Raw genomic sequence first — 49,982 nt, forward strand, 5'->3', positions numbered from 1 at the left:
TATCGTGGGGAGGAGACAGGCGTTCGGCTTTGCCGTGGAGTATTTTGAGCGTGTCCCGCCATTGAGGGTGGATGCAGTCGACAAGGCGTTCTTCAGGGTGGGCAGGAGTGTGCGGTTTTTGTTCTGCGGGGAGGCGTTTCCACGGTTTGCCGTCGTCGAAGGAGGGCATGGCGGGGTAGCCGTGTGCAGAAGGCTGGCGGTTGTCGTGTTGCGGGTGCTGATGGCGTACGATTCCTTGATCCAGAGTCTGCCTGATGAAGGTTTCGAGTGCGTTGAGGTAGGCATCGAAGTCGTGTTGGCCGGGGAGGAAGAGTGGTTCGCGGAAGTAGGAGAGGTAGAGCCGGTCGTCCCGGTCGACTTCGGCGATGTAATCGGACAGTTCTTCGGGGCTGCCGAAGTCTCTTGCATGGATGAAGCGGCGTGGGTTGATATCCAAGGCAATGTCTGGATCTCCCCAGTAGATGGGGAGGCTTCCCGAGGAGAATGCACGCATGATTTTTTCGGTGACGTATCCTCGTGAAGCGACGTTTTCGAAAGCGATGGAAAATTTGTAGTGTTTGGTGAAGTCGAAGGCATTGCCGATGAGGGTTCCCGTGTTGTTGAGGACTTTGCCTGCGCTGTCGATGCGTTTGTAGCGGGAGAGATGCTTGAAGAAGCAGATGCGTTCCTGTGCATGAGGGTTGGAATAGATGAAGTTGCAGAATTTCGTGTGGCGTTGCAGGATGTCGTCGGGTTGGAGGGATTGCCGTTCGACGGTGCGGGCGTGAAAGATGTCGTAGTTGACGACCCAGTTGGGCAGGCGAAGATGTGGGCCGGGGAGCGGGGCATCGTCTCGGAGGAAGGTGATGGCTCCGTCGCATTCGTTCCACCGGGGCATGACGGATTCGGCGGTGTAGAAGAGGCGTGGGCCGGGGAAGTTTCTGTGTTTGTTGCCGAAGACGGAGTAGATGAGGAAGTCGGCCTGTGCCATGTCGTTGACGACGGCGATGTTGAACCGTTCGTGCAAGAGGTGTTGGAACAGGTTGTCATGGGGATCGAAGCCCTGCCAGAAGTCGGCGAAGGCGACGCGTTTGATGAGGTTTGTTTTCATAGGTATGATTGTTCGAGTGGATGGCCGGACCATGGGCTGAGACCGGGAGGCGGTGTTTTCCGGGTAGAGCGGATGAATGCCGGCGATTGCAGGAGAGGAAGTTCATGGGGCGCATTTTGGCGATGAATTCCATATGTCGTTCGATTGTAGAAAGGAAGGAGGCGAAAAGCAAGTTTTCACGTCTAGCATGGTAAAATTTGACTTTCATGCTGAAAAAGAGTGTGTTGAATGATTGTTGTTGTCTGTTTTCGTGTTCCGGCATGGCAAAGTCCGCGGTGCGGTTTATCCTGATGAACCCGGTTTTGTTGCGTATGCCCATTCTCTGGAGGGAATGGAATAGTCAGGTAAAGAAATACAGTCCCGCCACGAGCGAAGGGACTGTATGAAGGAGACGGTATGCGTGTGTCCGGCTATCGGGCGGCGCCGGGTGGCGTGGAGGCGGCTGCTTCCTGAGGTTCCTGCCGGGGGGATTTTTTGATGCGTGTGATGATGTAGAAGGCATACGGCAGGAAGAAGAGGCCGATGAAGACGGCGGCAAGCATGCCTCCGATGACGGCGATGCCGATGACTTCGCGGGCGTTGGCTCCTGCTCCCGAGGCCATGGCGAGGGGGACGCAACCGAGGATGAAGGCGAAGCTGGTCATGATGATGGGGCGGAAGCGTACCTGTGCGGCCATGAGGGCGGCTTTTTTCAGGTCCATGCCTTCTTCGAGCCGGTCGATGCCGAATTTGACGATGAGGATGGCGTTTTTGGCGGCAAGGGCGATGAGCATGATGAGGCCGATTTCCGCGTAGATGTTGAGGTCCAGCCCGTAGATGTACAAGGCTCCCAGCGCGCCGATGACGGCGACGGGTACGGAGAGGAGGATGGCGATGGGCATTCTCCAGCTTTCATACAGGGAGGCGAGGACGAGGTAGATGAAGAAGGCGGAGATGGCGAAGATTGTGCCGATGCCGATTCCCTGTGCGGCTTTCTGTTCCTGATAGCTCATGCCGGAGTAGGAGTAGCCCATGCCGGTGGGCATGGTGCGGTCGAAGATGCGTTCGACGGCGCTCATGACCTGCTGGGTGGAGTATCCGGGGCGGGCGACGATGTCGAGCATGGAGGCGTTGTACATGTTTTGCCGGATCATGAATTGCGGGCCTTCGATGCTTTTCGAGGTGACGAGGGATTCGAGTGGTACCTGTACGCCGTTTCTGCCGCTGAGGTAGAGTTTTTTGATGCCTTCGATGTTTTTGCGGGCGTCGGCGTCGGCCTGGATGTAGACCTGCCACTGGAAGCCGAAGTTGTTGTAGTAGTTGACGAAGAGGCTTCCCATGAATGCCTGTAGTGTCTGGTTGGCTTCGGCGATGTCCACCCCTTGAAGGAGGGCTTTTTCTTGATCCAGTTCAAGGTAGTACTGGGGAGTGGAAGGCGCCATGAAGTTTTCGACGGCGAGGATTTCCGGGGATTTTTTGAGTTCTTCGATGAATGCCTGCGTTTGTTTGGCAAGGTAGGCGTTGCCGCGGTTTTCCCGGTCTTCGAGGAGGAAGGTGATGTCGGACGATGCCCCGACGCCGGGGATGGGTGGCGGAGTCATGGAGAATCCGATGCCTCCGGGGATGCGCGTGCGCATTTCCATGCGGAGTTTGGCGCTGAGTTCTCCCGCTTTTTGGCCGGGGCCCTGCCGTTCGGCCCACGGTTTGAGGTTGACGAAGAAGAAGCAGTTGTTGGCGCTTTGGACGCCGGTCATCATGTTGAACCCTGCCACGGTGGTGATTCCGGCGACTTCGGGCATGGCGGAGACGAGTTGTTCGACCTGGCGGCAGGTGTCGAGGGTGACGCCGAGAGCCGTCTGGTACGGGAGTTGTACGGTGCCGTAGAAGTAGCCTTCGTCTTCGTCGGGGAGGAAGCCGCCCGGTACGGCCTTGCCGAGCGGGATGATGCCGACGGTGATGAGCAGCAGGGCGAGCCCGGTGATGGCGGCCTTGCGGATGAGGAAGCCGGAGCCTCGCACGTATCCTGCCCGCACTTTCGTGAATCCGGCTTCGAAGGCATTCCCTGCCTTGGTGAGGATGTTTTCGCGGCGCTCCTGTTTGGGGCGGAGCAGGAGGGCGCACAGGGCAGGGCTGAGGCTGAGCGCATTGAAGGCGGAGATGACGATGGATACGCCGATGGTGACGGCGAATTGCTTGAAGAGGAGGCCCGTGATGCCCGGCAGGAGCATGCTGGGCAGGAAGACGGCGGAGAGGACGAGGGCGGTGGCGACGACGGGGCCAGCGACTTCCTTCATGGCGGCGCGGGTGGCCTGTGCGGGCGGTTCGCCTTTGTCGATGTGGGTTTGCACGGCTTCGACGACGACGATGGCATCATCCACGACGAGGCCGATGGCCAGCACGAGGCCCATGAGGCAGATGGTGTTGATGTCGAGCCCGAAGACGGGGAGGAGGGCGAAGGTGCCGACGATGGAGACGGGGATGGCCGCCAGCGGGATGAGGGTGGCCCGCCAGCCTTTGAGGAAGACGAAGACGACGAGGATGACGAGGCCGAGAGCCGAGAGCAGGGTGGTGACGATTTCCTGAATGCCGAGTTTGACGGCGGTGGTGGTGTTCAGGGCTTCGGTGAGTTCAAGGCCCGGCGCAAGTTTGAATTCGGCGAGGGTTTTCTGGACGCCTTCGACGGTTTGCAAGGCGTTCGAGCCGGGAGACTGGTAGATGGCGAGGGCGGCGCAGGGTTTTCCGTTGTACTGGCCTTTGATGTTGTAGGTTTCGGCGCCGAGTTCCACGCGGCCCACATCCGAGAGGCGGACGATGGCATCGCCATCCGCCCGCACGATGATGCGGGAGAAGTCTTCCTGCGTTTTCAGGCGGCCGCGGGCAATGACGGTGTAGGTGAATTTCTGGCCTTCGACGGAGGGTTCTCCGCCGATCTGGCCGATGGGGTTCACGGTGTTCTGCGCCCGGATGGCGGAGAGAACCTGCGGGATGGTGATCCGGAGGGCTGCCAGTTTGTCGGGGTCGAGCCATACGCGCATGGCGTACTGCCCTGCGCCGAAGACCTGCACGTTTCCTACGCCCGGTACGCGCAGCAGGCGGTTCACGAGGTTGATGTAGGCGTAGTTCGCCATCCAGAGGTCATCGTATTTTCCGGTGGGCGAGGTGAGGCTGTACAGGAGCATGGGCGGTCCGCTGACTTTGCGGATGGTGATGCCCATGGCGTTCACTTCGGCGGGCAGCTGGGAGTTGGCTTCTGCATAGCGGAGGTAGCTCAGGAGCTGGTCGGTGGTGGGTTCCGTGCCTACGTCGAAGAGGACGCTGAGGTTCATGCCCCCGGTGTTGGTGCTGGTGGAGGTCATGTATTCCATGCCGTCCACGCCGGACATGACTTGCTCGATGGGTGTGGCGACGGAGTCCACCACGGTGTTGCAGTCGGCTCCGGGATAGCTGGTCGAGATCTGGATTTCCGGGGGGACGATGTCAGGATATTGCGCGATCGGCAGCCGGAGGATGGAGATGGTGCCGAGCATGACGATCATGATCGAGATGCAGATGGCGACGATGGGGCGGCGGATGAAGAATTCGATCATGGCGGAAAGGTGTCGTTGGCGTGTTGTCGGGCGCGAGGAGGTGCGGGATCAGGCGGTCGGTTGCTGAGGCACGGTTTTCAGTTTGCCTCGGCCCTCCATGGTCATGAGGGCTTGCTGGGTGCCCGTGACGACGATGACGGTGTCAGGGCCGATGTCTCCGGTGACGGATACCTTGTCTCCCTGTGGAAGACCCTTGACGATGGGGACGACATGTGGCCGGCCTTTGTCATCGACGGCGATGACCATGTTTTGCCCCTGAATGGTGACGATGGATTCTGCCGGGACGAGGAGCGCATCCTTGATTTCCTTTGTTTTGGCGCGGACGTTGACGTACATGCCGGGCCTCAGCAGCGCATCGGGATTGGCGGCGCGGGCTTCCAGCTTGAGGCTGCCGGTGGAGGTGGAGACGGTGTTGTTCACTCCGGTGACGGTGGCATGGCCGGGGTATCCGGAACCGTTGGAGAGGATGAGGCTCACCTGAGCCCCGGGGCCGAGCGGGCCTTTCGGACCGTTCTGGTTCAGCCAGTCCTGTTCGCTGATGTCGAAGTAGATGCGGATGGGGTCAAAGGAGCTGACGAGTACCATCGGTTGGCTGTTCGGTGCTACGTAGTCGCCGACTTCCGCCTGTGCGAAGCCGGCGATGCCGTCCACGGGAGCGGTGAGTACACAGTAATCGACGTTCGTTTTGGCGAGGGCGACGGAGGATTTGGCCGCAGCCAGCGATGCTTCGGCGGCCCGGTAGGCCTGCAGAGCATCCTGGTAGGATTGGCGGGAGACCGAGCCGTTTTTGACGAGCGGTTCGTAGAAGTCGAGATCCTTCTTTGCCTTGACCAGGTTCGCTTCGGCTTCGACGGCATTGTTTTCGGCTCGCTGCAGGGCTTCGCGGTACTGTACATCGTCAAGGCGGTACAGGACATCGCCTTTTTTGACGGATTGCCCGTTTTCAAAAAGGCGTTCCTTCACATAACCCGTCACCTGTGGGAGGATTTCAGCGTCCACCATGCCGTCGAGCCTGCCGACCCACTGCCGGAATTCGGCGACATCGCCGCGTACGGGAGTCGCCACTTCGACGGTGAATTCGGGCATTTCCATCGGCCTGGCCTTGTCTTTGCAGCCGGAAAGAGCAAGGATGGAGCATCCAAGGATAGAAAGTTGTCGTAACATCATGCAATGATGATGTTCGAAGTATTTCTAACGTTAGATAACTGTTATGGATAATTGGTGTTTCGAGTGCAGAGGCATGGCATTCGTGCGTGACAGTCTCGGCAGATCGGATCATGGAAGTGAGCTTCAGAACGCCTCCTTGATTCGTCATCCATTCGGGGAATATTTTTGTGGACAAATATTAGGAAGGGGAATGTTTTTTCTTGCATTATTCATCATAATTACATACTATTTATATAGTATGTTCTGCCAATTTCTGAGGTGTAACGCTGCCTGGCACTGGAAACGGTGCCGGGCTTTTTTGCAACCAGTTTTTCTGGCAGATGATGCTGCATATTTTTTATATTGAATATGTTTGTATTGCTATTGATTGATTTGCGGATTCACAATCCGTACGTCAATCAAAAAACAAATTTCATGCAAATTATTCATTAGTCTTAATCGGTAGGGAGAATTGGTTATCATAAAGGCGGCGATGCCAACTATTTGTTATATATTGCAAATCGTATTTGCTGTCTGAGGTATATATATTTTTTATGCACAACAGATTGTGAATCCGTATAAAGAGCGAGGTTTAATTTACATTTATATGAAAAGAATAATTTGTGCTTTTATTTCGTGCCTGTCCGCGTTTTCCATGTCCGCTACGGCGGCATCCTACGATCTGGTGACGGCAAATGCCGACAAAACAGGACAGGCGAACATGTCCTCTAACACTAATAATGCGTATGTGCGCGGATTTGTCTTCGGCATGGGGTCCGACTGGTTTTTCCCAACCATACAAGGCGGTGATGGCAGCCGGGCCTCTTTGCCGGCAAACGTGTTGCTAAATTCGCTTTCCATTACCCTCCGCAATACGACTCTATTCAATTTGATTGTTCTGAGCGGCGATCCTACCACGGCAGGCACATCAAATGTGGTCGGGTTTACATCTGTTAAAAACAATGATAATGGTACAGGAACATGGAGTTTTGCAGACGGTTTGCTTTTGGATACGACAGAGACCTACACATTCCTTTTCACCAGTATTTCCGATGCCAGCGGATGGACAAGTTCGTCGACGGTTGGGAATACCGGACAGCAGCAAGGCATTAAGGTAGCGACAATGGGTACAAGTGTACCGCCCAGCTCTGGCTATCCGGCAGGGGAGGGGCTATACACGAATACGGGCGGATTTTCCACAAGTTTCGCGTCGGTGATTCGGATGGATGTTTCGCAGGTTCCGGAGCCATCGACCGCGGTTTTGGGGCTTTTCGGACTTTCTACGCTGATGCTTCGCAGGCGGCGTTAAAATGGTCGTTCTTGCTTTTGTCATCCCTTCAAGACGCATACCGTTTTGAGGGGATGTTTTATTTCTGTTTTTGTTGGTTCGGGTAACGATGTGGGCCGTCGTCTGTAGCGATGATCGAATAGAATTGTGGATGAGTCGCTCACGTTTGGTAGAGTAAGTCTTTTTGTTGGTTCTACCCCTTGCGTGAACGATGCATGTTTGTGGTGAATACAACATGTTGTTGCTCATAGCCTATTGTGAAGCGGTATGTTGTACTGCATGGAATTATTTTTTGAACAAAACCGTATTTTGTGCTTGCGGGGCCGTGAAGGCGGTGCTACAGTCCGTTCCAGCGTCCGGGTAACGGAAGGGGGTGGGAATCCTCCACAGACGCGCTACCGTGATTGGCTCGCAGAAGCCATCAGTCGGGAGACGACCCGGAGCAAGAGTATCACTATCTCGCGACATGATAGACATACGGTTTTACCCGTTTGTACCCCCTCATGGCCGCAGCTTCCGTGAGGGGCTGTTCGTTTCCGGGGGGCGGAGGGTGTGAAGTCCCGTATCTTTGTGCCAGCGGGGTGCAGCATTCACACCACCATGCCTTCTATCATCAAACGCAACGGGAAACGCGAGAACTTCGAGTCCTACAAGATTCAGCAGGCCATCGAAAAGGCGTTCCATGCTTCGCACGAGCCATACAATCCGCTGGTTTACACTCGAGTACTCGAGCAATTGAAAGGCGAGGATTTCATCGCCGTGGAGAAGGTGCAGGATATGATCGAGATGGCCCTTTTTCAGGAAGGAGCTTTCGAGACGGCGCGCAATTTCATCAAATACCGCTTCCTGCACAAGCTGCAGCGCGAGCAGGTGGGGAGCGTGTACCACGGCAATACGTTCGTGGACTGCCGCCAGACGGTGGAAGAGTACGTGGGACAGACGGACTGGCGCATTGCCGCCAATTCCAATACGACGTATTCCAACGCCGGGCTGATCAATAATACGGCAGGCAAGGTGATCGCGAACTACTGGCTCGATCAGGTGTATTCCCCCGAAGAGGGAGCGGCGCACCGCAACGGGGATATTCATATCCATGATCTCGACTGCCTTACGGGCTACTGCGCCGGGTGGAGCCTCCGCAACCTGCTGAACGAGGGGTTCAACGGAGTCCGCAGCCGTGTCAACAGTCGCCCGCCGCGCCATTTCCGCGAAGCTCTGGGGCAGATGGCCAATTTCCTCGGCATCTTGCAGAGCGAGTGGGCTGGGGCGCAGGCTTTCAGCTCGTTCGATACGTATCTGGCCCCCTATGTGTTCCGCGACAGGTTGAGCTTCGAGCGCGTGAAGAAGGATCTCCGCAGTTTCGTGTACAATCTGAACGTGCCCTCTCGCTGGGGGCAGTCCCCCTTCACGAATGTGACGATCGACTGGACGGTGCCGCGCGATCTGCGCGAGCAGATTCCTTTCTCCGGCGGCGGCCATTTGCTGGCCGGGTTGGACGATGAGGTGCTGAACGCTCGTGCCGCCGAACGTGGGGCGGATTCGCCGGAAGCGATGACGTACAAGCATTTCCAGCCGGAGATGAATCTCATCAACAAGGCTTTTTATGAGGTGTTGACCGAAGGTGACAGTACGGGGCAGCCGTTCACTTTCCCGATTCCGACGGTGAACATCACAGAGGATTTCGATTGGGAAGGGGAGAATGTGCCGCTGCTTTTCGAGAATGCGGCCCGCATCGGTTCTTCCTATTTCCAGAACTTCATCGGCAGCCAGTACACGGTGAACGATAAGGGCGAGCGCGTGCCGGACGACGATGCCTACAAGCCGGATGCCGTGCGTTCCATGTGCTGCCGCCTGCAGCTCGATCTGCGCGAGCTGCTCAAGCGCGGCGGAGGCCTGTTCGGCTCGGCGGAGATGACGGGTTCCATCGGCGTGGTGACGATCAATCTGGCCCGGCTCGGCTACCTGTACAAGGGCAACCGGGAGCTTCTCTTCAAGCAGCTCGGCGAGCTGATGGATATGGCGCGCAGTACGCTGGAAAAGAAGCGCGTCTTCATTCAGGAGCTGTATGACCGGGGGTTGTATCCCTACACGAAGCGGTATCTGCCGCACCTGAGGAACCACTTTTCCACGATCGGCATCAACGGAATGAACGAAATGCTGCGCAACTTCTCGGGCGATTCGATGGACATCGCCTCGGAAGAGGGCGCCGCTCTGGCGGTGGAAGTGCTGGAATTCATGCGTATACGGATACGCGGCTATCAGGAGGAGACGGGCAATCTGTACAATCTCGAAGCGACTCCCGCCGAAGGGACGACACACCGTTTCGCCCGCGAAGATGCCAGGCGTTTCCCGGAAATCCTGCAGGCAGGCCCTCCCGGCCACCGCTACTACACGAACAGTTCGCAGCTGCCCGTCGACTACACGGCGGATCTGTACAAGGCTTTGCAGATGCAGGACAAGCTGCAATGCAGCTATACCGGAGGCACCGTGTTCCACATGTACATGAGCGAGGCCATCTCCTCCCCCGAGGCGTGCCGCGACATCGTGCGGAAGGTGCTGACGCGCTTCCGGCTGCCGTATCTGACGGTGACTCCCCTCTTCTCCGTCTGTGCCAAACACGGCTACCTGAAGGGCAACCACGAATTCTGCCCCCTTTGCGACGAGGAACTGGTCGCCCGCGTGCGGCGCGAAGAGCAGCCGCTGCTTCCCTTCGGCAATTGAAGGGAAAGATCTTCCAAACAATAGAATACTCCATCCAATGAGCGATAAAGACATACTCGAACGATACCGCGACGAGCGCACGAAGTGCACCGTCTACACCCGCGTGATGGGTTACCACCGTCCGGTGGAAACCTTCAATGCGGGCAAGCAGGGCGAATTCCACGACCGCGTGCATTTCGTCGAACCCGGCTGCCCCTGCGACCGCGGGGAGCAGTATCAGGCTTGACCATTCTCCCCGATGCCGGGAAATATCGGCTTTCCGGCATTCCGGGCGGATCGACACCTGCCACTGCGCTGCGGCGCGAGCGAAGCGCGCCTCCGGCATGATCCCCTTAGGTGGTTATAGTGTGTTGATCCCGGGGGAGCGGAAGGGTTGCGAAGTCCCTTCCGTTTCCCCGGTTCATTCGGAAACTCAAACCGTTTTCCCCCATGATGAAAGAACCGGCGGACATTACCCCGCTTACTCTGCTCGACTATCCCGGCAAGGCCGCCTGCATCTTCTGGTTCCGCGGATGCAATCTGCGGTGCCCCTATTGCTACAATACGCATCTGTTCGGTTCGGGAGGGAACACCCGGAAGGATTTCCGCGATTTCCTGCGGGAGAGAAAAGGATTTCTCGATGCCGTCGTTCTGTCCGGCGGCGAAGCGTCGCTGAGTCCGGGCATTGAAGATATGTGCCGTGAAATCAGGAGCATGGGCTACCTCGTCAAACTCGATACGAACGGCAGCAATCCCGAACGGCTCGAACTTCTGCTGCGCGAAAAACTGGTCGATTACGTTGCTCTCGATCACAAAACCCCGGCGTATGGCAGCCCGCGCCTTCCGGACGGCAGAAGCCTGTTCTCACAATTTGAAAAATGTCTCGGGTTAATCTTGCATTTTTGCCCTTCTCATGAGATACGCACGACCTGCCATCCGGACCTCCTCCGGGAGGAGGATATCCTGACGATGGCGCACGAGATACGGGATCGCGGATACATGGGCACCTATTACCTTCAGCATTATTTTCATACGGACCGGACGCCCGGCCGCATGGATGGCCCTTCCCGCCGTTACGACCGCGCCATGCTCGATTCCCTTTCCCCTCTTCCCCTCGGCTACCGCAACTTCCCCGAAGAACAATACCGCTAAGACAGACCGATACATTATGGATGATCTCCTGACCAATTCGACATTCGTTCTCTTTGGAATCCTGTTTGCAGGGCTCCTGCTGGGCAATATCAAAATCTGCGGCCTTTCGCTCGGCAGTTCGGGCGTGCTTTTCGTTGCGCTGGCGGCCGGGCATTTCGGCCTGCATGTGCCGGACGGCATCAGCGGCATGGCGACGGCTCTGTTCGTTTACTGCGTGGGCCTCAGCGTGGGCAACCGCTTCTTCGGTTCTCTCGTCCAGTCGGGCAACAAACTGGCGTTGCTGGCGATTATCGTCGTCACGCTGGCGGCGGCTGTGACCATCGGCCTGTGCTATGCCTGCGGCATCGATCCGGGCGTGGCTGCGGGGATGTTCGCCGGAGCCTGCACCAGTACGCCCGCATTGGCCGCAGCCGCGGAAGCGATGCACAATTCCGGCAGCGTGAATATCGGATACGGCATTGCCTATCCCTTCGGCGTCGTCGGCGTGGTGTTGTTCGTCCAGCTTCTGCCCCGCATTCTGAAGACGGACATTTCACAGGATGCGACGGCTATCGATCCCCACAAGGACCCGAAAAAGATCATTTCCCGCCTTGTCTCCGTCACGAACGAACAGCTCCTCGGGCATACCATCGATGCGCACGAAGTGACCGACCGCATGGACTGCCGCATGACCCGCATCGTGAAGAACGACCGCCTCGTGCCGCTTTCGCCCGGAGACAAGTTCGAGCCGGGAACGAAGATACTGCTCGTCGGCGCACGTGAGGACATCGAACGCGAAGCCCTGATGCTGGGCGTACTTCAGGACCACAACTACCCCCGCAATTCCGAACGCGAACGTACGGAAGTGATCGCCCTGAAGAAGAAATTCTGCGGCCACACGCTCCGCGAACTCCGCACGCTCCAGAAATACGGCGTGACGATTTCCCGCATCAGCCGACTCGGCTTCTCGTTCGTTCCGACGCCGGATACGACCATCATCCGCAACGATATTCTGACGGTCGTCGGCGAACCCGCCAACATCGAAGCTTTCAAGAAGGCCGTCGGCCACCGGAGCACGGCCATCAATGCGACGGATATTCTTTCCCTGGCCGGGGGTATTGCGCTCGGCATCCTGCTCGGTTCGCTGAAGTTCAGCTTCGGCACGGATTCCTCCTTTTCGCTCGGCATGGCGGGCGGCCCGCTGATCGTTGCGCTGATTCTCGGCCACTTCGGCCATGTGGGGCCGATCGTCGGCTATATTCCTCGCCCTACGCGCACGCTGCTGATGGAATTCGGCCTCATTCTGTTCCTGGCCTGGGCTGGGGTGAAGGGCGGTGCGGAACTCGTCAGCACATTGCAAACATCCGGCCTGAGCATTTTCCTCGTCGGTGTGGCCATCACCTTCATTCCGATGCTGATCGGGTATTTCGTGGCGACGAAGCTTCTCAAGCTGAATCTGCTGGAATCCCTCGGCGGCATTTGCGGCAGCATGACATCCACGCCCGCGCTCGGGGCCATCACCAGCAAGACGGATGCGCACAGCCCCGTCGTCAGCTATGCGACGGCCTATCCGGCGGCCTTGATTTTGATGACCGTTTTCGCGAAGATCATCATCAGCTGCCTGTCCTAGGAGCGGACAGCCCGGGGTGATTATTCCTCGGGCTGCACATGGGCTCCCTTACTGCCCAGATACGGCTTGACCAGTTCCAGAAAACGGCTGCGCGCCTCTTTGCCGAAGAAGGAGACGGTGCAGTTGAGCTCATACCGGTTGGGCGCATCGAGCGGCGTGAGCCAGATGCCGACGCTGTCCAGCACTTCGCCCTTGCTGCCCAGCAGAAGCAGGCGGTTCCAGCTTTCCCCGAAAAAGTCGGTGACTGAATCGGCTTTCCGGGAACGCGCCTTCGCGTTCTGCAGCACGGAGCGCATGGCCGCCGTATCTTCCGGAGAAAGGATGTGCATGCCGCCTCCGGCCCTGGCGATGCCGATGGCCGTGCAGTTTTGGGCGGCCTGCCGCAGAGCGGAGGTTCCCTGATAGGCGCCCGTGCCCGAATCCTGCGCCATGAAGGCTTCGTCGGGGCGGTCCTGTGTCCACTGGCAGGAGGAGCAAAGGGCTGCCGCCGCCAGTGCCGGTATCGTCAAAGAACGGGAAATCTTCATCAATGGATATTATACCGCCCGCGGCTCGGGCGAGTCAACGGAAAAGCCGTTTGTGACGCATTTGCCGTGTGCGTGCGTTGCGGGCAGGAGGGCGGCTTCCGCCATGCAAAACACCCTCCAAGACGCGGAGCATCCTGAAGGGCGGCATAGAGAGATGTTTTTCCGGAGAAATTATGCGTTGCGGCGGCGGCGGAATGCCATCGCTGCGAGGCCGAGGAGGCTGAGGCTGGCCGTAGCCGGTTCGGGAATGACGGACATGTAGGACAGCCCGTAGGAAGAGCCGCCGCCGGTAGCGGCTGCTCCGCCTGTACCTGTACGGGCATCGATTTGGATGGAGAGCTTATTGCCAGTCATGGTCAGGCCGGAAAGCATGGCGGCGAATCCCGTTTGTGCGGAAGATGTTCCGTTGCCCAATACCAGAGTGACGGAATTTCCGTTTGTGCTCCATGAAGAGGCCGTGGTGTTGCTGCAATAGAGCTCCGTATCGGAATTGATGTTTGCGATTGCTGCTCCTGTGATGGTAATGACGTAGCGGTTGCTGTAACCGGACATGTCGTTGACGAGGCCGCCGAAGGCCAGGTCGATCGTCTCGCCGACAGAGAATCCCGAAACGGAGTAGGTGGAAATGGTGCCATTATTGCCTCCGACAGCACCACTCGTGCGGTATGCAGCGGGAACATTGTAATGGGGGTTGACAGGAATAGTCTGGTTGTTGTACGACCAGATGCCGGCCGACCCCGTTTTGGTATAGCCGAAGGTGTAGCGCGAGGTAACTCCCTGAGTATCCATCAGAGAGAGTCCCTGGATGGTCGTATTGTTGGGACGCACAGTCGGAGTTCCGGTGGCAATGGCCGCTTTGTTCCACCAGTCCATGGTAACGGTAGCTGCGGGAGTGCTCGTGTTGGCAGCCGTTCCTCCGTCTGTGAAGTAGATGCGTGTTTCCTGCACGCGTGCCAGTGAGGCCGTGCTGCCGAACACGGAGAGAAGCGTTGCGAAAATCAGTGTTTTCTTCATATGTCAGAGGAGTGAATGATAATATGTTGTTTTATTGTAAACAAATTGCAGTAATAGCAATCTTGATTGTAGATTAAGGATAAGCTTTCATCTTGTCAATATTTTTTTTGATTTGTGAAGGAAAATATTGAAAGATGTATGTAAAATATGATCTATTCATTGCGTTTTAAATTGGAATTGAATAGATTGAGAATCTTTTTTCTTTTCTGCTCTTCGGCTTTTGAAAAATCCGGATTGCATGGACGAACTGCCCGGTACAACCATGCAGCAGAAGCCGTGCCGCGCAATCGGCTGGAACCACATCATAAAAACCCCCTCCAGAGTGACGGGCACCTTGGAGGGGGTGTATTGGAACGGATGTTTCCTGTAGAGATGTTTACTTGCGACGGCGACGGAGCGTCAGCACGGCAAGGCCGAGGAGGCTGAGGCTGGCCGTGGCCGGTTCGGGGATGATCGACATGTATGACAGGCCGTACGTCGCACCGCTGCCGCTGGCAACGCCGCCTGTGGTTTTATTTCTGGCATCGATCTGGATGTCGAGTGTGTTGCTCGTCATGGTCAGGCCGGAGAGCATGGCGGCGAATCCGGCTTGAGCATAGGTATTGCCGTCGCCGATTGTCAGCGTGATCGAGTTGCCGGATGTGCTCCAGGAGGAAGCGGTCGTTTTGCTGAAATAGATTTCCGAGTCGTTATTGATGTTGGCGATCGTCGCACCAGTAATGGTAATGACGTAACGGTTTTGTTGGGTCGTAATGGTGCCGTCGTTGACAAGGCCGCCGAAAGCCAGGTCGAGCGTATCGCCGACAGTAAATCCAGAGACGGAGTATTTGGAAATCGTGCCGTTGTTGCCGCCGGGCATGTAGCCGGAGCGGTATTGTTCGGGAACGTTATAATTGGGGTTGACGGGGGACGTGTGAACATTATAACCCCAGATACCGGCCGAACCCGTTTTGGTATAGCCGAAGGTATAGCGTGTTGTGACCCCCTGTGTATCCATGAGAGAGAGACCGTCGATTGCCGTGCCGGATGGGCGGACAGCCGGGCCTCCTGTGGTAATTGACACATCATTCCACCAATCCATGGTGACTGTGGCAGCCGGCGTGCTGGCATTGGCAGCGGCGCCTCCGGCCGTGAAATTGATGCGTGTTTCCTGCACACGAGCGAAAGCTTGTGTTCCTCCAAACAGAGAGAGCAGGGAGACGAAGAGAAGTGTTTTTTTCATATGATCAAGCAGATGCATTGGTAAGATGCTGCCGCGCCAATAATATTTTACAGTGCGCGACAGGATCAGAATCGCAGATTATTAATCCGCTGTCAAGCGGTAAAACTCATCTGCTTCACATTTCAATCATTCATGGAAATTGTCAGATTGGAAAAGGTAAGGTTTCATGTTGATTGAAATATCAAAAAATAATTCAATCCAATGAAAAAAAGTTTATTATAAATATCATAAAACATTACGGATTAATAATCCGTTTTTAGTGTTGAATATATGTTTTATTTTCAAGATTCGTATTATTTTGGATAATATATAAAATGATGGTGATGAGATGAATGCGGTGTGTTGACGATGCGAAAATCCCTCTGCCGGATAACCGTGCAGAGGGATAAGAAAGAACGGATTCGGTTGCCGTTTTCATGCGCGCCTTCGCCGCCATGCCAGAAGGCCCAGCCCGGCAAGGCACAGGCTGGCCTCTGCCGGTTCGGGTATTGCGCCGTATTTGGAAAGCACCATGTAGTTGAGAGCCGAGTTGTTATTGGCGACGCCTCCTCCCTCCGTGTTGGAACTGGAGTACATGGTCAGAGTCAGCGAACCGCCGTCTTCAATGTAAAAGCCCTGGAAGGAGGCGTACACGGCGGAACCGTTGTTGGCGCTGCTGTGGTTGCCGCCGATGAACCCGAAGGGATCGACCGTGGTGGCATTTGCCAGCGTGGAGGCCGCCGACCATGTGCCGGATGCCGCCCCTCCGGTGGAACCCATGGAATAGTAGGTAATGGAATCGCAGCTGGCGCTCAGGGACATGGCGCCTGCCAGATTGCCGTTGTTGCGTGCGCCCAGTACGTCCAGAGCATACCAGCCTGCGCTCAAACCGGTAATCGTGATGGTTGTGGGGTTGGCGTAGCTGTTTGCATTCCAGAAGCTTTGGATTGCTGCCGTTTCATAGCCCGCCGGGCCGCTGATGCCGGCCGGAAGCAGATTGCCGTCTGTGAGATTGGAGGCGCCCGGTTTCCAGTCGGGGCCTGCGCCAGTGGCAACGAGAGTGGTGGTCGTCAGCGTGCCGACGGATGTGCCGGATGAGTTGTGTATCGATTGGTTGAATGTAGAACCCGGCGTTGCCACGAGGCTCAGATTGTTCCATGAGTTGCCGGATGGAGTGCCTGTGGCGTCGCGTTGGAAGTTGATGAGGCATTCCCATTCCGTTTCGCTGGAGAATTGGGCCGCAGGCAGGAGGGTTCCGGAGCTCAGCAATGAGAGAATAGAGAGGTGAAGGATGTTCATGGCTATGGATGTTGATGTTTGGTCGGTATGCAGTGCGGTTGTTTCAGAGAAGGAAGCCGCCGGAAGAAGTATGCCGGATTACGTATCCGCTGTTGTGTGTGAAATTGCCAATCATTTGAGGTAAATATGTTGCGTTTTTCATGAATATGCAGGTTTCCACAGGTAGAGATGCGGGTCGTTTCTACAGTGAAAACAATGAGAATGTTGTATAATGTTAGTTTTTATTGTTGACTCGCGGATACGTAATCCGTTTTTTACATGTCTATTATGCGAGTGTGTGAAGGGGATGAGATGGGCGGCGTCGACGAAAAACGCCCCCTGCCGCTGGGGCGGGGGCGTGAAGCGGGTGGCGGCTAGTCCGATCAGACGTCTTTCTTGATCAGTTCCTTGCGGCGTGCCGAGATCCAGCGGCCGAACAGCTTGGCTGTGGCGGGGATGATGAGCAGGTTCAGGATGGTGGCGGAGACGAGGCCGCCGAATTGCACGATGGCGAGCGGGCCGAGCAGTTCGCCGCCGGGTTTGTCGATCGCCCAGATAAGGGGCAGGAGGCCCAGTACGGTGGTCAGCGAGGTCATGATGATGGGGACGACGCGTTCCTGCGAGCCTTCCCGGATGGCGTCTTCCAGCGAGCGGCCCTGATGCTCCAGATCCCTGTACCTGTTGAGCAGGATGAGGCCGCTGCGTATGGCGAAGCCGATGACGGTGACGAAGCCGACAATGGACGCGACGGAGAGGATGGGCGGAATGTAGGAGTCTCCGAAGAGGGAGGACAGGGTTTCCGGCGATGCGAGGAAGACGGCGACGATGCCGCCGACGAGGCACAGGGGGATGTTGACCAGCGTGAGCATGGCGCGCCGCACGCTGCCCAGTGCGGAGGAGAGCAGGAGGACGATGAGTACCATGACGATGGAGCCCAGAAGGTAGAGCCGCTGGGAGGCGGATTCGCGGGCCTTGATCGTGCCGTCGTAGTCCACGGTGCAACCCATGGCGTTCATGACGGGGTCCAGTTTCTCGCGGCATGCCTGCGCCAGGTCTCCGAGGTTGGAGTCCGGGGCGGGGTTGCAGGAGATCATGGCTTTGCGCATGGTGTTGTCGCGCAGGATGAGGTTGGATATTTCCTCCTTGTATACGTGAGCGACATCGTCCAGCTTGACGCTTCTCTTGTCCGGGCTGATGAGTTCCAGATTTTTGACGTCGTCCATGGAGGCGCGCAGGTTGGGTTCCTGCCGGAGTACGATGTTCCAGTGGTCCTGGTTTTTGATGACTTCACCGAGTTTCTGCCCGTTCATGGCGGTGGAGACCTGTTCCGCTGCGTTGGCCATGGTGAGGCCGTAGGCCGCGAGCGCTTCCGGGTTGTACTGGATGCGGACGGTGTCGACCATGATTTCACGGTTGGCGCGGGCATCGGCCACTTCCGGCATGCTGCTCAGGATTTCCCGTGCCTTTTGCGCGGCGAGGCGCAGCTGGGGGAGGTCCGTGCCGTAGATGTTGATGGCGATTTCCGAGTTGGAACCGGACAGGGCGGAGCTGATGCGGTGCGCCAGCGGGTAGCCGATCATGGAGCTTGTGCCGGGGATGTTGTCGATGCGTTTTTTGATTTCTTCCCGCAGTTTTTTCTGGTCCTGCTTCAGGTCCACGCGGACGAGGAGTTCGGAGGCGCTCACGGGTTCCGCATGCGCATCGTTTTCCGCGCGTCCGGTGCGCTGTGCGACGCTGAGTACGCCGGGGATATGCTGGATGTCTTTCATCGCCTGCCGGGAGATGCGCGTGGTTTCGTCCAGCGAGGTGCCGGGTACGGTGCTGACGAAGACGGTGTAGCAGTCTTCATTGAACGGGGGCAGGAAACTCGTGCCGAAGGAGGAGCCGAGCCAGAGCGCCAGCAGGGTGATGGCGGCCATGACGGCGCATACGGTTTTGGAGAATTTCATGCAGAGGTCGAGCAGAGGCGTGTACACGCGCTTGATGAGGCGTGCGCTGAAGGAGTCTCCGCTTTCCCGCGTGGCTTCATTCTTGCTTTTCTTGAACCAGATGTAGCATAAGACCGGGGTGATGGTGACGGCTACGATCAGGGATGCCAGCAGGGCCAGCATGTAGGAGATGCCCAGCGGGCGGAAGAACTGGCCTTCCAGCCCGGACAGGAAGAGTACCGGTGTGAAGACGAGCAGGATGATGACGGAGGAGAAGGAGATGGAGCCGATGATTTCTCCCTTGGCTTTCATCAGGACTTCGTATTTGCTCTTGCGCTGTTCCGGAGGCAGGGCGGCATTGCGGTTCAGGTGCCGCCATGCGATTTCCACGAAGATGATGGCGTTGTCCACCACATCGCCCACGGCGACGGCGAGGCCGCCCAGCGTCATGATGTTGATGGCCAGCCCGAAGAGGGGGAACATCGCCATGCCGAAGAGGACGGAGAGGGGCATGGAGATCAGCGTGATGAGGGCGGTGCGTACGTTCAGGAGCGTGAGGAAGAGGACGATCATGACGACGGCTCCGGCGATGAGCAGCGTTTCCATGCCGTTTTCCAGCGACATTTCAATGAAGTCCGACTGGCGGTACGCATTGGTATGCAGCTTCATGCCCTTGGGGAGCTGGCTTTGGCTGAATTCCTTCACGGCGTCGTCGACGGCCTGAGTCAGCGCGAGCGTGTTGGCTCCCGGCACTTTCTGGATGGAGAGGATGACGGCGTCTTCCTGCATGAAGCCTGCGTCGCCCCGGCGGGGTGCGCCGTCGATGCTGACGCTGGCGACGTCTTCAACTCGGATGGTGCCGGAGGGGTGCCCGGGGAGGATGGCGCGCCGTATCTGCTCCAGATTCATCATGCGGGAGTCCTGCTGGATGGGCAGTTCCTGCCCGGCGACGTCTTCCAGATAGCCCGCCGGGATGGTGGACTGGGATTCGGTGATGGCCGTTTTCAGTTCGTTCAGATCGACTTTGTTCTGCTTGAGCCTGTTGGGATCGTAGAGGATCTGGTATTCCGGCAGACGGCCGCCGAGGACGGTGATTTGCCCGACGCCGGGTATGCCGAGCAGCCTGTTCCGCAGTTTGTATTCGGCCAGTTGGCGCATGTCGAGCGGCGAGGTGTCCTTGTCTCCGGTCAGGGCGATGAGCATGATTTCACCGGTGACGGAGACGATGGGCGTCAGCTCCGGGGATACGCCTTCAGGCAGGGAGTCGCGTACGGCGGCGAGGCGTTCCGTGACGATCTGCCGGGCGCGGTAGATGTCCGTATCCCAGTCGAAGTCCACCCAGACGAAGGAGAGGCCGTTGCCGGAGGAGTTGCGGACGGCTTTGACTCCCGCCGTGCCGTTCATGGCGGAGGAGATGGGTATGGTGATGTACTGCTCTACTTCTTCGGCGGTCAGGCCGGAGGATTCCGTCTGGATGGTGACGCGCGGAACTTTCAGCTCCGGGAACACGTCCACCGGAGTGTTTTTGATTACAAAGATGCCGATGACGGCCAGTGCGATCGTCAGCAGGATGACGGTGATTCTGTTGTTCAGGCAGAATGAAATGAGGAAATTCATGTGCTTGTCCTGTGGAGGTTAGTCTTTTCCGTCGTGAAATTTGCCGTCGGCATGGAAGTGGCCTGCCGCTTTAGCGGGTGCGCCTCCGGCTGCCGGGAGGATGTATTTCAGCTCGTAGCCGCCTTTGGTGACGATGGTTTGGCCGGGCTCGATGCCCCTGACCGGGGTTTTGCCCAGGCGGGACGGCAGGGTTTCCACCTTCATCATGGTGAAGGTGTCGTCGCCCGTTTTCAGGAAGACGACATCGTCCACGCCTACTTTGACGACCGCGCTGTTGGGCACGGAGATGTAGTCGTGCGCATCGGCATCGCGGGAGTACAGGTCGAGCCGGGCGGGTTGTCCGGCGTAGGCCGTGGCCGGGAGCCGGGAGGGGGCGAAGTAGACGGCGCGGGATCCGGTCGCCGGATCAATCTGATCCGCTACCCGCAAGGTGCCGTCGAGCATTTCGGTATTTTTGCCGTTGCCCAGCGCGAGCCTTGCCTTTTGACGCTGCATGGGGACGGAGCCGTAGACGGTGGCGGCGAATTCGAGTTCACCGGCATTGGTCATCAGCAGCGCCGCTTTTCCCTGCTCGCCCCATGCGCCCTGGTTGAGGTCGATGGATTGTACGGAGCCGTCGCGCGCGGCTTGGATCTGGAGGATGCGGTCTTTCAGCTCTCCTCCCGCCGTGGCGATGCCGAGCTTGTCCGTGGCGGATGTGAGCGCGGTGGACAGGCTGTTGACTTCCGCTTGCTTGAAGCTGATGGAGGTGTTCAGCTCGCTGTTTTGCGTGCCGATCTGTTCCAGCCGCGTGCGGCGCTGCTGGAGGGCGTCCAGCTCGGCGGTTGCACGGTCCAGAGCGGCCCGGGCCATGGCGACATTGCCCTGCATCTCCACGATGTCGGGCGAGGCCAGCGTGTAGAGCAGGTCTCCCTTGTGTACGTTCTGGGCCGATTTGACATGGAAGGTGACGCGGCCCGGAGACGGCAGTGCGTAGGTTTCGACCGCGTGGGGCGGAATGACCATTTGCCCGTGGATGGTTTGGTTCGCTTCGTCCGAAGCGGCTCCGGCCTTTTCAAAGCGCATGTCGAGGGAGTGGATAGCCTTGGCATCCAGCTTGAGCTGTACCGGCTGGCCGGATTCGGCGTGCGTGTGCTGGTGTTCGTCTTCGGCCTCGTGGTCGTGGTCGGCGTGTTCTTCTTCGGCGTGGCCGGCTGCACCCTCTTCATGGGAGTGCTCGTCGGCTTTGGCTTCGGCGGCGTGGGTGCTGTTCAGGCTCAGCATGGCGGCGAACCCGTACAGGACGGAAAGGTATAAATTTTTCATCGTATCGAATGGTTATGGTTGAATGTCGGTGTTGGCAAGGTGGCGCAGTTGCGCCTGAATGGAATGGAGTTTGCCGAGGCTGTTCAAAAAGGCCAGTCGGCTTTCATAGAGCTGGTGGCGCGCTTCCGCTACTTCCGGAAGGGTGCTTTCACCGAGCGCATAGAGTTTCTCCATGGTCTGCACGGAGGCGGCGAATGTATTCATGCGCTGCTGTTCGGCTCGGCAGTGGGCGGTGACGAGCTTCTGGTTGGCTGCAAGTTCTTCCGCCTTGAAGAGCGATGCGCGCCACGCCTGGACGGTTTCGAGCCGGGCGGAGTCACGCGCACCGCCGGATTCCGCGATGGCCTTCCGGTTGCGGTTCCAGAGCGGGATGTCGAAGCCGAAGGTCGGTCCCAGTTCGTTCTCGCCGTCGTCGCGGGTGAAGGAGGGCCCCAGCCGGAGTTCGGGATACTGCTTGCGGATTTCCGTTTTCAGCAGGGTTTCCGTGGTGGCGTATGAAGCCAGTTGCGCTTTGATTCCGGGTGCTGCCGCCAGTGCGGCGGGCGATGGCGCGGAGACGGCTGCCGGGATGCTGAGGGTCTGATCGTTGATGAAGTTCAGGGTGTTCAGCGCGGTGGCATGGAGTCCCATCAGTTGAAGCAGGGCCAGCTTCTGTTCCTGTTCCGCTTCCGTGACGGTTTGAAGCTCGCGCGTCGCGTCGTTGAAACGCTGAGCCGCCAACTGGCGGGTGGCGAAGTCGGCTTCACCGGCATTCACCAGTTTCTCGATCTTGTCCGCTTCCGATTGCATGGTCTGCAATCTTTCCCGGATGAGCGATTGGCGCAGTTTCGACATGGAGAGTTCGCTCCATGCCTGATCCAGAGAGGTGAGGAATTCCTGCTCTTTCTGGCGCAAGGCCCAGAAGTCCGCTTCCTTGTACTGCTCCGCCACTTTGCGGGCGAGAGCCGGAAGGCCGGTGACGGGGATGGTGAAGCTGAGGTCGCCCGCCATGTTGGCATGGTTGGCGTTCAGCACCTGCTGGACATCCCATGAGAAGGACGGGTCGTTCCACCATCCTGCTTGGATGGCCGCGTTGCTGCTGTTGGCCAGTTTCAGACGGGCCTTGTTGAGCTCCGGATTCAGCGTGAGGCCGATCTGGCGGGCCTGATGCATGTTGACGGGCTGGTTCCCGATGGATCGGGATGTCTGCTCCCATTGGGAGGTTTCGGTCTCAAGGTCGATGGGCCGGCTGTTGTAAACGGCGCATGCGCCTAACAATCCGATGCCGCCCATGCCGAGATAGCGTGCAATATTATACATGATGTATTGGTTGATTTGAATGGGTTTCCGGCGGTGGCCGGGAGGAATCGCATGGATTTCCTGAATGGATGGAGGCGCACAGCGCGCCATCATGGAAGCGCCTTCCGGGCAATGGTGCCGGAGGGCTGCAGGCATTCAACCGTTAAATCAACAGGGGGGTAAGGTACCCCGTGTAAGGCTGTGAGACGACCCGTAGCGGAGGGTCGGGCAGGGAGACTTCGCTGTCCGCCTCCTGAGGCAGGGCGCAGAGATGGAGGTACGGTTCTGCGAAAGCAGGGGGAATGCACCAGAGTTGCCGGGGTACAGAAATTTCGGGCGAGGCGACCGGAGCATTCCAGTCTCCGGAGGTCAGATGCTGGTGGGAGCAATGGTGCTCCATGAGGGATCGGTGAGCAGGCTGGCCGTCAATCGCCACTGAAGGCGAGTCGCAGGTGGCATTGCTGCTGCTGCATGCGCAGGTGTCCTGAAAGATTTCATCATGGCACGGGCACACGGAGACCATTCCCATACTGCCGAGTATTCCGAACAGCATGGGCAAAAGTATCAGGATGAAGCGCCGCACTCCAGTCATTCAGGAATCAATCTAAAGAGTGGCGAGCGTCTTGTCAAGCAGGAAGGCGAATATGACAGGGGCGGCGGCTCGCCATTCAGTTGCCCCGTGTGGACAAGGATTGAACAGAGAGCCACAGATTGCACTGATTTTTGATTAGGGAGATGCGTGTTTTTATTGATGATTCAAACAGTTGTGTTCTTGTGCGGAGCGTTCCGCCAGTCCGATTTCATCCTTGGCTTGGTACGTTGTTTCTGCAACGCTGCTTCCATACAAAATATTCGAATCCGGGCAAATCGGTGGACTCTGTGGCAGGAGATGTGCCGCCTCTGGCGGATGCAAAACGCCCCCTGCCGTTGGGGCAGGGGGCGTGAAAGTGCGTTGTGCGGAGGCTTCGCGTCAGGCGAGGTGCTTGTTGAGCACGTCCATGATTTCTTCCGCTGCAGCCGGGATGTTGGTGCCCGGACCGAAGATGGCCTGTGCGCCGTGTTCGCGGAGGAAGCCGTAGTCCTGTGCGGGGATAACGCCGCCGCAGAAGACGAGGATGTCCGGGCGACCCTGCTTCTTGAGCTCTTCGATGAGCGTGGGAAGAAGCACTTTATGGCCTGCTGCGAGCGAGCTCATGCCGATGATGTGCACGTCGTTTTCGATGGCCATTTTGGCGGTTTCTTCCGGGGTCTGGAAGAGCGGGCCTACGTCCACGTCGAAGCCGAGGTCGGCATAGGCGGAGGAGACGACCTTGGCGCCGCGGTCGTGGCCGTCCTGACCCATCTTGGCGATGAGGATGCGAGGGCGGCGTCCTTCGCGTTCGGCGAATTCGTCGGTGAGGTTGCGTACTTTGTCCATGAGGGGATCCTTGCCGTAGGAAGCTCCGTAGACGCCGGTGATGAGCTTGATCGGAGCCTTGTGGCGGCCGAAGTGCTTTTCGAGGGCGAGGGAGATTTCTCCGAGGGAGGCGCGGGCGCGGGCGGCCTTGATGGCCATGTCGAGCAGGTTGCCTTCGCCGGTTTCGGCGCATTTGGAGAGTGCTTCGAGGGCTGCTTCGCAGGCGGCTCCGTCGCGTTCGGCGCGGAGTTTCTGGAGGCGGGCGATCTGGGCTCCGCGCACGGCGTCGTTGTCCACCTGAAGGATGTCGATTTCGGCTTCCTGTTCGAGGCGTTGTGTGTTTACGCCGACGATGGGTTCACTGCCGGAGTCGATGGCTGCCTGTCGGCGCGCGGCGGCTTCTTCGATGCGCATTTTGGGCAGGCCGGTTTCAATGGCCTTGGCCATGCCGCCGAGGGATTCGACTTCCTGAATGTGTTCCCAACCCTTGCGGATGAGTTCGTTGGTGAGGTATTCGACGTAGTAGGAACCGCCCCACGGGTCGATGACCTTGCAGATGCCGGTTTCGTCCTGCAGGTGCAGCTGGGTGTTGCGTGCAATGCGGGCGGAGAAGTCCGTCGGCAGGGCGATGGCTTCGTCGAGCGCGTTGGTGTGCAGGGATTGCGTGTGGCCGCAGGAGGCGGCGAGGGCTTCGATGCAGGTGCGTGCGACGTTGTTGAAGGGGTCCTGTTCGGTGAGGGACCAGCCGGAGGTCTGCGAGTGCGTGCGAAGGGCCATGGATTTGGCGTTCTTCGGGTTGAACTGCTTGATGATTTTGGCCCAGAGGACGCGGGCAGCGCGCATCTTGGCGACTTCCATGAAGTAGTTCTTGCCCTGCGCCCAGAAGAAGGAGAGGCGGGGGGCGAAGGCGTCGATGTCGATACCGGCCTTGATGCCTGCGCGGACGTACTGGAGGCCGTCGGCGAGGGTGTAGGCCATTTCGAGGTCGGCGGTGGCCCCTGCTTCCTGCATGTGGTAGCCGGAGATGGAGATGGAGTTGAACTTCGGCATGTTCTTCGAGGTGTATTCGAAGATGTCCGCGATGATGCGCATGGAGGGGTCCGGCGGGTAGATGTAGGTGTTGCGCACCATGTATTCCTTGAGGATGTCGTTCTGGATGGTGCCGGTGAGCAGCTCCTGGGCGACGCCCTGTTCTTCTGCGGCCACGATGTAGAAGGCGAGGATCGGGAGGACCGCGCCGTTCATGGTCATGGAGACGGACATTTTGTCCAAGGGGATGCCGCTGAAGAGGATTTCCATGTCGAGGATGGAGTCGACGGCCACACCGGCCTTGCCGACATCGCCGACGACGCGCGGGTGGTCGGAGTCGTAGCCGCGGTGGGTGGCAAGGTCGAAGGCGATGGAGAGGCCTTTCTGGCCCGCCGCGAGGTTGCGGCGGTAGAAGGCGTTGGATTCTTCAGCGGTGGAGAAACCGGCGTACTGGCGCACCGTCCAGGGGCGGGCGACGTACATGGTGGCGTACGGTCCGCGGAGGAAGGGGGCGATGCCGGCGGTGTAGCCGAGGTGCTTGCAGTCGCCGTAGACGGCCTGGTCGTACACGGGGTCGATGGCGATCTGTTCGTTGCTCATCCACGCATCGGATGCATGGGAGGGGGCTGCCGCTCCGGTTTTCGTTTCGGGGTAGGCAACGTTGGCAAAATCGGGGATATTGCTCATTTTAATATGGAAATGTTTTTGTTGTTAATGGTTCCGGGGTGGGTGCCGATCAGATGCCGAGCTTGTTCTGCAGGGTGTCGAGCACATCGTGGCAGTTGGCGCGCACATGGATGAACATGTCCACTCCGGCTGCTTCGAAGGCAGGCACTTGTTCTTTCGGATACCCGGCGAGCATGATGGTCATGTCCGGCTTGGCTGCCTTCACGGCTGCGCAGAATTCGGGTGCGATGTCGCCGTAGGTGTCGTCCGTGGAGCAGATGACGCATGCGCCGAGGCCGCTCTTCACGGCTGCGTCCGCAGCTTCCTGCACGGTTTTGAATCCGGCGGGGTACATGGTGTCGAAGCCGCCGGCGCGCAGGAAGTCCTGCGAGAAGTCGGCGCGTGCCTTGTACTGGCGCAGCGGGCCCATGGTGGCGAGGAAGACTTTCGGGCGGCTGCCCGTCTTCGCCTGGTAGGCGACGGCTTTGTCGAGGAGGCGTTCGAAGCGTTCCGTGGCATGGCGCACGGGGAGGGGTTCGACGGTGATGCCGACGGGGCATGCATAGATGCCTGCGAGGGCTTTCTGGATGCCGCAGGTGGTGGCGGAGCCGAGTACGGCGGTTACGTCTTCCACGCTGTCTCCCTGAAGGGCGACTTCGGCCGCATCGGCATGGCAGCACTTCGGTGCGCCTGCATCGGCACCCTTGGCGGGGCATGCTCCGGTTTCAAGCGGTTTTTCTTCGAGGTTGACGTAGCGGTTGACGCCGACGTAGGTCTGGCGGCGCTGGTCGGCGAATTCGAAGCGCTTGGCTGCGGTGGCGTTGATGTCTTTCTGGACGGAACCCGTTTTGAGGGCGGAGACCATGCCGCCTTCGGATTCGATTTTCTGGAAGCGTTTCCAGGATTCCCTGGCGACTTCGTCGGTGAGGGTTTCGATGTAGTAGGAGCCGCCTGCGGGGTCCACGACTTTGTCGAGGTTGCATTCGCCCTGCAGGATGAGCTGGACGTTGCGGGCAATGCGGCGGGCGAATTCGTCCGGACGGCGCACTCCGGCGTCGAAGGGGGTGACGTCGAGGCTGTCCACGCCGCCGATGACGGCGGAGAAGGCCTGTGCCGTGCCGCGAAGCATGTTCACCCACGGGTCGACCTTGGAGATGGTCCAGGAGGAGGTGGCGGCGTGCAGTTTGATCTTGGCGGATTCTTCCGAGCCGCCGCAGGCGACGACGATCTGCGCCCAGAGCATGCGGAGTGCGCGGATTTTGGCGATTTCAAGGAAGAGGTTGGAACCGACGCCTACGGTGAAGCGGATGCGGGGTGCGACCTGGTCTACGCTGAAGCCGGCGGCTTCCATGGCGCGGAGGTAGGTGACGGCGGTGGCGATCATTGCGGCCACTTCGTCGAAGGCGGATGCTCCCGCATTATGGTAGGGCAGGCCGGATACGCCGATGGTTGCGAAGTCGTCGGTCGTGTTGGCGAGAGCCCATTTCATCATGGAGGCCATTTGTTTCTTGGCGCCGCAGAAGCCCATGCCGCCGCAGATGCTGCCTTTCATGACGAGCTTGCCCAGCGGGTCGAAGAGGACGCCGCCCTTGAGGGTCCTGGAGCCGTAGCCGTTGTTCCTGGCAGCTTCCGCCAGCATGGAGAGCGTGGCGAGGCCGCAGGAGCCGAGGGAGACGTAGACGGGGGTAGCGGCGAGGTCGATGCCTTTCAGGGCCGTGTTCCAGTCTGCGAGGTTGGAGAGTTTGACGCCTTTCTTGCAGTTGAGCGTGATGTTGACGGCAGTGCCTCCCTTGGAGAGTTCTTCGAGGGCTTTCTTGTTGAAGCCTTCGGGGGAGCATGCCTGGATGCCCTGGGCGATGTCCCACGGCTTGGAGCGGTAGCCGAGCGGGCGCGTGCCGCGACGGTACGGGAATTGCCCGGGCTCGTCGATGGCGGTTTTCACGTCCTCGGCGTTATAGATGGGATTGAGAGTAATCCCGTCCACAAGCTTGGTGAAAAGTGTTTTGTCGAAATCGGCGCCTTTCAGCGCCTCTACCGCAGCGTCACGCCATTCGGCGTATGTAGCGGGTGCGAACTCTTCGAAGCTGACCTCCGAAGCCTGTTTTTCATTTCCCTGTTGCATGGCGAAGTCAATTGGGTCTCGGTTGAATGTATATCGGCCACGATGGCAGACCGAGCTTGCCGTCGTGTGTCTACATGATGCTACAAGCTTTTCTGATTGTCCAGCCCGAAAAAACGGGCCGGAGGGAAAAGCGGGTTCCGTTGTCGCATGAAGTATAATGCGCGGGGCGGGGAGTGCATTTTCTGAATGTTGGAGGAGAGTTCGTTATGCGCCTTTTTCTGCTGTTTTCGTGCCGGGCGGCCGCTTGCGGTGCGGGATCGCGCAAAAAAGGAGACCGGAAGCGGTCCGGTCTCCTGAAAAGTGTTTGATGGATGCAACGGGCGGGTTACGGTTCGCGGACGATGCCCATGAAGAGGGCGGGGGAGTCCGTCGAGTCCCGGTCGGGAACGATCATCCAGACGAAGGGGCGGTCGAGCGCGAAGCTGATGCGTTCTTTGGGAACCATCGCGCTCCTCATCATCATGACGGCGGCCGTGGCTGCCGCCGCTTCCGTGCCGTCTTCATCGACGGCGACGAAGCATTTCTGGTACACGGCCGAGACGTACAGGGGCATCTTGGTGGTCGTCATTTTCGAAAAGTCGGCATTTTCGCCGAAGGCATCGTCCATGCCCATGTTTTTCAGGGGTTCGGAGAGGTCGCTGTCCGCCTCGAACTTGAATTTCGGCATGAAGAGTTCGACGGTAGGTTTCTCGCCTTCCGTGTTGCGCGCATTGTTGAGCGATTTGCGGATGTTGGAGAGCGAGTCGGGCGTGAGCGAGCGGACGAAGTCATCCACGGAGACGCCTTCGGGCGGCAGGATGGCGATCATCGCGCCGATGGTTTTGCCCTCGATGTTTTTGCCTTCACCGGGGCGGTAATCCAGTGAGATGGCACTGTATTCCTTGGTGACGACGCAGGGGAGGATGGAGGACTGGAACATGGTGGGTACCTGTTTCACGGCGCCGTTTTCCCGCTTGAAATCGCGGTTCGTCGTCTGAGCCGCCTTGAAGGGTGACATCCACTTGTCTTTCATGTAGATGGCATTGACGGCGACGAGGCGGGTCATCGGGTTGATGCTGTTGGGAGGCAGCAGGTCCTTGATACGGTCATGCGTGACTCCTTCCACCCATTTGTTGATGGTGAGACGGGAGGGATCGGGCTGCCCGGAGAAGTCGATATTCACCACGCTGTCTTTCGGCAGGGCTGCGGCATAGGCCGGGGCGATGGGGAAATCGGTGTTGATGTAGACGCGGTTGGCCGTTTCGAGCGAGAGTCCTGTGGTATCAGAGATGGCGGCAAGGCCGGATGTGTCTCCAAGTACGGCCTGCATCTGCTTGAGCGTGTTGCCCCCGGCTCCCGGAGTGAGCAGGGAGAGGCAGGATGCCGCCGAATAGGGGGATATGCAAACGTTGCCCTTGGCGGTTTTGGAAACCTGCTGAAGGAGGTCGATGTCGAATTTTTGTCCATCGGATGCGAAGGCTGTGCCGAGACCCACCATGGAGCAAATGAGCAGTTGGTTGATGTTTGCCATAAAGTAGAGTGTACGTGAAAAGGTAAATTGTTCAATAAAAATGTTTTTCTTCGATTTTTTTTGATGGGGGGCGAGGCGGGGTGCGCCTGATTGCTTGCCTGCGCCGTTTCGTTTTTACCTGCGCCCCTTGAGAATTTCATTGATGACGGGCAGGAGCGCCTTCGGGTGCCGATAGTCGGTTTGTCCTTTCCGGGCATCCGTGCGCACGTCGCCGCCCATGTCCCAGTACATGATGCCGCGCAGTTTCTGCGCTTTGGCGTATTCGCATTTTTTGCGGATGGTGGCGGGGCCGTTGAAGGTCATTTTGCGTTTGGTGCCGTCCGGATAGGTGAATTCCGCGGTGTCTGCTGTGGGCGGAAGGTTGGGGTGCTGTGCGACGATGTCGCTGTAGAGGCGTACGGAATCGGCCTTGGCGTCGCCCGTGCCCTGGAAGGGGACGCTGAGCATGATTTTGCTGTCCGGGAAGCCTTGCTTGCGGAAGGCGGCCAGCGAGCGGGTGAAGTCGTCGAAGGGGTAGCGGGCGGAGCTGGGGCCGTAGTTCTGGAAGGTGAAGTAGTCCACGGCGTCGATGCCCTTTTTCGGCATGCGGTAGCAGACGACGTGTAGGGAGATGGTGAAGCACATGTCCGGCTGAGCCTTGCGGATGCGCTGGGCGAGATCCGCGTAATTGTCCCATTGCCGGGCGGGAGGGTCTCCCTTGTAGGGGCCTTCGATCCATTCGAAGTCGAGGTCGACGCCGTCCAGCTTGTAGCGGTTGACAATGGAGGCGATTTCGCCGGCGAATTTCTGGCGGGCTTTCGGGTCGCGGAGCATGTCCTTCCATGCACCGCCCGCGATGCCGAGCCGTACCATGTGGTCGGCGGGGTTGCGAAGGCGGGAGCGAATCCATGCGATCTGGGATGCCCATGAGGCTTTGTCTTCGCCCATGCTGCGCTTGGTATCCGCAGGGAGGTGGAAGTACAGCAGCCTGTCCGCCCATGTGGGGGAGATGTCGCGTCCCAGCCGCGTGGCGGGGCGTGCTTCCTTCCATACGCGCAGTTCATCCATCATGCCCGTGTAGCCGGAGCCGATGAGGGTGGCATTGCCGATGCTTGTGAGCGGCTGGCTCTGGCCGGGTAGAAGTGCGACGGCTTTGCCGTTCACGAAGAGAGACGGGATTCCTTCCTTGACGACGCAGCCAAGCTGCACCCATTGCCCGGCGGGTACAGCGGGGATGCTGCCCTGATAGGTGTTTGCACCGTTCTGGATGGAGAGGGTGTCTCCCTTCCATGCGATGCGGAAATCGCCCGAGCGGATGAGTTCGGCATTCTGTGCGCCTTGCGGAGCATAGGAGGCTTCGAAGGTGAATGTCTTGAGATCCTGCGGGAGGACGATTCCCGGGATGGACATGAAGGCCTTGGGCCCCTTGAAGGCGAAGACTCCTTCCCTCCCGGCATGGGTTTTCAGCCAGGTGACGCCGTTGAATTTCGTGGCGCGGAAATCGGAAACGCCCGTGAGGGTGCCGTCGGCAGCCACGGAGGCGTTCATGTAGATGATGTCGGTTGTCTTGTTGAGGTGTTCGTCGCCGATCCAGTTCCAGCGGATGTGGCCGCCGCGAGAAGGAAGAGGCTGCAGGTGCGCAGGAAGGATGTTGCTGTCATGGGAAATGGCAAGGAGGATTGACGTTTTCCAGAGTAAAGGCATGAATCCGAAAAGACGAGGCTAATGTGGAGGCAGGGGCGGCAGGGGTGTTCCGAGTTCAAGTCCTGGACCCCATGGTATATCGCAGTCTTTCGTGTTCATGGGGACGTTGATCATTTTTATTCGTTTGGGATGAGGAGGTTCTGAAAGTTTTTGTGACTTATGAGCCGTGGATGTTGTGCGGCCGGGTTTGTTTTTTGGGGAGGTCGTGACGGGAAAATGAGGCTCTTTCACCATGCCGATGAAGACGGGATGGTTATGTTGTTCTGGCAGATGATCGGAGTAGAGGGGGGCAAGGTCAATGGAAGGGACAATGAGCCAGACGAATGGCCGGTTGATCGTGAAGGGGACCGGATCGTCCGAGCCTCCATCGCGGATGCCCATGGTGGCGACCATGGCCGTGGATGCCGCGCCTTCCGTGCCTTGTTCATCAATGCGGATGGAGCATTTCTGGATGAAGGAGTCGAGTGGAAGGGGGGGGTGGGCCGTCGTGATGCGAGGGAAGCCGTGGTCTGGTGAGAAGGCGGCTTTCAGTCCCATGTTTTTGAGGATGGGGATGAGGTTCGTTTCAGAAGCCATCTGGAATTTGGGTAGAGACAGGAGCATGGTTCTGATGGAGGACGTTTCCGGGGTGCTGCTCAAGCTTCTGCGGATGGCGGTCAGTTTGCCGGCGGTCAGGGATTGGACGAAGGTGTCGATTGTCATGCCTTCCGGAGGCAGGATGAAGATCATGCCTGCTCCGGGTCTCAAGCTGTGTGTTCCCTTGATCGGTTTCGGGACGAAGGGGAGGGCGACGGCGCTGTATTCGGGGGTGATGGTGCAGGGAAGCGCGGTTTGCAGGTGCATGGCCGGTACCTGTTTGGTGGTGCCGTCGGTGAGTGTGAAGGGGGCGTCGGTGGTGTATTGTTCATCGAATTCATTGTCCCATCGGTCTTTGATGTAAAAGGCATTGATGGCTGCAAGAGTTGTTTCGGGAGAGATTTGCCCGGGTGCAAGGAGTTCGCCGATCAGTCCGTGCGTGGCGGTTTCGACCCACTGGTTGATCGAGGTTCGTGCCTGTTCCGGGTTGTTGCGGAAGTCGATTCCGGTCACGCTGCTGCCGGGCAGTTGTGTTGTATAGGTTGGGCTGATGGGGAGCCTTGAATCCAGATAGAGGCGATTGGCGGATTCGATGTACAGGGAATCCGCTTTTCCTGCCTTGATGAGTGGCGAGAGGTCGCCCAGCGCGGTTTCCAGTTCGAGGTGCGTTTGGGGGGATGCTCCGGGAGCAAGCAACGTGATGGTTTCCGCTGCCGAGTAGGGGCATAGGCAGATGTTGCCGCTATTTGCTTTGGCGGCATTCTGGAGTAGTGATACGATGAAGTGGCTTCCTGTGTTTGCTTGTTTGGGTGGCGATGCAGGTTGAGCCGTTTGTGCCGCGTGGGCAATGGCGGCAAGCAGGAGGAGGGGAAGGATGCGGATGGCGAGTTTCATGGCAGGGAGCGTGCGACTTGAGGTGTGGCCGATAGGCCGTGATTGAACGTTGTCCGAGTGCCGCCGGGGAACGATGCTGGTGCATGCGGGTGTCGGACAGCGTTCAATGCATGTTGTAGCACGCTGTTTCTGCCGGAGGCAAGAAAAGATTGTGTAACAAGAGTGTTACAGCTTCACGCAATCGGCTGTCCGGTTACGGTTCGCGGACGATGCCCATGAAGAGGGGGGTGCAGGTGGGCTCGTCGCGGTCGGCAACGACGATCCATACGAATGGTCTGTCGAACCGGAGGACGAGGGGATGATCCGTTCTCATTTCGACCGGGCCGTCTCCCCAAAATGCTACCGCCGCCGTGGCTGCCGCCGCTTCCGTGCCTTCCTCATCCACCGAAATGAGGCATTTTTGATAGGCGGCGGAGAGCTGCAACGGAGTTTTGTCCGAAGAAATGCCGGAGAAGTCCGCATTGGGCGTGAAGGCGTTTTTCATACCGAGCGCAATCAGTGTCTGTCGCATGTCGATATCCATGGTGTATTTGAATTTCGGCAAAGCCAGAGCAACGACGGGTCGTTTACTTTCGATTCTTGTTTTGTTGAGATGACGGCGGATTTCGGTGAGTTTGGATGCATCCAGCTTGCTGACGAATTCATCGACGGAGACCCCTTCGGGCGGCAGGATGGCGATCATGCTTCCTTTTGTCCATGGCTTTTTGACTTTCTCCCGGTTCTCGATGGCTTTATCGTCTGGCATGTAGGGAAGTTCGATGGCGCTGTATGCCTCGGTCTTGCTGCAGGTGAACCTGAAACTGTGGTGCATCATGGGGACTTGCTTCACGGTGCCGTCGGTCAGGGTGAATGCTTCCGGCTTCGTGTTGTCCGGAAGGAATTCCATTTCCCATTTGTTTTTGAAACAAACGGCATTGACTGCGACGAGGCGGGTGTTTTGTACGATGCTGCCGCTGGGCAGGATGTTGTCGATGCGCCGATGGGTGGCCTTCGAGACCCATTGGTTGATGGTGTCGCGTGCTGCGCCGGGATTGTTCCGGAAGTCGATGGATGTGACCGCTCCTTTCGGTACTGCGGCCTTGTAGGCTGCATTCAGGGGTAGCTGTGAGTCTACATAGATGCGGTTCGCCGTTTCAAGGGCGAGAGTTGTTTTTTCTGCCAGTGTCTGGAGTCCGGAGGTGCTGGAGAGGAGGGTTTTTATCTGGGCCAGCGTTTCGTGCGCAGCTCCGGGTTCGAGGAGCCGGAGGGTTCCGGCTGCGGAATAGGGGGAGATGCAGATGTTTCCCTGTTGGGCCTTGGCTGTTTGTTGCAGTAGTTCAAGGCCGAAATTGCGGGTTTCGTCGGCAACTGCGGTGGTGAGGCCGATGGTGGCTGCGAGCAGGAGTGGGGCGGTTTTGTTCATGTTGTCAGGAGTTTGGAATAATGCACAGAGTTTCTGTGTCTGTATGATAATAGATGTTCCTTGGCGGCAATCAAGGAGGAAATGGAGGGTCTCGCCGTTTGGATCGGGTATCACGGCTCCCGGACGATGCCGAGGATGAGGATGGGGGTGGCGGGGTCGGGTGAGTTCGGGACGATGAGCCAGAGGAAGGGGCGGTTGAGTTTGAAGTCGAGCCGTGGCGGTGCGCCGAAGGGGGCGTCGGCACTGGATGCTGCTGTGACGACGGTGCCTTTTTCATCGATGGCGATGTTGCATTGGTGGTGGAATCCGTTGATTTTGAGCCCGGGTGTAGGCGAGATGCCGGAGAAGTCGGCGGTGTCCTGAAAGGCATTCGGCATGCCCATGGCGGGCAGGGCTTTGGAGAGGTCGAAGGTGGATGAGATGGTGAATTTCGGGATGGCGAGGACGATGTCGCGCAGGTTGCGCCCGTTTTGCGATGCGGCGAGTTTTTTCCGCATGTCGGCGATGGTTTCCGGTGTGAGGGTGGAGATGAAGTTTTCGATGGCTGTGCCTTCGGGCGGGAGGATGGCGATCATGCTGCCGGGAGCCTGTGCGGAGCTTTCGGGCGGGGTGCGGTACGGCAGTTCGACGGCACTGTATTGAGGGTCGATTACGTAGTTGAAGGAGGCTACCTTGTGCATGGTCGGCACGGTTTTCGTGGTGCCGCTGGGCAGGGTGAAGGGGCGGGGGACGGTGTAGTGTTTGGCGAAGGGGGTGAGCCAATGGCTCCGGTACCGGAGTGCGGAGACGGCGATGAATGCAGTATTGCCGCTGACGGAGTCGGGAGGGAGGAGTTCGCGGATGGCGTCGGATGTGGAGGTGCGGATGTAGTTGTTGATGGCTGTGCGGGCTTTGTCCGGCGCATTGCGGATGTCGAGGCTGATGAGGGTCTGTTTCGGCCATGCGTTGCGGAATCCCTGTTTCAGGGGGAAGCTGGCGTCCACATAGATTTGTGCGGTCTGGAGGGAGTTTCCTTTTTGCTGGCGCAGGGAGGGTAGCCAGGGTTTGGTGCCGCCGAGGGTGTCGGCAATTTGCTGCCGGGTGGCGCCTGCAGCTCCTTTTTCCAGGATGAGGAGGGGTGCGGCTGCTGAGCAGGGTGCGATGCAGATGTTGCCCTGGTGCTGTTTGTCCGCCTGTTTCAGCAGTTCGAGGCTGAAGCGGTTCGGTTCGTCTGCGGCGGCGGGGTGCAGGGCGGTCAGCAGGGCGAGGGCGGCGGTTGTACGGATGTGTTTCATGTGTGGATGCGGTGTGGGGTTTAATGTTTCGGGGTGGGAGTTTTGATGTTCATGGGCGATGCCGATGAATCGAGCTCAAGTCATGTTCGGGACTTTACTTGCATAAGGAAAGCATATATACAGGCTTCGTTTTTTGGATTCCAAGAACATGGCTTTTCCAAAACGGAAATGGCATTGGGGTTTTTTTAACTGAAAATACTTATTATGGCAACAACAAAAGCAGCTTTCATTTATATCGCTCCGGAGAATGACTATAAGGAGCATCATGCGTTTATCGATTCTCCGGTTGTCAGCTTGGCTGTTGTCGGAGTGAAGGATTATGAGGAGGCGGAACGGGTGGCTCAGGATTTGGTGAACCAGGGCGTGACTGCAATCGAGCTGTGTGCCGGGTTCGGCTTCAATGGTGTGGCGCGTATCAGCAAGGCAGTTGAAGGCAAGGCGCTTGTCGGGGTGGTGAGGTTCGATCTTCACCCGGCTTTCGGTCATCAGAGCGGTGACGGGGTGTTTTAAGCTGCCATTGCCTTGCGAGCAAGGTTCTTTTTGAAACGAGGCGAGGGTCGTCGCTTCGTGGGGTAGCGGTCAGGAAGCTTCCATGATGCCGATGTGCTGCCGGATGGCTTCGGAGTAGTGTTCCGGGGCGTTTTTGGAGGTGTCGTAGGGGACGAAGGAGCGTTTTTTAAGTTGGTCGAAGGTTTCTCCGGGGCGGTGCTGGAGTGCGCCGCGGTCGAAGGCTTTCTGGTCGATGAAGCCGTTGAGGAGGATGATGGGGTTGGTGCGGATGCCGGGGGTGGCTTTTTTGAGGGAGGGGAGGAGTTCCGTGGTGCAGTTGTGGAGGAGGGTGTTGTAGAATTCGGGGTGTTTATGGAGGGCGTTGGCGCGTTCGACGAAGTCGGTGAGGACGGTGCGGATTTGAGCCGGGGTCATGTTGAAGCGGTAGAGGTAGAGGTCTTCGGGGCGGTAGTTGGAGCGGAGGGCGAAGATGTCCGGTTCGGTGGCGAAGATGTAGATGAAGCCGAAGCGTTTGTAGAGTCCGGCGATGGTGCCTTGGGGCGTTTCGGAGTCGAGGCGGGTTTCGCAGGAGAGGGCGAGCTGGCGGCCGTCCGAGAAGCCGAAGGTGAGCATGGTGTGGGCAACGGCTTCCATGCCGTCCCAGTGGCAGACGGCGAAGTCGAGGGTGCGGAGCCGGGCGAGGTCGTAGGTTTGGGTGATGTAGCGGACGTCGTAGTCGTCGACGCTGCGGTAGTTGAAGTCGCGGATGTCGTGCAGGGTGAGGGTGTTTCCTTGGATGGTGCCGTAGGGGAGGCGGCTCCATGAGGGGAGCCAGGGACGGTCGTTGGTGGGGGTGATGCAGAGGTATCCGATGTTGAGGATGGCAGCGAGCGCCCAGAGGCCGGGGATGCTCCATTTCCACCGGCGGTAGTAGACGGCTGCGGCGATGCCGCCGAGGTAGAGGGTGAGGAAGAGCCAGACGAGAGGGAGGCAGTACCAGACGATGCCCGCGCTCCACAGGAGGACGATGCCGAGCAGGATGAGGTGAAGGATGCGGAGCGTTTGGCGGAGGGCGGGCATGCGGGGGTGTCAGCAGGAGGTGAAGGCGTCCCGGATGCCTGCATCAAGCGCGTTGAAGGCGAGGCGGAGTTCGTCTTCGGTGATGCAGAGGGGGGGCATGAGGACGACGGTGTCGTGGACGACGGGGCGGGTGAGGAGGCCGTGCGGGCGCATGGCGACGCAGGCTTTTTCTCCGGCGCGTTCTTCGGGGGTGAAGGGGGAGCCGTTTTCGCGGCAGAGGTCGATGCCGAGGATCATGCCGGTGGCGCGGACGGCGGAGATGAAGGGGTTGGTGTGGAGGAGCTGCTGCGAGAGTTCGTCGATGAGGCGGATTTTGGGCGGCAGTTGTTCGAGGGTGCGTTCCTGTTCGAAGATGTCGAGGGAGGCCATGGCGGCGGCGCAGCCGATGGGATGGGCCGTGAAGCTGTGGCCGTAGTAGAAGGTTTTGCCTTCGGTGGGTGCGCCGAGGAAGGCATTGTAGACTGTTTCGGTGGTGAGGACGGCGGCCATGGGGGTGTAGCCTCCGGTGAGGCCTTTGGCGCAGCAGAGGAAGTCGGGGATGATGCCTTCTTTCATGCAGGCGAAGAGGTGGCCGGTGCGGCCGAAGCCGGTCATGACTTCGTCGAAGATGAGGAGGATGCCCCGGGAGTCGCACCAGTCGCGGAGTTCGCGGAGCATGCCTTCGGGCCACGGGGTCATGCGGTTGACTCCCTGGATGATGGGTTCGATGACGATGCCGCAGGTTTGGGCGCAGGTTTCTTCGTCGAGGGCGCGGAGGTCGTCCATGCTGCGGACGTGGGAGACTTCCATGCCGAAGCCCCGGAATTTTTCAAAGAAGGTGCCGACTCCTCCGAGGCTGGCGGCTCCCATGGTGTCGCCGTGGTAGCAGTTCGAGAAGGCGATGAAGCGGCGGCGGCGTTCTTTGCCGGGGGTTTGGATGGAGGATTGGAAGGCGAGTTTGAGGGCGGATTCGAGGGCGGTGGAGCCGTCGTCCGAGAAGAAGACGCGGGTGAGGGTGTTTTCCGGGAAGTACGAGACGAGGCGGGCGGCGAGTTCGGAGGCGAGGCCGTGCCCGAAGCCGAGGAAGGAGCTGTGCGCGATTTTGTCGAGCTGCGCCTTCATGGCGTCGATGAGGCGGGGGTGGCTGTGGCCGTGGATGTTGACCCAGATGGAGCTGTTGCCGTCGATGTATTTGCGGCCGAGGCTGTCTGTGAGCCAGACTCCCTCTCCTTGTTCGATCATGAGGATTTCGCTTTCCTGCCCCCAGATGCTTTGGGGGTTGAAGGGGTGCCAGCAATGCGCGAGGTCCTGCGCGATCCAGTGGGAGGTTTGTTCCTGCGGTGTCATGATGAAAAGGGGCGTTATTCGCCGGAGCCTTCTTCATCCTGACGGGTGGAGAAGCGCATGAGTTCGGCTTCGAAGTAGAGGGGGACGTCGCCGGTGGGGCCGTTGCGGTTTTTGGCGAGGAGGAGGTTGGCGTGTCCGGCGCGCTGCTGGCGTTCTTCGTCGTTTTCCGCATAGTAGGCGGAGCGGTAGAGGAGGCCGATCATGTCGGCATCCTGTTCGATGGCTCCGGATTCGCGGAGGTCGGACATGCGGGGTACGCCGAGGCTGCCGCCGGTGCGGTTTTCCGGGCCGCGGTTGAGCTGGGCGAGTACGATGATGGGTACCTTGAGTTCCTTGGCGAGGGATTTGAGGCCGCTGGAGATTTCGGCGATTTCGCGTTCGCGGCTGTTCTGGGCCTGTTTGGTGTGCGAGCGCATGAGCTGGAGGTAGTCGATGCCGATGGCGGCGAGTTCCCCCTGGTCGCGCAGGACGCGGCGTGCCTTGGCCCGGAGTTCGTTGATGGAGATGGCTGCGGTGTCGTCCAGTACGAGGCGGGATTTGCGCAGGACGCTGACGACGCGCGCGAAGTGTTTTTGTTCCTGCTGGGTCATGGAGCCGCGGGCCATCATTTCTGCGCGGCGGATGCCGCTGCGGGCGAAGATGAGGCGTTCGACGAGCTGGACGGAGGGCATTTCGCAGGAGAAGATGAGGGAGGGCTTGTTCAGGTCGAGCGCGATGTGCTCCATCATGTTGAGCAGGAAGGATGTTTTACCCATGGAGGGGCGGGCTGCGACGACGAAGAGTTCACCGGCCTTGAGGCCGTTGCTCATGCGATCAAGCTTTTCGAAGCCGGTGGTGATGCCGAGGATGCCGCCTTTTTGCGCGAGGAAGCGTTCCATGTTCGTGACGGCTTCGGCGATGACCGTGGAGAGGGATTGTTCCTCCCCGTGTTTCATTTTCTCGCGGATGCCGAGGACGTCCTGTTCCACGGAGTCGAGCAGTTCGGCGATTTCCTCTTCGGCGGCGAAGGCCTTTTCCATCGAGCGCGAGGTGGTGGCGATGATGGAGCGGAGGACGTATTTTTCCTGCAGGGTTTCGAAGTGCGGGTCGAACAGCGCGGTGTTCGTGGTGTAGGAGTAGATTTCGGTGAGTCCCGCGAGCCCGCCGACGGCTTCGAGCTGGTGCTTGTCCGTCAATTCCTGTGCGACGGAGGTGATGTCGAGCGGCTGGTTTTTGTTGTAGCGGTCGAGGAAGATGTTCCAGAGCAGTTTGTGGGCCGGTACGTAGAAGTATTCTTCCCCCATGCCTTTCGTGATGCAGCGGCCCAGGATGTACGAGGGGTCGATGGTCATCATGGAGAGGACGCTTTTTTCGACGCGCGGCGCCTGAGGCACGGTGCGGGATTCCGGTGAGGACGCCGGAGCTTTCGTCAGCTCAAGGGGAGAGAAGGAGGTGGCATCGTTACTCATGGAATCGGAAGGGAAAAGGAAGCGATGAAGCGGAGGACAGGCTACCATAAAGCCGCGTATGGTGTCAAGCCGGCGACCCGGAAACCGGAGGGCGGAAGGATGACGGTTAAATTTTTGAATGATTATAAAAAGTCGCGATTTGCTCTTGACGGATGAAGAAGATGTATGCGATATTACATCCGGCAAAAGAAAAGCCATATTCAATAATATGTTAGTAGGAAAAAAAGCACCCGCAATTAAGGCAAGCGCAGTTGTGAACGGCGCAATCGTCGAGAATTTCTCTCTGGAACAGTATCTTGGCAAGAAGTACGTGCTTCTGTTCTTCTACCCGAAGGACTTCACGTTCGTATGCCCCACGGAGCTGATCGGTTTTCAGGATGCTCTGCCCGAGTTCGAAAAGCGTGATGTGGCCGTGATCGGCTGTTCCACGGACTCCGAATTCTGCCACTGGGCATGGGTCAACACCCCGCGCGTGCAGGGCGGCATTCAGGGCGTGACGTACCCGATCGTCTCCGATATCAACAAGACGATCTCCGAGAGCTACGATGTGCTTGCCGGTGAGCAGTATGTGGATGAAGACGGCGAAGTGCAGACCGTGGGCGATCTCGTTGCCTACCGCGGCCTTTTCCTGATCGACAAGCAGGGCATCGTGCGCCACCAGCTCATCAACGATATGCCCCTCGGCCGCTCGACGGACGAAGCGCTCCGCGTGGTGGACGCTCTCCAGCACTTCGAGCAGTTCGGCGAAGTTTGCCCGCTCGGCTGGCACAAGGGCGCAGAAGCCATGAAACCCAGCCACGAAGGCGTGGCGGAATACCTGAGCAAGTAAGCACGGGCTTTACATTCTCTATGTTCAAGGCGGGGCTCCGGCTCCGCCTTTTTCGTGTGGCAAACGAGGGTTAGCTGCAGATGACACGGATTGGCAGAGATGAAGCAAGTGAAAATCCGGCCGATTGCCGGATTGAGGTATGCTAATGGATATTTATTTTCAATATTTTATTGTTATTTTTGCAAAATATTGAAAATCATGATTTTATTCCTTATCCGGCGGTCAGCCGGATGCGCATAGTCAAAGTCTGTGCCAATCTGCGCACTCTGTGGCTCAAACCGCCGTGGAGACGGATCGTCAGCGGCGGTTGAACCGGGAGACTTCGCGCTGCACTTCGCGCAGTTCGACGCGAGCCTTGAGATCGTAGCGCTGGTCGCGGAACGTTTTGCCCTTGCCGACGCCGATCTCGGCTTTCACCTTGCCGTTCTTCCAGTACAGGCGGAGGAGGGGCAGGGAATAGCCCTTCTGGGCGAGCTTCATTTCAATCTTGAAGATCTCCCGTTTGTGCATGAGCATGCGCCGGGGGCGTTTCGGTGCATGCTGGAAGAACTCGCCTGCCGTTTCCCACGGCTGGATGTCGCAGCCGTACAGGAGGAGCTGCCCTTTCTCGACGCGGGCGAAGGCATCGGAGATGTTCACTTTGCCGGCGCGGATGGATTTCACCTCCGTGCCTTTCAACTCGAGGCCGCACTCATGCTGCTCGAGGATTTCGTAATCGCGGCGGGCTTTTTTATTGGTGGAGATGTCGGAGGCCATTGGTCGGGAGGAAGGTGGGGTGATGAATCGACAAGCGGCCTGAATCGCAAAGACTCAGGCCGCCGTCATGGAAAAACCTGAGGCAATCAGTTGTCGCTGCCGAAGGGGAAATCGTCGTCGCCGGAAGCTTCGTCTGTGGTAGATACGGAGACGGATTCTTCCTTCTTTTGCCAGACGAGCTTGCCTTCGATAATCTCGGTCAGGGCGATATCCCCGGCACCCATGTGCGGAGTCGTCGGAATCAGCGGGGATCGGCCGGAGTTGAGCTGGGCAACGCGCTGGGAGACGATGTTGACCAACAACTGGGGATCTTGAACCACTTGGGCGGCTTTATCAATAAGTTCAGTCTTCATGAGAAAAGGGACACGAGCGGGATTCTGAGCCCGCGAGCGGAAAAACTTAACCGAACGGAGTGGCGGAAGCAAGCCTCGAGTGTGTCAGATGGTAAAATAATTGGTTATGGAAGCCAGCGCTCCTTGACAACCCGTGCCGAAAACGCCATCATCCCCTCATGAAGACGATGCTTCTCGTTCTGCTTTCCGCCGCTGCCGTATCTTGCACCAGCCCCGTGCCGGCTTCCGCTCCTGCGGCGCGAGGGAAAACCGGCGCCGTGCCGCAGGCAGCGCAAGGCAATGCCCTGGTGGATGTGATGGCGCTGGGAGGCCGCATCTGGCAGAATGAATGCGCCGGGAAGCAGGAAGGCCTCGTCTCGTGGAATGCCGGGGAAGAATTTCCTTCGCTCGGCATCGGCCACTTCATCTGGTACCCGAAGGGATACAGGGGGCCGTTCGAAGAAAGCTGGCCGTCGTTCGTCCGGTTCGCTCAGGCGAAGGGCGCTCGCGTACCCTCCGAGCTGCAAGGCACGCCGCCGTGGAGCAGCCGCTCCGCCTTCATGGCTGATGCCCGGAATCCCCGCGTGAATGCAATGCGTGCATGGCTCGCCCAGCCCGGCATCGTGCGGCTCCAGACGGAATTCATCATGGCGCGCTCCCGGCAGGCTCTCCCCGCCATGCTGGCGGCATCGTCGCAGCCCCGGGAGGTAGAAGCCCGGTATCATGCCCTCTCGCGGACGACGGGCGGCATGTATGCGCTGGTGGACTATGTGAACTTCAAGGGCGAGGGAACCAACCCCGATGAACGCTACAACGGGCAGGGATGGGGCTTGCTGCAGGTCCTCGAAAACATGCGCGGGCAGCCGCAGGGCAGCGAAGCCTGCCGCGAATTCTCCCGTGCGGCTGCCGGGGTATTGGCCCGCCGTGTCGCCAACAGCCCGAAAGCCCGTGGAGAACAACGTTGGTTGCAGGGATGGACCAACCGCTGCAAGACCTATGCCGGGGAATGATGGCAGGAAAAAAGTCGTATCAGGCGGTTTTTCTTGCCTTTACGCTTGACAAACGGTGGCGAAGCGAGTATTTCTCACCGCTTCCAAGAAAGAAAATATACTATGCCATACCCCAAAGAAGAAACAACATTGATTCTGTTCAAGCCGGACTGCGTGCGCAAGAATCTCTCCGGCGCCGTGCTGAAGCGTTTCTTGGACGAAGGTTTTCGCATTCGCGGTATCAAGATGATGCAACTGACTGAAGAAGTGCTTCGCGAACATTACGCGCACATCATCGACCTCGTGATCGACGGCAAACCTCTCTTCCCGAAACTGAGTACTTTCATGACCAGCTCCCCCGTGGTCGCCCTGGCTCTCAGCGGCCCCGGCGTCATCGTCCGCGTGCGTGAACTCCTCGGGCCGACCAACTCGCAGAAAGCCGACAAGGGAACCATCCGCGGCGACTTCGGCACAGACAGCATGATGAACATCTGCCACGCCTCCGATTCTCCCGAATCCGCCGATGCCGAACTGCACCGCTTCTTCAAGGAAGGTGAGCTCTTCACCTGCTGCATGGATTGATCTCCGGCAACCTCGAACATTCATTCAACACGCAAACAACCGCTCCATTGCATGGGGCGGTTGTTTGTTTTATCGGGAAGGTAACCTCGGTAATCCGGGCGGAGGATTGGGAATACCCCCACCCGGCAGATGACTGGATGGAATAACGATCCGCTTCTTCCATAACGATGCCGGGAGAAGGGGGAAATCCTTGGAATCAGCAAGGCCGTTTACCTGATGAAAAGCAGGAAGGCGACATGGTAACGATACTTCCAGATGGTATGTATTAAAGATTATTTCAGAAATATAAAATGAATGCGTGTAACTATTTTCTATCTATCGCAATTAATATTAAAATATTATTTTTTTGTTTGTTCTAAAACGTATTCCCGTATTTCGGGTTCTAGGTCTATCCACCTAGGCTGTGTTTTTTCTTGTTGGCAACGGGTGACATATTTCAACGCATATTCCTTCGCTTTCTCAATATTTACTTCTGTACCTGTACCGTCATAATATATGGCATATAAAAATTTATATGCAGTGGAATCTGTGCGTTTTTCAAAACTGGTTATTGACTTTTTAAACCACGATTTGGCCAGTTGCTCGTTATTTCTATAATTCCTGTATAAATGACCGAGTTGCCATTGGGCTTCCGCTAATCCTTGTAATGCTGCCATTTTCAGCCACGATTCGCTTATTTGTACACATTGTTCCTCGTATACAATATACTCATAAAACCAACCCCCTAATTGGTATTGACCCTCCATTTCCCCTTTGATTGCTCGTTGCAACATATCGTCGGGCGGAGCAGGGATTGCGGATCGAAATATGCCTTTTTTATATAGGCGTTTTTGCATTTTCAGCACTTCGTCCACATTAGTCTGCTGTTGTTGCGGTTCATTTGTGCCGTGCATAGACTCGGCCAATAAATACGGTTGTATGATCAATATACCGCCTAGGAATCCTATGATTTTTTTAGTTTGCATTTGTGTTGATTACTTGCCATGCACTTTACCATATTTTGGTAAAGTGCATGAAAATGATGTGTTTTTATTCTCCGAAATAATACGATTTATTTGATATAGTAACTACATGCCCACCATCTTTTGCATCTGTTGCTTCAATATGAAAGCGAATACCAATCAGTCCCGTACGAAAAAGACCAATAGCTAAGCCTCCACCTTGATAACCACTACCGTAGCCAACACGATCTGCCTGAGAGAGTTCATTTATATCCCGGAATCCCAATAGTGTTGGTTTTTCGTGGCCGAGGGAAAAATAGTAGGTTTCTTCAAATGTTTTTTTGTTTTGACATATAATGCGAAAAACACGCACAGTGATTGCTGGAATATCTTGGCGGCGTTTAGCGTAGGCATCCATCACTTTGGTACATGGGTAGGTTTTCCCATTTTTAAGAGTTGTACTGTTGGATGGCTTCCACTTTGCAACAACATAAGCACGTTTGTGTCTACCCAGTGGTTCAGTGAAACATTGTCCATATTTCCATTCGACTATTGTAGACCAAAACCAGCACGTGCGTTCATCAATGTAGGCTTTACCATACATACAGTCACGAACCATTTCTGGTGTTATTTCTTCTCCATCATATTCAGGGCTCGAGTCGTCTATTTTTTTATTATTCGTTTGGCGACTATCTGATTGTCTATTAATGTAAGGCGAAGGGCCCGTATGATAGGGACTACTTGGATCGGAGCTAGCTAATCCTAATTTATCTGTATAGTACAAAGGCCTATTCCCAACGAAGCCGTACAAATTCCATCCCCCTTGTTCAGCGATTGGGTCGCGTGAGGTCCAGCGGCCATCGGTGGGGTTGTAGTGGCGGTAGTTGTAGTAGACGAGGCCGAGGTCTTCGTCGTGGTGTTCGGAGGAGAAGCGGAATGGGTTTTCCTTGGCCATGTCGCCTTCCATGGAGGTGATGTTGCCGTAGGGGTCGTACTGGTAGGATGCACGGCGCAGGCCTTTGCCATCGAAGAGTGAGACGACGTTTTTGCGGAGGTCGTGGGCGTAGTAGAGGGTTTCGCGTGCCGTGCCTTCACGCGTCCACAGGGTGAGGGCGAGGGGGCGTGTGGCGACGGGTTCGGAGGGGTCCCACCGGTAGGTTTTCGCGACGTACAGGGCAGTTTCGTCCGTCGCGTCGATTTCGGCAATTTGCACGTATCCATGATAGATGTAGCGGAGGCGTTTCGTCAAGCCGGAATCATCACTTGTCGCTTTTTCTATGCGGCGGCCCATGAAGTCATAGACGCTGTCGATGCGCCGGTCTCCCTGTTGGAAGGAGGTGGGGCGGTTGTCGGCGTTGTGTTGGGCGTTCCATTCTCCGGTGGCGGTGCGGATGAGCGTTTGGTTGCCTGCGGCATCGTAGGCGGGGGAGAAGGTTGCCTGTCCCTGTGCGGCGATGGAGCTGTACTGGTTGACGAGGTTGGTTTGGTAGGAGGTTGCCGTGGCGTTGTTTTGCGCGGTGATGCGGTTGCCGATGTTGTCGTAGGCGTACGCATGCCGGGTTCCGTCGGTGGATGTTTCACCGGTGAGTTCGCTGCGGCCGTTGTAGGCGTAGGTGCGGGTGACAGTGGGTTTGGTTGATGCGTTGCGGTAGTCGCTTTGGCTGACGGGACGCAGGAGGCTGTCGTAGTCGTAGCGGTAGCGGTCGGGGTGGAGCGCTGTTTGGACGTTGAGGCCGTTGTAGCGGATGTCGGTGATGATGTTGAGGTCGGGGTGCCAGGTGTGTTCGCGGCGGAGGCCGGAGGGGTAGAGGATGTGGTTGAGGAGTCCGCTTTGGGTGTCGTAGGCGTAGGCGAAGCCGGAGGATGCGGCGAGGCGTCCGGCGGTGTCGTAGGCGTAGTCGACGGTGTCGATGGGCACGTTCCTGTGCTTGAGACTGTAGCCGTTCGTGCGGCCCCAGGTGTCGCGGGTATGGGTGAGGATGCTTTCAACGGGGCCTTCCGTTTGTTCGCTTTCCACTTCGCCGTATTGGTTGTAGCGGAAGGTGCGGGCGCCGGAGGCGTCGGTGATCTGGGTGGGCTGGCCGAGGTGGTTGTAGGCGTAGGTGACGGCGGGGGTGTCGTCGTTGTAGGTGGTGCCTGCAAGTTCCCCGGTGAGGGAATGGTAGGTGTAGGTTGCCGTGATATCACGAGCATCTTTTTTGCTTGCAAGGCGGTTGAGGCTGTCGTAGGTGTAGGTGTCTTCTTTGTCGTCCGCGTACCGTTTAGTGATGAGGAGGCCTGTGGCCGCGTCATAGGACCAGAGCGTATGTTCGGCTTCCGGCTGGTTGATAAGGCTGGAAGGATCCGTTTCGATTATCTGGGCCGGATTTTTCCACGTCCACATGTCAGAGATTCGGTTATCGTCGGTGTAGTCCCAGACGATGGGTTGTACGGCTGTGCCGTACTGGGCCGTTTTACGGCTGCGGATGTCGTAGCGGTAGCAGGCGGTTTTGCCCTGCGCATCGGTGATGCAGGAGGGCTGGCCGGTAACGTGGTCGTATGCCGTGGTGGTGGCGTTACCGGCTCCGTCGATGGTTTTGACGGGACGGCCGGCTGTGTCGTATTCGGCGGTGGTAGCGTTGCCACGTCCGTCGGTTTGCGTCATGACCATGCCGGCGGCGGTGTAGCTGCGGCGGTAGTTGGTGACGATGCCGGCGTAGTCCGTGGCATGGATGACGAAGCCGTCCATGCCGGTCTGGCTGGCGACGGCGTCGATGCCCGGCTGGGTGGTATAGCTGATGCGCTGGGTGGGGGTGCCGTAGTGGGTCCACTGGACGCTGCGGTTGCCGCGGACGTCGATGGTGACGGTTTTGGAGGCGAGTTCGAGATCAAGGTCGGAGGTCAGGGTCAATGACGTTTGCGTGAGCGGCTGGCCCTCGGCGTTGTAAGTAGTGGTAGTTTGTTGGCTGTAGACGCCGTCTTCTTCGCAGATGTAGGTTTGAGCGTGTTCCGTGATGCGGGATGGTTTCGGCGAGAGGTCGACGGTTTGTTTGACCATGTTGCCCATGGCATCGTATGCGTAGAGGACGGGGGCAAGGATGGTTGTGTCGGAGCTGCCGCCGTCGGCTTTCGTCTGCTGGCTGACCAGTTGACCTTTGGCGTTGTATTGCGATGTTGTGCTGATCAATGTATCGTCTGCGACTGCAGGGCGGATGTCGTAGACGGTTTGTCCGAAATAGTCGGAGATTGTGTTGCCGATGCGGATCCAGTTGCCGTTTTCGTCTTGTTTCTGCATTTCCGTATACAGGCCTGCCGAGCTCAGGTATTGGATGTGTTTTTCGGCCTGTTGCGCCGTTCCGGTGATGGTGTCGATATTGCCGTCGTTGTGCCTGGCGGTGACAATTGTGGCGCCTGTGGGAGAGGTGACGGTTTCGGTCAGTCCGTCATCACTGTATTCATATCTCGTGGTGCGCCCCAATTCGTCCGTCGTGGAGGCGGTGCGGCCGAGGGCGTCGTACACGGTGGAGGTGGTCGTGGTCATCGGGCCGATGTCCGTGCGCGTGGCGATGGCCCTGCCTGCCGCATCCCTCGTGTAGGAGACGATGGTTTCCGGCGTGGTGGCCGTGGCCGAGCGGATGGTTTCGATGAGCTGGTGCGCAGCGTTGTAGGAGTAGGTGGTGATGACGCCGTCTTCATCGGTCTGGCGGAGGGGGCCGCAGCACATCCATTCGGTGGAGGAGGTGCGTCCGTTGGCCTTGACTGTTTTCGTGCGGTTGCGGTAGGTGTCGTATTCGTATGTTTCACGGGTCAGCAGGGACCATTCGTTGCCGGTGTGTGCGTAGGTTTCCGTGCAGGTGGCGGTGCCGTCTGCTGCCATGTAGGAGACTGTGCGCGTGCTTTGGCCTGCGACGGGCTGGTTGCCGACCTGCTGTTCCGTGGTGATGCAGTAGGCGGCGCCGTGTGCCGTGGTGGCTGCATAGGAGGAGACGGTTTGGATTCCGTTGATGCCTTGGGACATTTTCATGCGCCCGGCGGCAAAGGGAGGCAGTGCATCCGGCCCGTAGTAGACGGAGGATGAGGTTTGTTCCAGCTCGCTGCCCAGAGCCGTTTTTTTGACGGTGACGCTACGTTCCAGTACCGTATTCCAATATTCATATGTTTCTTTGGAGAGTTCGGTTTCTTTGCCGGATGCCGTGCGAATGATTTGCCGGATGGAGGACGGGCGGTAGTCGTTGAAACGAAGATCGGAATAATCAGTGATCTTGACTTGCTCGCAAGTCTCATTCGGCAACGCCTCATCCCGGCCGGACCAGGGAGTAGCTTCCATGATGACACGTCTCTTGCTGTCGTATTGGTAAGAGCAATAGTTTCCATTTTGAAAATCAATCCGGCTGAGGCGCAGGTCTGCGTAGGTGTAGGTGGTCGTCTGTGCGAGGGAGGTGCCGTAGCCTTCCGTACGGCTTGTTTCCTGCCAGATGCCGTCGATCAGTTCGTAGATCTGCCGTGTGCTGGAGGTAGGCGTTGTGTCCCCGCTCGTCATGCGGCGGGTCGTCAGGTGTTCCCATGTGCCGTCGGACTGGATGGTGCGGACGTTGGAGTAGCGGATGCGCCGGTCGCCTTCGCCCGTCGGCATGTCGATGACGGTTTCGTCGGCTGCGAGATAGCGGTCGACGCGGGTGACGGGTGAGCCGGGGCGAACGGCGGTCATCGCGAGATGGCGGTAGGTTTTGCCTTCCTGTGTGGCGTTGTTTTCCTCCAGAGTCCATGTTTTGCCCGGCATGCCGGTGGTGGCGTACCAGTCGCCGGAAGGCGTGACCTGGTTTTTCGGGTACCATTCGAGGACGATGCGCGAGGATGCGGCTGTGCCGTTCCCGGCAGGGATTTCCGTTTCACGGATGTTCAGCAGGCCGTCGAGGTGGTGCCAGATGCCGCTGATGAGGCCGAAGTCTTTTTTGAGGCGCATTTTGCTGCCGTAGGCGGCCAGGTCGACGACGACGCGGTCGGCCGTGACCAGTTGAACAGGTTTGCCGATCTCAGTCGCTGTGGGGACGTTGAAGCGGATGGAGGCTCCGTCTGCCGTGGTGAAGTCCGCATAGACGGGTGTGCCTGTTTTGCAGGGGGTCTTGTCTGCATTGAGGATTTGGACGAGGGAGGAGTACTGGCGGGTGTCTCCGACGCGTTCCGCCGTGTCCTTGCCGCCGGCATATTGGTAATGCAGCGTTTTGCCTGAAGGTTTGACGACGGTGATGATTTTCGAGTAGGGGTCGTGCTGGATGCTCCATTCGGTGACGTGCTGGAAGACGAAGCCGAGCCGGTAGATCAGTGGCATATCCGGGTCGTGCCAGCTGGTGGAATGGGGGTTGAGATCCAGAATCTGGAAGGTGGCCGGGCACCAGCCGGCGATGTCCGGTTCGATGCCGAAGACGATGTTCATGGCGACGTCCTGCGTGCTGCCGAGGTGGTTTTCGGTGAAGAAGGATTCGCTGGCGACGTTGTCTTTGCCGCAGGCGCAGGTGCAGGTGCAGGTGTTGCAGAACTGGTCGTTTTCCGTGTCGGGCTTGTCGTTGTCGTCGCTGGAGGAGTCGTCCCAGTCGCTGGACGAGGAGTCGTCATCGCTGGAGGAAGAATCGTCCCAGTCGCTGGATGAAGAGTCATCGCTGCTGGAGGAGGAGTCGCTGTCCGAGGACGAGCTGTCGGCAGCATGTTCGGTCAAGGCGAATGCCGCGGTATTCGCGTCGCCGGGAATAAAGGGAGCCCAGCCTTCGGGCAGGTAGCCGTTCATGGCGAGGTCGGCTTCGGATTCGACGAAGTCAGGGGAAGGATGGAGGGGGGATTGTTGTGAAGACATGTTGTGTATGTGTGTTGAGGTTTTGTTGCCGGGGCGCCTGCCGGGAGAAGCGATGTCTTCTACCCTGTAAAGCAGGCGCCGTAGGCTTTTTTGTCTATTTTTCTTGTTTTTTAATCGAAAAATGTGTGTTTT

35 protein-coding genes and 1 riboswitch (1 of these 36 cut by a window edge) are annotated in these 49,982 nt (G+C 58.1%); of the genes, 10 read left to right on the forward strand and 25 right to left on the reverse strand.

Features of this window, described 5'->3' with window-relative positions:
• The 3 genes from AC781_RS11055 to AC781_RS11065 all read right to left on the reverse strand — a co-directional run.
• Positions 1-1,090, reverse strand: the 5' portion of a protein-coding gene (locus AC781_RS11055) for a glycosyltransferase family 10 domain-containing protein (protein ID WP_067771608.1). It extends 1,184 nt beyond the left edge of the window; 1,090 of the gene's 2,274 nt are visible here — the first part of the coding sequence; the start codon lies at positions 1,088-1,090; the stop codon falls past the left edge of the window.
• A gap of 410 nt (positions 1,091-1,500) precedes the next feature.
• Complete coding sequence (locus AC781_RS11060) at positions 1,501-4,656, reverse strand: efflux RND transporter permease subunit (protein WP_067771604.1); 3,156 nt, start codon at positions 4,654-4,656, stop codon at positions 1,501-1,503.
• A 48-nt stretch (positions 4,657-4,704) separates the two neighbouring features.
• On the reverse strand, positions 4,705-5,823 hold the full coding sequence (locus tag AC781_RS11065) for an efflux RND transporter periplasmic adaptor subunit (RefSeq protein WP_071133360.1): 1,119 nt from the start codon (positions 5,821-5,823) through the stop codon (positions 4,705-4,707).
• A 586-nt stretch (positions 5,824-6,409) separates the two neighbouring features.
• On the opposite strand from AC781_RS11065, the gene AC781_RS11070 reads away from it, so the two are divergent.
• From AC781_RS11070 to AC781_RS11090, 5 genes are all read left to right on the forward strand, one after another.
• Positions 6,410-7,111: a PEP-CTERM sorting domain-containing protein gene (locus tag AC781_RS11070; RefSeq protein ID WP_071133361.1), complete on the forward strand. Its 702-nt coding sequence runs from the start codon at positions 6,410-6,412 to the stop codon at positions 7,109-7,111.
• A gap of 280 nt (positions 7,112-7,391) precedes the next feature.
• A riboswitch (cobalamin riboswitch) is annotated at positions 7,392-7,546 on the forward strand.
• A gap of 144 nt (positions 7,547-7,690) precedes the next feature.
• On the forward strand, positions 7,691-9,811 hold the full coding sequence (locus tag AC781_RS11075; RefSeq protein ID WP_067771596.1) for a ribonucleoside triphosphate reductase: 2,121 nt from the start codon (positions 7,691-7,693) through the stop codon (positions 9,809-9,811).
• A 37-nt stretch (positions 9,812-9,848) separates the two neighbouring features.
• The gene (gene nrdD / locus AC781_RS11080; RefSeq protein WP_067771593.1) at positions 9,849-10,037 is read left to right on the forward strand and encodes an anaerobic ribonucleoside-triphosphate reductase; all 189 of its coding nucleotides are present in this window, start codon (positions 9,849-9,851) and stop codon (positions 10,035-10,037) included.
• A 203-nt stretch (positions 10,038-10,240) separates the two neighbouring features.
• The gene (locus tag AC781_RS11085) at positions 10,241-10,942 is read left to right on the forward strand and encodes an anaerobic ribonucleoside-triphosphate reductase activating protein (protein WP_083076292.1); all 702 of its coding nucleotides are present in this window, start codon (positions 10,241-10,243) and stop codon (positions 10,940-10,942) included.
• Positions 10,943-10,958: 16 nt separating this feature from the next.
• Entirely contained in the window at positions 10,959-12,551 is a 1,593-nt protein-coding gene (locus AC781_RS11090; protein ID WP_067771590.1) for an aspartate:alanine exchanger family transporter, read from the forward strand.
• A 20-nt stretch (positions 12,552-12,571) separates the two neighbouring features.
• Here AC781_RS11090 and AC781_RS11095 read toward each other — a convergent pair whose 3' ends face one another.
• Both AC781_RS11095 and AC781_RS11100 read right to left on the reverse strand, forming a co-directional pair.
• On the reverse strand, positions 12,572-13,078 hold the full coding sequence (locus AC781_RS11095) for a hypothetical protein (RefSeq protein WP_067771586.1): 507 nt from the start codon (positions 13,076-13,078) through the stop codon (positions 12,572-12,574).
• A gap of 171 nt (positions 13,079-13,249) precedes the next feature.
• Positions 13,250-14,092, reverse strand: coding sequence for a PEP-CTERM sorting domain-containing protein (locus tag AC781_RS11100; protein WP_067771583.1), 843 nt, complete (start codon positions 14,090-14,092; stop codon positions 13,250-13,252).
• Between the two features lie 238 nt (positions 14,093-14,330).
• Between AC781_RS11100 and AC781_RS14385 the strand changes: the two genes are divergently transcribed.
• Positions 14,331-14,462 (forward strand): hypothetical protein, encoded by a 132-nt coding sequence (locus tag AC781_RS14385; RefSeq protein ID WP_281491758.1) that lies wholly within the window; start codon positions 14,331-14,333, stop codon positions 14,460-14,462.
• Positions 14,463-14,468: 6 nt separating this feature from the next.
• Here AC781_RS14385 and AC781_RS11105 read toward each other — a convergent pair whose 3' ends face one another.
• From AC781_RS11105 to AC781_RS11165, 13 genes are all read right to left on the reverse strand, one after another.
• Positions 14,469-15,314, reverse strand: a complete 846-nt coding sequence (locus AC781_RS11105) for a PEP-CTERM sorting domain-containing protein (protein ID WP_067771580.1) — start codon at positions 15,312-15,314, stop codon at positions 14,469-14,471.
• A gap of 414 nt (positions 15,315-15,728) precedes the next feature.
• Positions 15,729-16,592, reverse strand: coding sequence for a PEP-CTERM sorting domain-containing protein (locus AC781_RS11110; protein ID WP_067771577.1), 864 nt, complete (start codon positions 16,590-16,592; stop codon positions 15,729-15,731).
• A gap of 362 nt (positions 16,593-16,954) precedes the next feature.
• Positions 16,955-20,116: an efflux RND transporter permease subunit gene (locus AC781_RS11115; protein ID WP_067771574.1), complete on the reverse strand. Its 3,162-nt coding sequence runs from the start codon at positions 20,114-20,116 to the stop codon at positions 16,955-16,957.
• A gap of 18 nt (positions 20,117-20,134) precedes the next feature.
• A complete protein-coding gene (locus tag AC781_RS11120; RefSeq protein ID WP_067771571.1) occupies positions 20,135-21,421 on the reverse strand; it encodes an efflux RND transporter periplasmic adaptor subunit in 1,287 nt (428 codons plus the stop codon).
• A 12-nt stretch (positions 21,422-21,433) separates the two neighbouring features.
• On the reverse strand, positions 21,434-22,855 hold the full coding sequence (locus AC781_RS11125; protein WP_067771568.1) for a TolC family protein: 1,422 nt from the start codon (positions 22,853-22,855) through the stop codon (positions 21,434-21,436).
• Positions 22,856-22,862: 7 nt separating this feature from the next.
• Entirely contained in the window at positions 22,863-23,291 is a 429-nt protein-coding gene (locus tag AC781_RS11130) for a hypothetical protein (protein ID WP_067771565.1), read from the reverse strand.
• Between the two features lie 378 nt (positions 23,292-23,669).
• On the reverse strand, positions 23,670-25,811 hold the full coding sequence (gene scpA, locus AC781_RS11135) for a methylmalonyl-CoA mutase (protein ID WP_067771562.1): 2,142 nt from the start codon (positions 25,809-25,811) through the stop codon (positions 23,670-23,672).
• Between the two features lie 49 nt (positions 25,812-25,860).
• On the reverse strand, positions 25,861-27,912 hold the full coding sequence (locus AC781_RS11140) for a methylmalonyl-CoA mutase family protein (protein ID WP_067771559.1): 2,052 nt from the start codon (positions 27,910-27,912) through the stop codon (positions 25,861-25,863).
• A 325-nt stretch (positions 27,913-28,237) separates the two neighbouring features.
• Positions 28,238-29,422 (reverse strand): serpin family protein, encoded by a 1,185-nt coding sequence (locus tag AC781_RS11145; protein ID WP_067771556.1) that lies wholly within the window; start codon positions 29,420-29,422, stop codon positions 28,238-28,240.
• 114 nt (positions 29,423-29,536) lie between these two features.
• Entirely contained in the window at positions 29,537-31,105 is a 1,569-nt protein-coding gene (locus AC781_RS11150) for a glycosyl hydrolase family 18 protein (protein ID WP_067771553.1), read from the reverse strand.
• Between the two features lie 18 nt (positions 31,106-31,123).
• Positions 31,124-32,575: a serpin family protein gene (locus AC781_RS11155; protein ID WP_067771549.1), complete on the reverse strand. Its 1,452-nt coding sequence runs from the start codon at positions 32,573-32,575 to the stop codon at positions 31,124-31,126.
• A gap of 193 nt (positions 32,576-32,768) precedes the next feature.
• The gene (locus tag AC781_RS11160; RefSeq protein WP_067771546.1) at positions 32,769-33,977 is read right to left on the reverse strand and encodes a serpin family protein; all 1,209 of its coding nucleotides are present in this window, start codon (positions 33,975-33,977) and stop codon (positions 32,769-32,771) included.
• Positions 33,978-34,087: 110 nt separating this feature from the next.
• On the reverse strand, positions 34,088-35,251 hold the full coding sequence (locus tag AC781_RS11165) for a serpin family protein (RefSeq protein WP_067771540.1): 1,164 nt from the start codon (positions 35,249-35,251) through the stop codon (positions 34,088-34,090).
• 204 nt (positions 35,252-35,455) lie between these two features.
• Here AC781_RS11165 and AC781_RS11170 point away from each other — a divergent pair, with 204 nt between their 5' ends.
• Positions 35,456-35,761 carry a DUF6506 family protein gene (locus tag AC781_RS11170; protein WP_067771538.1) on the forward strand — a complete coding sequence of 102 codons (306 nt, stop codon included), beginning with the start codon at positions 35,456-35,458 and terminating at the stop codon, positions 35,759-35,761.
• 69 nt (positions 35,762-35,830) lie between these two features.
• Here the strand turns inward: AC781_RS11170 and AC781_RS11175 are convergent, their stop codons facing one another.
• From AC781_RS11175 to dnaB, 3 genes are read right to left on the reverse strand one after another with little or no spacing between them, the layout of a single operon-like run.
• The gene (locus AC781_RS11175; RefSeq protein ID WP_067771536.1) at positions 35,831-36,820 is read right to left on the reverse strand and encodes an Lnb N-terminal periplasmic domain-containing protein; all 990 of its coding nucleotides are present in this window, start codon (positions 36,818-36,820) and stop codon (positions 35,831-35,833) included.
• A 9-nt stretch (positions 36,821-36,829) separates the two neighbouring features.
• Positions 36,830-38,146 carry an adenosylmethionine--8-amino-7-oxononanoate transaminase gene (bioA, locus tag AC781_RS11180; protein WP_067771533.1) on the reverse strand — a complete coding sequence of 439 codons (1,317 nt, stop codon included), beginning with the start codon at positions 38,144-38,146 and terminating at the stop codon, positions 36,830-36,832.
• Between the two features lie 14 nt (positions 38,147-38,160).
• Positions 38,161-39,594, reverse strand: coding sequence for a replicative DNA helicase (dnaB, locus tag AC781_RS11185; protein WP_067771978.1), 1,434 nt, complete (start codon positions 39,592-39,594; stop codon positions 38,161-38,163).
• 208 nt (positions 39,595-39,802) lie between these two features.
• On the opposite strand from dnaB, the gene AC781_RS11190 reads away from it, so the two are divergent.
• A complete protein-coding gene (locus tag AC781_RS11190; protein ID WP_067771975.1) occupies positions 39,803-40,423 on the forward strand; it encodes a peroxiredoxin in 621 nt (206 codons plus the stop codon).
• Between the two features lie 297 nt (positions 40,424-40,720).
• Here the strand turns inward: AC781_RS11190 and smpB are convergent, their stop codons facing one another.
• Entirely contained in the window at positions 40,721-41,179 is a 459-nt protein-coding gene (gene smpB, locus AC781_RS11195; protein ID WP_067771530.1) for an SsrA-binding protein SmpB, read from the reverse strand.
• Between the two features lie 86 nt (positions 41,180-41,265).
• Positions 41,266-41,532: a DNA-directed RNA polymerase subunit omega gene (locus AC781_RS11200; RefSeq protein ID WP_067771527.1), complete on the reverse strand. Its 267-nt coding sequence runs from the start codon at positions 41,530-41,532 to the stop codon at positions 41,266-41,268.
• A gap of 158 nt (positions 41,533-41,690) precedes the next feature.
• Between AC781_RS11200 and AC781_RS11205 the strand changes: the two genes are divergently transcribed.
• Positions 41,691-42,521 (forward strand): hypothetical protein, encoded by an 831-nt coding sequence (locus AC781_RS11205; protein WP_067771525.1) that lies wholly within the window; start codon positions 41,691-41,693, stop codon positions 42,519-42,521.
• A gap of 102 nt (positions 42,522-42,623) precedes the next feature.
• Positions 42,624-43,082 carry a nucleoside-diphosphate kinase gene (locus AC781_RS11210; RefSeq protein WP_067771522.1) on the forward strand — a complete coding sequence of 153 codons (459 nt, stop codon included), beginning with the start codon at positions 42,624-42,626 and terminating at the stop codon, positions 43,080-43,082.
• 338 nt (positions 43,083-43,420) lie between these two features.
• Here the strand turns inward: AC781_RS11210 and AC781_RS11215 are convergent, their stop codons facing one another.
• The gene (locus AC781_RS11215) at positions 43,421-44,047 is read right to left on the reverse strand and encodes a tetratricopeptide repeat protein (protein WP_067771519.1); all 627 of its coding nucleotides are present in this window, start codon (positions 44,045-44,047) and stop codon (positions 43,421-43,423) included.
• A gap of 64 nt (positions 44,048-44,111) precedes the next feature.
• A complete protein-coding gene (locus AC781_RS11220) occupies positions 44,112-49,850 on the reverse strand; it encodes an RHS repeat-associated core domain-containing protein (RefSeq protein WP_067771516.1) in 5,739 nt (1,912 codons plus the stop codon).
• Between the last annotated feature and the right edge of the window lie 132 nt (positions 49,851-49,982).

The sequence above is a fragment of the Neoakkermansia glycaniphila genome, from assembly GCF_001683795.1.
Lineage (GTDB): Bacteria > Verrucomicrobiota > Verrucomicrobiia > Verrucomicrobiales > Akkermansiaceae > Akkermansia > Akkermansia glycaniphila.

Excerpts from the sequence above, each read along its gene's own strand:
- AC781_RS11190 (WP_067771975.1), top strand. The coding sequence starts at position 39,803 with ATGTTAGTAGGAAAAAAAGCACCCGCAATTAAGGCAAGCGCAGTTGTG.
- AC781_RS11215 (WP_067771519.1), bottom strand. The coding sequence starts at position 44,047 with ATGCAAACTAAAAAAATCATAGGATTCCTAGGCGGTATATTGATCATA.
- AC781_RS14385 (WP_281491758.1), top strand. The coding sequence starts at position 14,331 with ATGGACGAACTGCCCGGTACAACCATGCAGCAGAAGCCGTGCCGCGCA.
- AC781_RS11115 (WP_067771574.1), bottom strand. The coding sequence starts at position 20,116 with ATGAATTTCCTCATTTCATTCTGCCTGAACAACAGAATCACCGTCATC.
- AC781_RS11125 (WP_067771568.1), bottom strand. The coding sequence starts at position 22,855 with ATGCCTGCAGCCCTCCGGCACCATTGCCCGGAAGGCGCTTCCATGATG.
- AC781_RS11130 (WP_067771565.1), bottom strand. The coding sequence starts at position 23,291 with ATGACTGGAGTGCGGCGCTTCATCCTGATACTTTTGCCCATGCTGTTC.
- AC781_RS11210 (WP_067771522.1), top strand. The coding sequence starts at position 42,624 with ATGCCATACCCCAAAGAAGAAACAACATTGATTCTGTTCAAGCCGGAC.
- AC781_RS11170 (WP_067771538.1), top strand. The coding sequence starts at position 35,456 with ATGGCAACAACAAAAGCAGCTTTCATTTATATCGCTCCGGAGAATGAC.
- AC781_RS11205 (WP_067771525.1), top strand. The coding sequence starts at position 41,691 with ATGAAGACGATGCTTCTCGTTCTGCTTTCCGCCGCTGCCGTATCTTGC.
- AC781_RS11100 (WP_067771583.1), bottom strand. The coding sequence starts at position 14,092 with ATGAAGAAAACACTGATTTTCGCAACGCTTCTCTCCGTGTTCGGCAGC.
- AC781_RS11220 (WP_067771516.1), bottom strand. The coding sequence starts at position 49,850 with ATGTCTTCACAACAATCCCCCCTCCATCCTTCCCCTGACTTCGTCGAA.
- AC781_RS11065 (WP_071133360.1), bottom strand. The coding sequence starts at position 5,823 with ATGATGTTACGACAACTTTCTATCCTTGGATGCTCCATCCTTGCTCTT.
- AC781_RS11090 (WP_067771590.1), top strand. The coding sequence starts at position 10,959 with ATGGATGATCTCCTGACCAATTCGACATTCGTTCTCTTTGGAATCCTG.
- AC781_RS11085 (WP_083076292.1), top strand. The coding sequence starts at position 10,241 with ATGATGAAAGAACCGGCGGACATTACCCCGCTTACTCTGCTCGACTAT.
- nrdD (WP_067771593.1), top strand. The coding sequence starts at position 9,849 with ATGAGCGATAAAGACATACTCGAACGATACCGCGACGAGCGCACGAAG.
- AC781_RS11165 (WP_067771540.1), bottom strand. The coding sequence starts at position 35,251 with ATGAAACACATCCGTACAACCGCCGCCCTCGCCCTGCTGACCGCCCTG.
- AC781_RS11070 (WP_071133361.1), top strand. The coding sequence starts at position 6,410 with ATGAAAAGAATAATTTGTGCTTTTATTTCGTGCCTGTCCGCGTTTTCC.
- AC781_RS11105 (WP_067771580.1), bottom strand. The coding sequence starts at position 15,314 with ATGAAAAAAACACTTCTCTTCGTCTCCCTGCTCTCTCTGTTTGGAGGA.
- bioA (WP_067771533.1), bottom strand. The coding sequence starts at position 38,146 with ATGACACCGCAGGAACAAACCTCCCACTGGATCGCGCAGGACCTCGCG.
- dnaB (WP_067771978.1), bottom strand. The coding sequence starts at position 39,594 with ATGAGTAACGATGCCACCTCCTTCTCTCCCCTTGAGCTGACGAAAGCT.
- AC781_RS11175 (WP_067771536.1), bottom strand. The coding sequence starts at position 36,820 with ATGCCCGCCCTCCGCCAAACGCTCCGCATCCTTCACCTCATCCTGCTC.
- AC781_RS11075 (WP_067771596.1), top strand. The coding sequence starts at position 7,691 with ATGCCTTCTATCATCAAACGCAACGGGAAACGCGAGAACTTCGAGTCC.
- AC781_RS11140 (WP_067771559.1), bottom strand. The coding sequence starts at position 27,912 with ATGCAACAGGGAAATGAAAAACAGGCTTCGGAGGTCAGCTTCGAAGAG.
- AC781_RS11060 (WP_067771604.1), bottom strand. The coding sequence starts at position 4,656 with ATGATCGAATTCTTCATCCGCCGCCCCATCGTCGCCATCTGCATCTCG.
- AC781_RS11150 (WP_067771553.1), bottom strand. The coding sequence starts at position 31,105 with ATGCCTTTACTCTGGAAAACGTCAATCCTCCTTGCCATTTCCCATGAC.
- AC781_RS11145 (WP_067771556.1), bottom strand. The coding sequence starts at position 29,422 with ATGGCAAACATCAACCAACTGCTCATTTGCTCCATGGTGGGTCTCGGC.
- AC781_RS11155 (WP_067771549.1), bottom strand. The coding sequence starts at position 32,575 with ATGAAACTCGCCATCCGCATCCTTCCCCTCCTCCTGCTTGCCGCCATT.
- smpB (WP_067771530.1), bottom strand. The coding sequence starts at position 41,179 with ATGGCCTCCGACATCTCCACCAATAAAAAAGCCCGCCGCGATTACGAA.
- AC781_RS11110 (WP_067771577.1), bottom strand. The coding sequence starts at position 16,592 with ATGAACATCCTTCACCTCTCTATTCTCTCATTGCTGAGCTCCGGAACC.
- AC781_RS11200 (WP_067771527.1), bottom strand. The coding sequence starts at position 41,532 with ATGAAGACTGAACTTATTGATAAAGCCGCCCAAGTGGTTCAAGATCCC.
- AC781_RS11120 (WP_067771571.1), bottom strand. The coding sequence starts at position 21,421 with ATGAAAAATTTATACCTTTCCGTCCTGTACGGGTTCGCCGCCATGCTG.
- scpA (WP_067771562.1), bottom strand. The coding sequence starts at position 25,811 with ATGAGCAATATCCCCGATTTTGCCAACGTTGCCTACCCCGAAACGAAA.
- AC781_RS11095 (WP_067771586.1), bottom strand. The coding sequence starts at position 13,078 with ATGAAGATTTCCCGTTCTTTGACGATACCGGCACTGGCGGCGGCAGCC.
- AC781_RS11160 (WP_067771546.1), bottom strand. The coding sequence starts at position 33,977 with ATGAACAAAACCGCCCCACTCCTGCTCGCAGCCACCATCGGCCTCACC.